This is a genomic window from Haloparvum sedimenti, assembly GCF_001462205.1.
Classification (GTDB): domain Archaea; phylum Halobacteriota; class Halobacteria; order Halobacteriales; family Haloferacaceae; genus Haloparvum; species Haloparvum sedimenti.
Map to the genome: position 1 here is coordinate 1 of NZ_LKIR01000142.1, position 47,135 is coordinate 47,135.

The 47,135-nt window shown below is 70.7% G+C and carries 39 protein-coding genes; 23 read left to right on the plus strand and 16 right to left on the minus strand.

Going from position 1 to position 47,135, the window contains the following annotated elements:
* Positions 1–67: 67 nt before the first annotated feature.
* The 4 genes from AN233_RS14615 to AN233_RS14630 all read right to left on the minus strand — a co-directional run bounded on the left by AN233_RS14615 (position 68) and on the right by AN233_RS14630 (position 6,089).
* Positions 68–1,846 (minus strand): PAS domain S-box protein, encoded by a 1,779-nt coding sequence (locus tag AN233_RS14615; protein ID WP_058367505.1) that lies wholly within the window; start codon positions 1,844–1,846, stop codon positions 68–70.
* 16 nt (positions 1,847–1,862) lie between these two features.
* A complete protein-coding gene (locus tag AN233_RS14620) occupies positions 1,863–3,308 on the minus strand; it encodes an ATPase domain-containing protein (RefSeq protein ID WP_058367506.1) in 1,446 nt (481 codons plus the stop codon).
* A gap of 75 nt (positions 3,309–3,383) precedes the next feature.
* Positions 3,384–4,505 carry a CAF17-like 4Fe-4S cluster assembly/insertion protein YgfZ gene (gene ygfZ, locus AN233_RS14625; RefSeq protein ID WP_058367507.1) on the minus strand — a complete coding sequence of 374 codons (1,122 nt, stop codon included), beginning with the start codon at positions 4,503–4,505 and terminating at the stop codon, positions 3,384–3,386.
* Positions 4,506–5,264: 759 nt separating this feature from the next.
* Positions 5,265–6,089: a PHP domain-containing protein gene (locus AN233_RS14630; RefSeq protein WP_058367647.1), complete on the minus strand. Its 825-nt coding sequence runs from the start codon at positions 6,087–6,089 to the stop codon at positions 5,265–5,267.
* A 185-nt stretch (positions 6,090–6,274) separates the two neighbouring features.
* Here AN233_RS14630 and AN233_RS14635 point away from each other — a divergent pair, with 185 nt between their 5' ends.
* Positions 6,275–6,559, plus strand: coding sequence for a DUF5789 family protein (locus AN233_RS14635; protein WP_058367508.1), 285 nt, complete (start codon positions 6,275–6,277; stop codon positions 6,557–6,559).
* Positions 6,560–6,706: 147 nt separating this feature from the next.
* On the opposite strand, the gene AN233_RS14640 is transcribed toward AN233_RS14635, so the two are convergent.
* Positions 6,707–7,753, minus strand: coding sequence for a DUF5784 family protein (locus AN233_RS14640; protein WP_058367509.1), 1,047 nt, complete (start codon positions 7,751–7,753; stop codon positions 6,707–6,709).
* A 153-nt stretch (positions 7,754–7,906) separates the two neighbouring features.
* On the opposite strand from AN233_RS14640, the gene AN233_RS17495 reads away from it, so the two are divergent.
* A complete protein-coding gene (locus tag AN233_RS17495) occupies positions 7,907–8,077 on the plus strand; it encodes a DUF5786 family protein (RefSeq protein WP_394326210.1) in 171 nt (56 codons plus the stop codon).
* Positions 8,078–8,137: 60 nt separating this feature from the next.
* Here the strand turns inward: AN233_RS17495 and AN233_RS14645 are convergent, their stop codons facing one another.
* The 4 genes from AN233_RS14645 to AN233_RS14660 form a co-directional block, all read right to left on the minus strand.
* Complete coding sequence (locus AN233_RS14645; RefSeq protein WP_058367510.1) at positions 8,138–8,824, minus strand: DUF7530 family protein; 687 nt, start codon at positions 8,822–8,824, stop codon at positions 8,138–8,140.
* Entirely contained in the window at positions 8,821–9,762 is a 942-nt protein-coding gene (locus tag AN233_RS14650) for an NAD(P)H-binding protein (protein ID WP_058367511.1), read from the minus strand. The genes AN233_RS14645 and AN233_RS14650 overlap by 4 nt, the downstream gene beginning before the upstream one ends.
* A 72-nt stretch (positions 9,763–9,834) precedes the next feature.
* Entirely contained in the window at positions 9,835–10,761 is a 927-nt protein-coding gene (locus AN233_RS14655; protein WP_058367512.1) for a YkgJ family cysteine cluster protein, read from the minus strand.
* A gap of 42 nt (positions 10,762–10,803) precedes the next feature.
* Positions 10,804–12,063, minus strand: coding sequence for a helix-turn-helix transcriptional regulator (locus tag AN233_RS14660; RefSeq protein WP_058367513.1), 1,260 nt, complete (start codon positions 12,061–12,063; stop codon positions 10,804–10,806).
* A 124-nt stretch (positions 12,064–12,187) separates the two neighbouring features.
* Between AN233_RS14660 and AN233_RS14665 the strand changes: the two genes are divergently transcribed.
* Positions 12,188–12,376 carry a DUF7554 family protein gene (locus tag AN233_RS14665; protein ID WP_058367514.1) on the plus strand — a complete coding sequence of 63 codons (189 nt, stop codon included), beginning with the start codon at positions 12,188–12,190 and terminating at the stop codon, positions 12,374–12,376.
* Positions 12,377–12,913: a 2'-5' RNA ligase family protein gene (locus AN233_RS14670; RefSeq protein ID WP_058367515.1), complete on the plus strand. Its 537-nt coding sequence runs from the start codon at positions 12,377–12,379 to the stop codon at positions 12,911–12,913.
* 117 nt (positions 12,914–13,030) lie between these two features.
* On the opposite strand, the gene AN233_RS14675 is transcribed toward AN233_RS14670, so the two are convergent.
* The gene (locus AN233_RS14675) at positions 13,031–14,422 is read right to left on the minus strand and encodes a cytochrome P450 (protein WP_058367516.1); all 1,392 of its coding nucleotides are present in this window, start codon (positions 14,420–14,422) and stop codon (positions 13,031–13,033) included.
* 107 nt (positions 14,423–14,529) lie between these two features.
* Here AN233_RS14675 and AN233_RS14680 point away from each other — a divergent pair, with 107 nt between their 5' ends.
* The 9 genes from AN233_RS14680 (at position 14,530) to hemL (ending at position 24,287) form a co-directional block, all read left to right on the plus strand.
* The gene (locus tag AN233_RS14680) at positions 14,530–16,278 is read left to right on the plus strand and encodes an excinuclease ABC subunit C (RefSeq protein WP_058367517.1); all 1,749 of its coding nucleotides are present in this window, start codon (positions 14,530–14,532) and stop codon (positions 16,276–16,278) included.
* A gap of 262 nt (positions 16,279–16,540) precedes the next feature.
* Positions 16,541–17,332 carry a 1-(5-phosphoribosyl)-5-[(5-phosphoribosylamino)methylideneamino]imidazole-4-carboxamide isomerase gene (gene hisA / locus AN233_RS14685; RefSeq protein WP_058367518.1) on the plus strand — a complete coding sequence of 264 codons (792 nt, stop codon included), beginning with the start codon at positions 16,541–16,543 and terminating at the stop codon, positions 17,330–17,332.
* Positions 17,333–17,393: 61 nt separating this feature from the next.
* The gene (gene hisB, locus AN233_RS14690; RefSeq protein ID WP_058367519.1) at positions 17,394–17,984 is read left to right on the plus strand and encodes an imidazoleglycerol-phosphate dehydratase HisB; all 591 of its coding nucleotides are present in this window, start codon (positions 17,394–17,396) and stop codon (positions 17,982–17,984) included.
* Positions 17,985–18,060: 76 nt separating this feature from the next.
* Positions 18,061–18,561, plus strand: coding sequence for an ACT domain-containing protein (locus AN233_RS14695; protein WP_058367520.1), 501 nt, complete (start codon positions 18,061–18,063; stop codon positions 18,559–18,561).
* 139 nt (positions 18,562–18,700) lie between these two features.
* Positions 18,701–19,732, plus strand: coding sequence for a DNA repair and recombination protein RadA (gene radA / locus AN233_RS14700; RefSeq protein ID WP_058367521.1), 1,032 nt, complete (start codon positions 18,701–18,703; stop codon positions 19,730–19,732).
* 682 nt (positions 19,733–20,414) lie between these two features.
* Complete coding sequence (locus AN233_RS14705) at positions 20,415–22,094, plus strand: ammonium transporter (RefSeq protein ID WP_058367522.1); 1,680 nt, start codon at positions 20,415–20,417, stop codon at positions 22,092–22,094.
* Positions 22,095–22,363: 269 nt separating this feature from the next.
* Positions 22,364–22,717 carry a hypothetical protein gene (locus tag AN233_RS14710; RefSeq protein ID WP_218055104.1) on the plus strand — a complete coding sequence of 118 codons (354 nt, stop codon included), beginning with the start codon at positions 22,364–22,366 and terminating at the stop codon, positions 22,715–22,717.
* Positions 22,717–22,848 carry a hypothetical protein gene (locus AN233_RS18280; protein WP_281176571.1) on the plus strand — a complete coding sequence of 44 codons (132 nt, stop codon included), beginning with the start codon at positions 22,717–22,719 and terminating at the stop codon, positions 22,846–22,848. The genes AN233_RS14710 and AN233_RS18280 overlap by 1 nt, the downstream gene beginning before the upstream one ends.
* Before the next feature lie 101 nt (positions 22,849–22,949).
* Positions 22,950–24,287 (plus strand): glutamate-1-semialdehyde 2,1-aminomutase, encoded by a 1,338-nt coding sequence (gene hemL / locus AN233_RS14715; RefSeq protein ID WP_058367523.1) that lies wholly within the window; start codon positions 22,950–22,952, stop codon positions 24,285–24,287.
* Here hemL and AN233_RS14720 read toward each other — a convergent pair.
* Entirely contained in the window at positions 24,269–25,759 is a 1,491-nt protein-coding gene (locus AN233_RS14720; RefSeq protein ID WP_058367524.1) for an ATP-binding protein, read from the minus strand. The two genes, hemL and AN233_RS14720, sit on opposite strands and share 19 nt — an antisense overlap.
* A 124-nt stretch (positions 25,760–25,883) precedes the next feature.
* Between AN233_RS14720 and hemC the strand changes: the two genes are divergently transcribed.
* The 5 genes from hemC (at position 25,884) to AN233_RS14745 (ending at position 32,649) form a co-directional block, all read left to right on the plus strand.
* Positions 25,884–27,041, plus strand: coding sequence for a hydroxymethylbilane synthase (hemC, locus tag AN233_RS14725; RefSeq protein ID WP_058367525.1), 1,158 nt, complete (start codon positions 25,884–25,886; stop codon positions 27,039–27,041).
* Positions 27,034–27,879, plus strand: a complete 846-nt coding sequence (gene cobA, locus AN233_RS14730) for a uroporphyrinogen-III C-methyltransferase (RefSeq protein ID WP_058367526.1) — start codon at positions 27,034–27,036, stop codon at positions 27,877–27,879. Before hemC ends, cobA begins: the two co-directional genes overlap by 8 nt.
* Entirely contained in the window at positions 27,876–28,640 is a 765-nt protein-coding gene (locus AN233_RS14735) for a uroporphyrinogen-III synthase (protein ID WP_058367527.1), read from the plus strand. The genes cobA and AN233_RS14735 overlap by 4 nt, the downstream gene beginning before the upstream one ends.
* 376 nt (positions 28,641–29,016) lie before the next feature.
* Complete coding sequence (locus AN233_RS14740) at positions 29,017–31,620, plus strand: ribonucleoside-diphosphate reductase subunit alpha (protein WP_058367528.1); 2,604 nt, start codon at positions 29,017–29,019, stop codon at positions 31,618–31,620.
* 36 nt (positions 31,621–31,656) lie between these two features.
* Entirely contained in the window at positions 31,657–32,649 is a 993-nt protein-coding gene (locus tag AN233_RS14745) for a ribonucleotide-diphosphate reductase subunit beta (protein WP_058367529.1), read from the plus strand.
* Between the two features lie 12 nt (positions 32,650–32,661).
* On the opposite strand, the gene AN233_RS14750 is transcribed toward AN233_RS14745, so the two are convergent.
* Positions 32,662–33,699 (minus strand): SPFH domain-containing protein, encoded by a 1,038-nt coding sequence (locus tag AN233_RS14750; RefSeq protein WP_245626093.1) that lies wholly within the window; start codon positions 33,697–33,699, stop codon positions 32,662–32,664.
* Between the two features lie 291 nt (positions 33,700–33,990).
* On the opposite strand from AN233_RS14750, the gene AN233_RS18175 reads away from it, so the two are divergent.
* Both AN233_RS18175 and AN233_RS14760 read left to right on the plus strand, forming a co-directional pair.
* A complete protein-coding gene (locus tag AN233_RS18175) occupies positions 33,991–34,305 on the plus strand; it encodes a DUF7561 family protein (RefSeq protein ID WP_245626089.1) in 315 nt (104 codons plus the stop codon).
* 48 nt (positions 34,306–34,353) lie between these two features.
* A complete protein-coding gene (locus AN233_RS14760; RefSeq protein ID WP_058367530.1) occupies positions 34,354–36,258 on the plus strand; it encodes a helicase C-terminal domain-containing protein in 1,905 nt (634 codons plus the stop codon).
* Between the two features lie 13 nt (positions 36,259–36,271).
* Here the strand turns inward: AN233_RS14760 and AN233_RS14765 are convergent, their stop codons facing one another.
* The gene (locus AN233_RS14765; protein ID WP_058367531.1) at positions 36,272–37,228 is read right to left on the minus strand and encodes a carbohydrate kinase family protein; all 957 of its coding nucleotides are present in this window, start codon (positions 37,226–37,228) and stop codon (positions 36,272–36,274) included.
* A gap of 91 nt (positions 37,229–37,319) precedes the next feature.
* Positions 37,320–38,231, minus strand: a complete 912-nt coding sequence (locus AN233_RS14770) for an MBL fold metallo-hydrolase (protein ID WP_058367532.1) — start codon at positions 38,229–38,231, stop codon at positions 37,320–37,322.
* 312 nt (positions 38,232–38,543) lie between these two features.
* Between AN233_RS14770 and hisG the strand changes: the two genes are divergently transcribed.
* Complete coding sequence (hisG, locus tag AN233_RS14775) at positions 38,544–39,434, plus strand: ATP phosphoribosyltransferase (RefSeq protein ID WP_058367533.1); 891 nt, start codon at positions 38,544–38,546, stop codon at positions 39,432–39,434.
* A gap of 74 nt (positions 39,435–39,508) precedes the next feature.
* On the opposite strand, the gene AN233_RS14780 is transcribed toward hisG, so the two are convergent.
* Positions 39,509–40,084, minus strand: coding sequence for a hypothetical protein (locus AN233_RS14780; protein ID WP_058367534.1), 576 nt, complete (start codon positions 40,082–40,084; stop codon positions 39,509–39,511).
* A 133-nt stretch (positions 40,085–40,217) separates the two neighbouring features.
* Positions 40,218–42,275, minus strand: a complete 2,058-nt coding sequence (gene uvrB, locus AN233_RS14785; RefSeq protein WP_058367535.1) for an excinuclease ABC subunit UvrB — start codon at positions 42,273–42,275, stop codon at positions 40,218–40,220.
* Between the two features lie 368 nt (positions 42,276–42,643).
* Between uvrB and AN233_RS14790 the strand changes: the two genes are divergently transcribed.
* Positions 42,644–44,269, plus strand: coding sequence for an ABC transporter substrate-binding protein (locus AN233_RS14790; RefSeq protein ID WP_058367536.1), 1,626 nt, complete (start codon positions 42,644–42,646; stop codon positions 44,267–44,269).
* Between the two features lie 565 nt (positions 44,270–44,834).
* On the plus strand, positions 44,835–46,823 hold the full coding sequence (locus tag AN233_RS14795) for an AMP-dependent synthetase/ligase (RefSeq protein ID WP_058367537.1): 1,989 nt from the start codon (positions 44,835–44,837) through the stop codon (positions 46,821–46,823).
* The last annotated feature ends 312 nt before the right edge of the window (positions 46,824–47,135 follow it).

The window sequence follows — 47,135 nt, forward strand, 5'->3', positions numbered from 1 at the left end:
GAATTCCGCGAAATCGCGCTGATGTGTGTCGTCTATAACATCAAGCGCTTCGTCAAACAGTGAATCTCTACGCCTTACAGCGATTCAACACAGCCGTTCCACCCGCGTCCTCCACGGTCCAGCGGACGAGCCAGAGCCCGATCCCCGAGGCGTGTTCCGTGGGGGTCTCGTCGGTCCCGGCCAGCGGGGCCCGGTCGGCTTCCCGGATCCCCGGTCCGTTGTCCGTGACGCGGAGGACGGCGGTGGGGCCTTCGTCGACGCCGGGGTCACGCTCCAGGGAAACCCGCACATGCGGGTCGCGGTCGCAGTGGACGACCGCGTTCGTCAGCAGCTCCTCGACGGCGACCGCGACGCTGTCGTTCGCGAGCACGGAGACGGACGCGAGCGTCGTCTCGATCTCGGCGTGAGGGTAGTCGTCGCAGATCCCCGCGGCGGCGGTCGCGACCACCTCGTCCAGCTGGACCGGCTCCAGATCGACGTCCCCGCGCAGCGCCGAGCGGAAGCGCCGCGCCGCGTTCGACAGCGACAGCAGGTTCTCGGACGCCTTCTTGATGCGGTCGACGTGGTGGGCGATCTCCCCCTCCCCGGCCTCGATCCCGGACGCGTGTCCGATCACCACGTTGAGGCGGTTGCGGAGGTCGTGTCTGAGCACGCGGTCGAGCACGGCGAGCCGCTGTTCGCGCTCCCGCCGGTCGGTCACGTCGCGCTGGAACCCGAGGAAGTACTCCACTTCGCCGTCCGGGCCGTGGATCGGCGTCACGTCCAGCGCGTTGTACCACTCGCTGCCGTCCGCGCGCCGGTTGAGTATCTCGACGCTTGCGGGCTCGCCGGCGTCGATCGCCTCGCGCAGGCGAGCGACCGTCTCCGGGTCCGTGTCCTCCGTCTGGAGGATCCGCGGGTTTCGGCCGAGCATCTCCTCGCGCAAGCGTCCGGTGAGCCGCTCGAACTCGTCGTTGACGTAGATCAGCGGATTGTCCGGAAGCGACGGATTGGAGATCGTGATCCCGATCGTCGCGTCGTCCATGGCGCGCCGGTAGAGCCGGAGCTGGTCCTCCCGGGCCTGTCGGCGCGACACGTCGTGAACGATCACCTGTACCGTGTCCCCGTCGACCGCGGTGGTGGCGATCTCGACCGGGACCGGGCGGTCGTTGCGGCGGATCCGCGCGTCGACGAACTCCGCCTCCCCCGCCGCGTCCGGGTCCGCGACCAGCCGTCGAACGGGGTCGCGACAGTCCGGATCGATGATGGAGACGAACTCCCGGCCGGCGAGGTCCTCGGGGTCGGTTCCGAGCAGCCGTCCCGCCGCCGCGTTGGCGTAGGTGATCGTCGCGTCGGCGACCAGGAACGCGGCCGCCGGTGCCTGCTCGATCAGCCGCCGGTAGCGCTCCCGACTCTCGGCGACCTCGCGCGAGAGCGACCGCGCGCGGGTGACGGTGTCCAGACGCCGCTCCAGGACCGCGCTTCGGAGCGGAGTCGACAGCACGTCGGTGACCACGGTCGCGAGATCCTCGGGGAGCCGCGCCAGCACCGCTCCCGGATCGCCTTCCGCCACGAGCAGACACGGCACGAGCGTCGCCTCCCGCTCCCGGAGCCGACGGAGTCCGTCCGCGACCGACCGCACCGTTTCCGGGTCCGCGAGACAGCACTCGAAGTCCAGCCCCTCGAGGTCGGCCGGCTCGGCGATCACCGGCTCGTAGCCGTGCTCGCCGAGCCACTCCACGAGCAGTCCGCGGTCTTCGCCGGGCCGGAGACAGCAGACGACGCGCGGCCGCTCCGGGTCGTCGCCGTCGGTCGGCGGCGAGTCGATGCGGTCTGCTTCCCTCGCTCCCGGTGTGGGGTCACTCATCGTGCGGTGCTCACGCTCACTCGCCGGTGAACTCCGGCGTCCCGGTGAGGATCCCGCGCAGGTCCCGGAGGGGCTCGCCGAGGACGATCCCCTCGTCGGTTATCTCGAACTCCCGGAGCGTGCGCTCGAAGTCGCTGGCGCGCATCTTCAGGACGCCCGCCGCCTTCCGGAGTTCGCCCTGCATCTCCAGATAGCGGAGGAACAGCATATTGTCCGCGAGGTAGCTGATCCGGTCGCTCGTCGGTTCGAAGTCCCCCGTGATCGTTCCCACGTCGTCCACGAGGATCGCCGTCACACCCATGTTCCGCAGGTACCGGCACAGCGCGTGGATCTCCCGGAGCAGTTCGTCCGACTCGCCGCGAATCGAGAGGCGGTAGCCGGAGAGGCCGTCGATCAGCACCACGCGAGCGTCGCGCTCTTCGACCTCCTCGCGGACCGCGTGGGCGAACTCGTCCGGCGAGACGGAGAGCGGTTCGACCTCCTCCAGCGCGAGCGATCCCTCACCGGTCATCTCCCCGACCGGGATCCCGACGCTCTCCGACCGGTGGGTGAACGTCGCGGCGTCCTCCTCGAAGAGGTACGCGACGGAGCGCTCGCCGCGGGCGGCGGCCTCCTTCAGGAAGTGCGTCGCGGTGGTCGATTTCCCCACGCCGCTCGGCCCGGAGATGACCGAGACGCTGCCGCGCTGGATCCCGCCCGACAGCATGGCGTCGAGGCGCTCGACGCCGGACGAGATGCGTTCGTCGGTGAGCGAGCGCCCGTGGTCGGTCGGCACCAGCTTCGGGAACACGGACATCCCGCCCTCGTCGATCCGGACGGTGTGTTGGCCGGACTGAAAGCCGGAGCCGCGGAACTTGGTCACCTCGACGGTGCGGCCCTTCTCGGCGTGGCTCAGGTGAACGCTGCCGTCACAGAGGAACTCCAAGTCCTCGACGCTCCCGGTGGTCCCGGGCTGGGTCGAGAAGAGGACCGTCGCGCCCCCCTCAGTGAGGTAGCGCATGAACGACGCCGCCTCCCGGCGGAACTGGTAGTCGTCGCGGACGAGGTGTCTGAGTTGCGTCAGCGGGTCGACGAACACGCGGTCGGGGTCGACGCGGTCGACGGCGTCGACGATGGCCGCCGTCACCTCCTCGGACTCCACCTCGTCGGCCGCGAACACGCCGTAGGTGCGGTCCTCCGCGAACACCTCCGTGCCCGGCGACAGGTCGAGAAATTCGACCCCGTCGAGGTCGAACCCAAGCGACGCCGCGTTCTCGCGGACGCGCTCGGTCGACTCCTCGAAGTTGACGAACAGCGTCGACTCCCCCCGGTCGCGCCCCGCCGTCAGGAAATGATAGCCGAGGATCGTCTTGCCGGTTCCCGGACCGCCCCGGAGCATGTACGATCGGCCGGAGAGAAGTCCGCCCCGGAGCACCGAATCCAGGCCGGAAATTCCCGTCTCCAACCTACCTACCTCTGACATATTGAACTGGGAAGGGATGGGACCTATTCAATGTGTATCATACCCAAAATGAAATTATTTGGATAATATTTCTCTTCAGTCGTCGTAACGTGGCAGACGCGCGGACCGGACGCTCCCGTCGACGAACGGGAGTTCAGATAGGTGTGCTGATACGTCATCGCCGCCGACGCGGACCGCGAGGTCGGTCGCGTCGAGATCGTACTCGACCAGCGCGAGCGCGATGGGTTCGCCGAGCGTTGGGCTCTCGACGGCGCGGGTCACCTCGCCGACCGCGGCGTCGCCCGCGAACACGGCCGCGTCGGCGTCCGGGAGGGCGGCGTCCCCGTCCGCGGCCGCGTCCGGCTCGCCACCCAGCCGGAGCCCCACGAGGCGGCGGCTCGGGCGGCCCTGGTTCTCGACGCGCGAGACGACCTCCTGGCCGACGTAACACCCCTTCTCGAAGTCGAGCGCGTTCCGCAGGCCGAGCACGTTCGGGACCGTCCCCTCGAGTTCGTACTCGAAGAGGGGGGTGCCCGCCTCCGTCGCGAGCACGTCCCACGTCCGGTAGCCGAACGGCGCGGCGTTGAGGCCCCGGTTGACCAGCGTGTCGAACACGTGGCCGGCGTCGTCGGCCGCGCAGACGACCTCGTAGCCGTCCTCGCCGAGAGGGTTGTCGGTCGCGATCACCGTGACGCCCGCGTCCACCATCGTTCCGCGCTCGAACGTCAGCGCGGGTTCGGGCGCGCCCGCGTGGTTCAGCACGGAGGCGACCTTCTCGGTCGCCTTCGGCCCGTGGACCCCGAAGACGCCGAACTCCGCGGAGGCGTCCCGCAGCGCCACGTCCTGGATGAACACCTTCGAGGACCAGTCCTCGAGTAGCGGCTCGACGCGCTCCGGCGGCGTGAACACCAGCAGGCGCTCGCCGGCGTTGTAGACGTACATGTCCGTCTCGATGCCCCCCTGCGGGTCGAGCAGGAGCGCGTAACACCCCTTCCCGTCCTCCGCGGGCACCCGGTTGGTGACCGCGTTGTCGACGAACTCGACGCGGTCCTCGCCCGTCACCGCGAGGACGCCGTACCCCATCTCGATCGTGCCGACGACGTTGCGCACCGCGCGGGCCGCGCTCTCGGGTCGCCCGTAGTTGTCGACCACCTCGCGCCCGCCGCGGTCGCGAAACGTCGCACCGTGGTCCGCGTGGGCGTCACTGACCAGCGTCATGATGGGAGAAAGTCGCGGCGCGGGGAAAAGGGCGCTGGATACGCGGTGTACGTCTGTGCGGTCGTAGATGCGGTCGTGGATCGTGCTGATCGGAAGGAGAGTGCTCGGAAAGTCGGAGCCGATTCTCTGTGCGACGTTTCTGGCTGTTCTGTTTCTGTTGCTGATCCTGCTGATCTGGACAGCACCACCCAGAAAGCCCCAGCCGGCTCGACCGGCCGTCGTGAGACGGTCCGGGCTGCCTGCAGTAGCGGGCTGCCGGGCTGCGACTCACGGGCTCCCGCTCGTTCCTCGCGGGAACGCGGCACGCGCTGCGCTCCTCGCTCCCCGCTTGGCGAGACAAACCGCGTCTCGCGAGCCTCCGGCGTGCAGTGGCGCGCCGAAAATCGGAGATTTTCGAGCCGCCGTTCGCTCCGCACCGCGCTCACGGCGACGCCGGAGACACCGCTCGCTGCGGTGCCTGAGACGAAGTCTCAGACTAGCGAGTGCTTCGCTCTCGCGTCGCTTACGGCGCCGGGACCGGATCGCGCCGACTGCCCCTTTCAGTCCCACCCACCGCACCGCCCCGCACCGTCCCGCCCCGCAACCGCAGCCTCGCACCTCCCCAGCCTCGGCGGCGGCGCGGCCGCGGAACCGCACCGCACAGCAGGCGGCCGCGCCGCCGCCTCCCTCGCGCGCGTTTCTCGCGCACGCCGACCACACAGCACAGCACCGCGACAGCACAGCACCGCCACTCCATTGCCCCAGCACCGCCGGTGGGGTTCAGGGTTCGGGCAGGCGCTCTCGGACGGGGGCGAAGGCCTCCGCGGTGAGGCCGGTGACGCCGAGGTCGCGCTCGTGGGCGTCGGTGCCGCCGGTCAGCAGGAGGTCGGCCTCCTCGGCGACGCGCTCGACCGCGTCGACGTCGACCCGGCGCCCGTAGGGGTACCAGCGCTCGACGGCGTCGAGTTCGCGGGCCACCTCGAGCGCGGCCGCGGTGTCGCCGTACCGGAAGGGATGCGCGAGGCCGACGACCGCACACGACTCCCGCAGGAGTTCGACCCCGCGGTCGAGCGGCGTCACCTCGCGCGGGACGAAGCAGGGGCCGTCGTCGCCGATCAGCTCCGCGAACGCCCCCGCGTAGTCGTAGGGCGCCTCGGAGTCGTCGATTGCGCGCGCGATGTGGGGTCGGCCGAGTCCCGGCCGCGGCTCCAGGTCGAGGTCGACGCCGGTGTGAGCCTCCACGCGGTCGAGGATCTTTGCGCCCCGCTCCTGTCTGTCCGTCTGGAGCCGGTCGACCTCCGCCTCCAGTTCCGGCGTCGGCTCGACGCCGTACCCGAGCAGGTCGAGGCGCTCGAAGCCGGCGTCCACGCGGAGCTCGATCCCGCGGATCAGTCGCACGCCCGCGCGCTCGACGACCGGCGCGTCGATGCCGGGATGGATCCGGTCGTGGTCGGTGACCGCCACCCAGTCGAGACCCGCCTCGGCCGCGACCGCGGGCACGTCCTCGATCTCCAGCGTCCCGTCCGAAACCGTCGTGTGGACGTGCAGGTCCGCGACCACCGACCCGTCCGTCGTCGCGGCGTCCCGCGGGGCCGTTCCCTCCACCCCTCGCTCCTCCGTCTCGCGGTCGTTCACGGGCACCGCTCCCGCACGTGGCGACATAAACCCGCCCATGACGGACCGTCCATGACGGCCCGCCGACCGCGTGATTAATGATCATTAAGGAATCCCCTTCGACTAAGGTCGTACATGGACAATCGTTAAGAACCATCGGCGATTCCGAACTGGTGATGCGCTTGAACGGCATCGACGAACGACTCGAACGGCAACAGTACCCGGCGACCACGTCGGAGATCATCGCGGCTCACGGCAACGCGAGCGTAGAGCTCGCCGAGGGCTCCGAGCGGCTCGGGGACATCCTCACCCGCATGGGCGAGGAGACGTTCGAGCGGCCGGACGACGTGTTCACGGCGATCCGGTCGGGCGTCTGCGCCCGCGGCGTCGGGCGGCGGTTCTACTCGGACCGCGACCCCGACGCGCTCGGCGAGCAGGGACCGGAACCGGTGTCGTTCTAACGCGGATCACGACTCCGTGGGCTGCCGCGCCGGCGCCGCCGCGGGACCGGCCGTCGGCGCGCGACGCGACGACACGCGTCACCTTCTGTCGGCGGCACGCGCCGCCTTTTCGACCGTCATAGCGGTGCGAGCACCTTCGAGACCGCCTCAGACCCACTCGACGGCGTCGTCCAGATCGACCGGCACCGAGCCCTTGCTGTACGCCTCGACCCGACCGCTCGGGCGGGCGCGGAAGACGACCGCGGGCCGATGGCGCACGTCCGGCCGTTCGCCCTTGACCGCGTTCCAGTCGGCGTCGGGGAACGACGAGCAGTCAACGAACAGCGTGACTCCGCCGCCGTGGGCCTCCAGCTGCCCGTCCGTCTTCGTCTTGGCCGTGTCGCGGACGGCCGCGACCGGGCTGCCGGCCGCGCGCCCCGAGACGGGCTGGGGACGGGTCACCTCGACGAGGTGCGCCTCGCCGTCCCCCTCGCGCTCCGCGCGGTAGTCGAGCGAGTGGCCGGTCGTCACCTCGATCTCCGGGGTGATCTCGTAGCCAGCGTCCGTGAGAACCTTCGCCGCGATGAACTCGCCCATCGTGGCGCTCATTCGGACCAGGTCCATCCCAGCGGAGGTGCCGAGCTTGCCGGCCATCGTCGCGCGGTAAGGGTCGAGCGTGCCGGGCCGGAGGATCTCCTCGACGAACGCGGTCGCGGACTCGCGGTCGGCGTCCGGGAAGCCGGCGGCGTGGTCGCGGAAGAACGCCCGTGTCGTCTCCGCGCCATCCTTCGAGCAGAAGACCGGAAGGAAGAACCACGAGACGTGCGGGAATGCCCGTAACCACGGCTCGTCCTCGTGGAGGCCAGCCAGCAGTTCGCGCTCGGCCCACCGTCGGACGCCGTAGGGCACCTCGTCGAAGCCGTACTTGTCCGTCTTCCAGAGCCGCCGCGGCGTCTCGGTGTTGCCGATCCAGTAACCGACCGGACCCGCGGACGCCCCCGGCGGCGGGTCGTCGTCGTGGTCGGTCCAGCAGAACAGCGCCAGCGATCCGTCGTCCATCTCGAACCGCCGCCCCTCGTACCTCGGCGGCGGGCTGAACCACGGAGCCGACCCCGCCGCGCCGAGGTTCTCGTCGAGGGGGCGCTCGAGCTGGCTGCGGACCCGACCCGGATCCCACTCCCCGGGCGCGCGCCGGAATCGAAGCGGTCGTGCCACGACCGGTCTACCGCCCGCGTCCGCTAAGGGTTTCCGATGCGGCACAGTCCGATGCGTCACAGCCTCGTTTCCGACCGCAGCCGTTTCATCCTGATCGATCATCGTGTTTCTCCGTTATCCTTATAACAGACTGATTCCAAGTGCAGGTGTACCATGTCAATGGGTGCCTATGACGAGGACGAGCACGAGCGTCGTGAGCAGAAGACGGGCGTCGTCGACGCCGCGTTCGACGACGAGCGGACGAACTACGAGGGTTCGTTCACGTACGACTCCGGCGACTCGGCCGAGCAGCTCCTCGACAAGTTCCGCGAGCTGAACGAGTAGGCACACGGTTCCCGAGCGAGACGCGGCTTCCGACCGCGTACGTTCCCGCGAACCTCTCCGTCAACGTCCCGTCAGCGCCGCGGCCGCGGCCGAGAGCGCGACGACGCCGACGACGTGGACGGCGAGTGCCGCCGACAGGATCGGTGCCTCGAACAGAAACGGTGCGAGCACGAGGTGAGCCAGCGCGAACCCCGCGTTGACCGCGTCCAGCCGCCGCGAGCGCGTCCGGCTCGCCGGGTCGAGCGCGACGCGACGCGCGCGACGTAGACTCACGAGCGCGACCCACCAGGAGGTGGCCGCGCGGTAACAGAGGTCCCAGATCACCAGCAGCGCGAGGAACACCGCGGCCGCCGGCGGCGATGGCCCGAACAGCCGAGTCACGAGCGACGTGCCGTCGGCGGGGTCGACGACGAATAGGTGGACCACGAGCGCGACGAACCCGAGCACCGCCAGCACAACCTCGGCGCTCGACGCGAACAACAACGCCGTATGGCGAGCTGGTGCGTCGATCCGGCGGTTCCCCGCGCCGAGACGGAGCAGGACGAGGCTCCCTATCCCTGCGAGGAGGACGGCGACGGTACCCGCGAGCGCCGCCTCGGGGAGTTCGTAGTGCCACCCCAGAGCCAGCACCGCCGCCTCGAAGAGCACGACCTGCACGGCCACGGCCGCCCGCGACCGCGGTCCGAACCCGGGGAGGGCTCCGACGAGCTGTTCGAAGACCCACCGGTCCCCGCCGCCGCGACTCACCGGTTTCCCTCCCGGCCCGTGGCTGTCGATCCCTCCGGTCCCACGCCCTCGTCGAGCGCGCGGGCCACGGCGACGTCGAACGGGGTCGGATCGACGCCGAGCAGGTCCCGGAGCCGGTCGTCTTCCGCGACGACCGGATTGCCCATCCCCTCGACGAGCGGGCGGGCGACGGCCGGCGACACGTCGGTGACGAGCGACAGCCACCGCGCCGAGAGCCGAGGGGTCAACACCGGGACGGGGATCACGAACAGGCGGCCACCGAGGTGCGCACGCGTGCGCCGCAGGATTTCCGCGTAGGTCAGCACCTCCGGCCCACCGATCTCGTAGGTTTCACCCGCAGTCTCCGGGTGGTCGAGCACGCCCGCCAGATACGCGATCACGTCGGCGACGGCGACCGGCTGACAGGGCGTGTTCACCCACTTCGGCGTGACCATCACCGGCAGCCGGTCGGCGAGCTGGCGGATCAGCTCGAAGCTCGCCGAGCCGTGTCCCACGATGATCGCCGCGCGCAGGACCGTGAGCGCGTACGCGCCCCCTGCCAGGACGCGCTCGACCTCGCGGCGCGAACGGAGGTGCGGCGAGAGCGCGTCGCCGTCCTCCCCCAGTCCGCCGAGGTAGACGACGCGCTCGACGCCCGCCGCCTCCGCGGCGTCCCGGAAGTTCTCGGCCGCTCGACGGTCGCGGCTCTCGAAGCCCGGCCCCGACCCCATCGAGTGGACGAGGTAGTAGGCCGCCTCGACCGACTCGCCAGCGACCCGAAACGCGGCGGGCAAGCTCTCGGGGTCCAGGAGGTCGCCCTCGACGACGCGGACGCCAGCGGGGGCGTCGTACCGCGCGGCGTCCCGAACGAGCGCGACGACATCGTGGCCGCGGTCCGACAGCGCGGCGACCAGCCGACTACCCACGAATCCGGTCGCGCCGGTGACGAGCACGCGCATGGGGGAGATGGGTACGCTTGCGCCTTAACCGGCGCGCCCGTGTTCGCACGCCGCGCGGTCACCGCTCGGGTCTCACCAGCCGGGCGTCCCGGGCGCGCCGCGCCGGTCCTCCACCTCGCGGGCGAGCGTCCCGGGGTCGTCGGCCGGCGCTCCGACGCCGCCGGCGGCCGCGGCGCGTTCGGTCCACTCCTCCAGCGCGCGCCCGACCCACGAGTCGGCGCTCTCGACCGCCGCGCGCGCCTCGGCCATCCGGTCGCGATTCACCGACAGCGACAGGGGGCGCGAGCCGACCGCGGCGCCGACGAGCGTCGCTCGGTCGGCCGCCGTCGCTGGGGGCGTCTCCGAGTCGCCGCCGGGCACGGAGCCGGCTCCCGCCCGCCGTCCCGCGGCCGCGAGACGCGCGACGGTCCCCTCCAGCGCGCCCGGGTCGGGATGGGCAAACACCGTCGAGCCGAGCGCGGTGGGACCGAACCGCGGCGGCGGGAGGTCCTCGGGGACCACGGCGTCGACCAGTCGATCGCCGCCGAACGCGGCCTCGACGCGCTCGCACTCCGTCTCGCGATCCAGCCGCAGGTTGTGGCCGGGATAGGCGGCGCAGGTCTGTGGGTAACGCTCCGACCCGTGGATCCGACACTGGAGCGTGTCGGGGTCCAGAAAGACGCAGGTCGGGAGCCAGCGCGGCGCCGCGTCGAGCGGGGCGACCGCCTTCGGTGGCTTCCGTAGCCCCACGATGAACACCGGTCGGCCGTCGATCGCGGCGAGGTCGTGGCCGTCCACCGCCACCGCGTCGTCGCCCTCCGCCGGCGCGAACAGGCGCGGCACGAGCGCGTCGCCGAGCCCGTCGTCGACGAACGCCGCCACCTCGTCGCGGGTCAGCGGGACCAGGTCGTAGGTCTCGTCGAGGGGGTCCCGGCGGCCGGTCCGGTCCGGAGCCGGATGGTCCGCGAGCGCTCGCCAGTCGACACAGCAGCCGGCACAGCCCTCGCAGTTGGTCTCCATGCCCCCACTTCTTCGCAGGCGCGGGGCAAATCGTTTTCCCGGCTACGCGTTTCCGCCGTCGTCACGTTCCTCGTCGGCTTGCTCCCCCTCGTCGCCGCCGGTGGGTCCCGCCTCGTCCGCCTCGGGAAGGCGAAGCACGTTCTCGCGCCCGAGGCGGAAGCTCTCCAGCTTCCCGTCCTCGCGGAGTCCGGAGACGACCTGGCTCGTCCGGGCGTCGGTCCAGTCGAGCTCCGAGACCACGTCCTGCTGTTTCATGCGCCCCCCGTTCCGCTCCAGCAGCCTGAGCACGCGTTCCTCGTTGCTCAGGAGTTCCTCGGGCGGCTCGCTCGTGTCGGTCTCCTCGGTATCGCCGGCCGCCGCGGCCGCTCCCGTCGAACCCGCGGCGTCGGGTTCCCCGGAGCCGCCGCGACCGTCGTCGCTCGCACCGGCATCGCCGTCGCCCTCGCTCTCGTCGACACCGTCGGTCAGCCCGACCGCGTCCCGGACCCACTCGCGGCGCCAGTAGAGCAGTCCAGCCACCAGCGCGACGACGACGGCGCCGGCGACCGCGGTCCCGCCAGCGTCGAGGACGCTCGGCTGTGCGGCGGTTACCCGCGGCTCGTCGGTCGAGAAGTCGCGCGGTCCCCGCCACGTCACGGAACGGTCGTCGCTCGCGTCCGGCCCCGGCGACGCGGTCTGCCGCTCGTACCCCTCAGGCCACCGGATCGTCAGGGCGTATCCATCCTCCAGGTACAGCCCGCCGAGGGCGTCGCCCATCTCCAGACGACCGTCCGCCGCGGCGGCGAAGCCGGTCCACTCGTACTCGTAGACGAGCAGGCCCGTCTCCTCGGGGAACTGCTCTCGCGCGGTCGTCACGGTCGTGTTCCCGACGGTCATCTCGCGGCCGGTCGCGTTCTCGGCGGTCGCCGCGGTCGCGGCCATGCGCTCCTCGAAGCGCGCGGCGTAGTCGGACTCGTTCTCGGCCACGTCGGCCTCCAGGTCCTCGAATGCGGCCTCCCGGTCCTCCGTGTCGAGGCGCACGCGGTACTCGACGCGCCACGAGGCGTCGCCCGACTCGTCGACCGAGGCCGAAAGCAGCACGCGGTCCGCGTCGACCGCCTGCGCCGAGGCGAACCCCTCGGGCTGTACGACGGAGGCGGCGCCATCTCCGGCTGCGGCCCCCCCTCCGGCGCCATCGACCAGCGCCCCGGCGCCGCCCGCGACGACCGTGACGAGCAGCGCCAGCGCCAGCGCGGTCGCGACGGCCGTCCTCGTCGACCCCGCGGCGCCCGGCGCGCCCGTCCGGTCCGAACTGCGGTCCATGGACGTTTTCTCTCCCCCCGGGACTAAGCGGTTTCCGCTTGCCGCAGGGGTGGCGGAGACGCGGTCGGTTCGGGGAGTGCGGTCGGCCGCAGTCCTTTTGCTCTCCCGGCCGCCACACCGAGGCATGACCCGCGCCAAACTCGATGTCGAGGACCTGCTGAAGCTTATCCTCGGGCTCGTGATCGTCTGGCTCGCCCTCGAGATCCTCGGTGAGGTGCTGTCGATCACCGCCGCGGTCTTCCGTGCGATCCCGACGCTCGTCGGGGTCGCCGTCGTCGTCCTCATCGTGCTCTGGCTCACCGACCGGATCTGAATGTTCAGCCTGAACGTCCCGGTTCCGCCCGCGGTGGAGCGAATCGCGGACGACCTGCACCCGCAACTGATCCCCTTCGACCGCGTCCGCGAGCGCCACACCCTCGTCTGTAAGCGCATCGGCGTCGGCGACCTCCCGGTCGCCGGTCGCGCCCCACATAAGGACCGCGCGCTCGCGGCGCTCCGCGAGGAGCTCCGCCCGCTGCTGGCCGGCACCGCGCCGATAGACCTCCGGATCGCGGGGCTCGACGCCTTCGAACGCCCGGCGCAGGGGCCGGGACCGGTCGTCTACCTCGCGGTCGAGAGCGACGCCCTCCGACGGCTCCATCGACGACTCTGCGGCGCATTCGACCCGGTCGAGGGCATCGAGGGCGACGACTACGTCCCGCACGTGACCCTCGCACGCGGCGGCGACCGCGACGCCGTCGAGGGACTGCTGGCGGCGGACGTCGACCCCGTGACGTGGACCGCGACCGAACTGGACGTTTACGACCCCGAGTTCCGGGAGGTCGCCGCGACGGTCCCCCTTCGCGGCTGACCGCGGCGACCTATTTCTGCCCCTCTGTGGGAGGGTTTCTGTCCCTTCGCGGGGCGTTTTTGCCCCTCTGCGGGAGCGTTTCTGCCCCTCAGCGGACGCATTTCTGTCTCCAGGTCCCTACCGCTCTCGGACGCGCATCGTGACCGGCCCCTCGGGGTGCATCGTCAGCGACCCGCGCAGCGACAGCGCCGGCCCCTCGTAGTCGAGCCGGTAGCGGGAACAGACCGTCGCAAGAATGATCTTCGCCTCGAGCAGCGAGAAGCCGCGGCCGATGCAGTGGCGCGGTCCGCCGCCGAACGGGAAGAAGGCGAACCGCGGGCGGTCGGTGGCACGCTCCGGCGTCCAGCGGTCGGGATCGAACGCCTCGGGGTCGTCGTACCATCGGTCCGAGCGATGAACGACCCACTGCGGGAGCATCACGAGCGCGTCCGCGGGCACGCGGTAGCCGGCGTGTTTCACGTCGACTGTCGGCTGACGGAACAGGGTGTACACCGGCGGGTAGAGCCGCATCGCCTCGTCGAGGGCGTTCCCCGCGACCGTCAGTTCGCGCGCGTCGTCCGCGTCCGGTCGGCCGGTCCCGACCACGTCGTCGACCTCCGCCTCTACGCGCTCGCGCTCGGCGGGGTGCTCCGAGAGGAGGTAAAAGGCGTAGGTGAGCGTCAGCGCCGTGGTGTCGTGGCCGGCCAACAGCATCGTGACCAGTTCGTCGCGGATCCCCCGGTCGTCGATCGCACCCGCCCCGCGAGCGCGGAGCAGCACCGACAGCAGGTCCATCGGCATGCCGTTCTCGCCCGTGACGGGGTCGGTCACCGCCGTTCCGGCATTGCCGGCGGGGTCTGCGGCCGGGTCGCGTGCGGTCCCGCGGCGTCGCGCCAGCACGTCGTCGACGACCGACTCCAGCTCCGCGACCGCGGCGTCGAAGGCGCGGTTCTCCCGGGTTGGCGCCCAGTCAGGCAGGAGAACTCGTCGCGGGTCCGGCTCGAAGCGCGCGCCGAGCGGCTCCAGCGACTCCTGGACGCGGCGCACGGTCTCCGCGTCGGCGTCGACGCCGAACATCGCCTTCGCGATGATCCGGACCGTGAGCCGTGCGAACGCCAGCTGGACATCGACGGTCTCTCCGGGTTCCCATTTCTCAACGGCGGCCGCCGCGTGTGCCGCCATCATCTCTCCGAGCCCGGTGATCCGCCGCATGTCGAAGGCGGGGTTCGCAAGCGACCGCCGCTGCGCCCACGTCTCGCCCTCGCTCATCAGTAGACCGTCGCCGAGCAGGTCGTCGATGGCGCGGTCGCCGAGGTCGGCTTTCCGGTAGCGGTCCGACTCGCTCACGAGCACGCGCTCGACGTCGCGGGGGTTCGTGAGCATGTACGTCTCTCGAGGCCCCAGATCGAAGCGTACCACGTCGCCGTATGCCGCACCGCAGGCGGACAGAAATCGGAAGGGATCGTCGGCGTACCGGCGTGCGCTCCCCAGTACCGGGTCACCGGCGGGACCGGGCGGTTGCCGCTGCATGGCCGGTGGTCAGGACCACGCGGGGATAAGCGTTGACCGGCTTCTCACCGCGTCTCCCGGACCCGACCCCGTAGCGTTCAAACCCGCGAGGCGGCTACGGGAACCTGATGGACGCCGCCGCGGTCCGCGAACGAGCGGCCGATCTCCCGGCCGAGCCGGGGGTCTACCAGTTCCAGGACGGCGACACGACGCTGTACGTCGGCAAGGCGGTCGACCTCCGCGCCCGCGTCCGGTCGTACGCCGACCCGCGGTCGGGGCGGATCCGCGGGATGGTCGACCGCGCGGACGGGATCGACTTCGCGGTCACGGACACCGAGACGCAGGCGCTGCTGCTGGAGGCGAACCTGATCAAGCGGCTCCAGCCGCGGTTTAACGTCCGGCTGAAGGACGACAAGTCCTACCCGCTGGTCCAGTTCACCGACCACCCGATTCCGCGAATCGAGGTGACTCGCGATCCCGAGGAGGGAGCGACCGCGTTCGGTCCCTACACGAACAAAGGCCGCGTCGAGACGGTGGTGAAGGCGGTCCGGGAGACCTACGGATTGCGCGGCTGCTCGGACCACAAGTACAGCGACCGCGACCGCCCCTGCCTCGACTACGAGATGGGGCTGTGCACGGCGCCGTGTACGGGGGAGATCGACCCCGAGACGTACCGCGAGGACGTGACCGCCGCGCGCCGGTTCTTCGAGGGCGAAACCGGCGCGCTCGCGGACCCGATCCGCCGGGAGATGGAGGCGGCCGCGGAGCGTGAGGAGTTCGAGCGCGCCGCGAATCTCCGGGACAGACTGGAAGCAGTCGAAGCGTTCCACGGCGGCGGCTCAGAGGCGGTCGCCGGGCGTCCATCCGCGGAAACGACCGACGTGCTCGCGGCCGCGGTCGAGGGGGGCTCTCCGCGCGTGGCGCGGCTCCACAGCGAGCGCGGCCAGCTCGTCGATCGGAGTCGGCACCGACTCGACGCGCCGACGGACGAGGACGGGGCCGCGGCAGATACGCCGGCCGCGGTGCTCGGTGCCTTCCTCACCCAGTACTACGCGGAGCGCGACCTCCCGGACGTCGTCCTACTCGCCGAGCGGCCGCCCGACGAGGACGTGCTCGACTGGCTGGCACGCGAGGGCGTCGACGTGCGCGTTCCCGGCGCGGGGCGCGAGGCGAAGCTGGTCGACCTCGCACTCAAGAACGCCCGGCGGCGCGGCGGGCGGGACGACGAGCTCGGCGCGCTCGCGGACCGGCTCGGCATCGATCGCCCCGACCGGATCGAGGGGTTCGACGTGAGCCACGCGCAGGGAACCGCGGTCGTCGGATCCGACGTCTGCTTCGTCGACGGGAGCGCCGAGACGGCCGACTACCGGCGGAAGAAGCTCCCGGAGCGCAACGACGACTACGCCAACATGCGCGCGCTGATCCGGTGGCGCGCGACGCGGGCGGTCGAGGATCGGGACGACCGCTCCGACCCGGACCTGTTGCTGATCGACGGCGGCGAGGGGCAGCTCGCGGCCGCGCGGGACGCGCTCGCGGAGACCGGCTGGGACGTGCCGGTCGTCGCGCTGGCGAAGGCCGAGGAGATCGTGATCACGCCGGACGGCCCGCGGGACTGGCCGGACGACGCGCCGGAGCTACACCTCCTCCAGCGCGTGCGCGACGAGGCGCACCGCTTCGCGGTCCAGTACCACCAGACGGTCCGCGACGAGGTCTCGACCGTCCTCGACGACGTGCCGGGCGTCGGCCCCGAGACACGCCGGCGGCTCCTCCGTCGGTTCGGGTCGGTCGGGAGTGTCCGCGACGCGTCCGTCGAGGACCTGACCGACGTGGACGGCGTCGGCGAGAAGACGGCGCGGACCATCGCGGATCGCCTATAGCGGACGCTGACAGCCGATAATAAATGGCGAACAGGCGGCTACGGTCGCGGTTCAGGTCGGCTCGCGGGGCGACTGCCGCGCTCTCGCGTCGCGGTCGGCGACCGCGCGCGTGTCGGGGGCGCTGGCCCCCGTTTCGCCCGCCCCGCGGTCGTGGTCAGGTCACGGAACGGGTGGTTCGGTCTGGTACATAAGGATCGGGGCGAGGAGAGCAGCCGTCGCCGGAACCGACCGGCTTAACCCCGGACCGACGGTAGCCGACTTCATGAGCCACTTCCCGGAGTTCGAGGTGATCCCCGCCGTCGACGTGCAGGACGGCGAGGTGGTCCAGCTCGTGCAGGGCGAACGCGGCACCGGCAAGCGGTACGGCGACCCGGTCGAGGCCGCGGAGCGGTGGATCGACGCGGGCGCGCGCACGCTCCACCTCGTCGACCTCGACGGCGCGTTCGAGGGCGAGCGCGCCAACGCGGCCGCGATCGAGGCGGTGGTCGAGGCGGTCGAGAGGCTCGAGGCGGGCAGCGGGGGGACCGGAGCGATCGACCTCCAGCTCGGCGGCGGGATCAGGACTGCCGCGGGCGGGATGGATCTGCTGGAGCTGGGTCTCGACCGCGTGATCCTCGGGACGGCCGCGGTCGAGAAGCCGGAGATCGTCGCGGAGATCTCGGAGACGTATCCGGGGTCGGTGATGGTGAGCCTCGACGCGAAGGACGGCGAGGTCGTGGTCTCCGGCTGGACCGAGTCGACGGGGCTGGATCCCGCCGAGGCGGCCGCGCGCTACGAGGAGCTCGGCGCCGGCGCGGTGCTTTTCACGAACGTCGACGTGGAGGGACAGCTTTCGGGGATCGACCGCGAGGCGGTCGAAGCCGTGGTGGAAGCGGTCGACATTCCCGTCGTCGCGTCGGGCGGCGTCGCGTCGGTCGAGGACGTGGTCGCGCTGAAGGAGGCCGGCGCGGCCGCGACCGTCGTCGGCACGGCGCTGTACGAGGGCGAGTTCACGCTCGCGGAGGCGCAGTCGGCCGCGGACGCGGTCGACGCGGGCGACGCGGGCGAGAAGTAGCGAGGAACGCGGCGAGTTGATGAGCGCAACCACCTTATGACCGGCCCGCGAGGGGGCGTGTATGAGCGACCGGAGCGCGGCCGTCTCGCGGGCGACCGCCGAGACGGAGATCGACCTGACGCTCGCCGTCGACGGCGACGGCGACGCCGCGGTGGACACCGGCGTCGGCTTCTTCGACCACATGCTGGAGTCGTTCGCCAAGCACGGCCTCTTCGATCTGACCGTCCAGTGCGACGGCGACACCCACATCGACGACCACCACACCGTCGAGGACGTGGCGATCTGTCTCGGCGAGGCGTTCGCGGAGGCGCTCGGCGACAAGCGCGGGATCCGGCGCTACGCCGACCGGCGCGTGCCCCTCGACGAGGCGGTCGCGTCCGTCGTGGTCGACATCTCGGGCCGGCCGTACTACGAGTTCTCCGGCTCGTTCTCGCAGGAGTCGGTCGGGGAGTTCACGAGCGTCATGGCCGACCACTTCGCGATGTCGCTGGCGCACAACGCCGGCCTGACGCTGCACGCGGGGATCGAGCGCGGCGACAACGCCCACCACGAGGTCGAGGCGCTGTTCAAGGCGCTCGCCCGGGCGCTCGACGACGCGACTCGGATCGACGACCGCCGGTCCGACACGCCGAGCACGAAGGGCGAGTTGTAGCGGACGGCCGTCGCCGCTCCCGTCGCGGACCGCCCCGTGCCTTTTAAGCCCTGCGCGGCGGGCGTTCGAGTAACGGATGTTCGACGAGATAATGGAGAAGTTCGAGGGCTCGCCGAGCCAGCAGTCGGTTATCCGGCTGCTTCTGGAGCGCGGCTTCTCCGTCAACGACGAGGGGCGTGTCGTCTCCGGGGGGATCGAGATCCCTTACACCGGGATCGCGCGCGAGCTGGACGTGGACCGGCGCGTGGTCGACTCGACGACCGACGCGATCCTCGCGGACCCCGAGCTCCGCCGGATCTTCGCCAACATCTCCGCGATCCCGAGCCTCATGGACCTCGCGCCGGTGCTCGACCTGACCGTGCTCACGGTGGAGGTCGCGGCCGCGGACGAGTCGGGCATCGTCGCGGAGGTGACCGGCCTGATCGCCGACCACGGCATCTCCATCCGACAGGTGATAAGTGAGGATCCGGAGTTCACCGACGACCCCAAACTGTACGTCATCACCGACGAAGCGATCCCCGGCGACCTGCTCGTCGAGATCCGCGACCTCGCCTACGTCCGCCGCGTCGAGTTCTGAAGCGGTCGCGCTCCCTCTCTTTCGCCCCGTACTTTTCACCCGTGACGCGCCATCCGGGCTCGAGGCGGTCGTCTCTCGTTTCACTTCCACTACGGTGTTAACGGGGGTTTATATGCGGTGACGGACAAGGCGGGAGTACATGCCCGAAGACGAACTCGAGGACCTTCCCGGCGTCGGCCCCGCGACGGCCGACAAACTCGTCGACAGCGGTTTCGAGAGCTACCAGAGCATCGCCGTGGCCAGCCCCGGCGAGCTGTCGAACACCGCAGACATCGGCGAGTCGTCCGCGTCCGACATCATCAACGCCGCCCGCGAGGCGGCGGACGTGGGCGGCTTCGAGACCGGCGCGACCGTGCTCGAACGACGCGAGCAGATCGGCAAGCTCTCGTGGCAGATCGACGAGGTGGACGAGCTGCTCGGCGGCGGTATCGAGACGCAGTCGATCACCGAGGTGTACGGCGAGTTCGGCGCCGGCAAGTCGCAGGTGACCCACCAGATGGCCGTCAACGTCCAGCTTCCGAAGGAGTACGGCGGCCTCGAGGGCGGCTGTATCTTCGTCGACTCCGAGGACACCTTCCGCCCCGAGCGGATCGACGACATGGTCCGCGGGCTGGACGACGAGATCCTCGCGAACGAGTTCGAGCGCCGCGAGATCGAGGGCTCGCCGGACGACGACGAGGCGATGGAGGAGCTCGTCGCCGCGTTCCTCGACCAGATCCACGTCGCGAAGGCGTTCAACTCCAACCACCAGATTCTGCTCGCGGAGAAGGCCAAGGAGCTGGCCGGCGAGCACGAGGAAACGGAGTGGCCCATCCGCATCGTCTGCGTCGACTCGCTGACCGCGCACTTCCGCGCCGAGTACGTCGGTCGGGGCGAACTCGCCGACCGCCAGCAGAAGCTCAACAAGCACCTTCACGACCTGATGCGGATCGGCGACCTGTTCAACACCGCCATCCTCGTCACCAACCAGGTCGCGTCGAACCCCGACTCCTACTTCGGCGACCCCACGCAGGCGATCGGCGGCAACATCCTCGGTCACGCCTCCACGTTCCGGATGTACCTCCGCAAGTCGAAGGGCGACAAGCGGATCGTCCGCCTCGTCGACGCGCCCAACCTCGCGGACGGCGAGGCAGTCATGCGCGTCCAGAACGAGGGGCTGAAGCCGGAGTAAGACGACCTTTTTCTGCGGTCGGGTGAGCGCGGCGCAGGCGCCGCGCTCACCGCTCCCTTGAAAAATGTCGATCAAAAAGGGCCGCGGTCGGCGCTGCGGGCGCTTCGCGCCCTCGCGCCGCCGCGGTACCACGACCTCGCACATAACCGCACAGCGACCGCATCAGCACCGCACCGCGGCCGAAACAGAAACCCGCACAGCGACCGCATCAGCACCGCACCGCGGCCGAAACAGAAACCCGCACAGCGACCGCGACCGCCACAGCACCGCACCGCCACAGCACCGCACCGCGACCGCAGGAGACCGAAAATTGATCGGTAGCACGATCCCACGGTGAGGGATCCCGACCCGTCGACCCCAGAGAGCCGGGTGATGGGCCTCGAACACCGGGTGCGCGCGAGCGTTTTGGCCGTATCTCTCGGACATTCTGACACTATGGCCGTCAAGTTCCGTGGCAACACTTGCACGGTCTGTCGGCGAATTACGTCCTTATATTGCCCTTATTCGTCCCTATATCTGACGGCTGCTGTATTCTCGGCCTGAATTTTTGACAAACTCAACTCCAATCTTTATGTATGGTCGTTCCACCAAGTCAAGACGTGATTCACGATACGAACGCACGCAGTTCGGGTGTACCAGTGAACGATCGTTTGGAATTGGGGCTCGCTGAGGTGATGTCGGCATGACGCTCGGCGCCGGTCTGCTCGCGCAGGTCGACCCCTCCGTCATCGCGGAGGGCGTGAACCTGATGTGGGTCGCGGTCGCCTGCTTCCTGATCTTCTTCATGCACGCGGGCTTCGCGATGCTGGAGGCGGGACAGGTCCGCGCGAAGAACGTCGCCAACCAGCTGACGAAGAACCTGCTGACCTGGAGCGTGGGCGTCATCGCCTACTTCTTCATCGGCTTCGGGCTGGAGGCGTTCGTCGGCGGTCTCACCGGCGGCGGCTCCTACGGTCTCGGCCAGTTCACGGCCGTGATGGGCGCCGAGGACGGCGCCTGGGTCAACAGCTGGCTCTTCGGCGCCGTCTTCGCGATGACGGCCGCGACCATCGTCTCCGGCGCGGTCGCCGGCCGCGCGAAGCTCCGCGCGTACGTCGGCTACACGCTGCTGCTCGCGGCGGTCATCTACCCCGTCGTGGTCGGCTTCACGTGGGGCGGCGGCTTCCTCGCCTCGCTCGGCTTCGTCGACTTCGCGGGCGGCATGATCGTCCACGGCATGGGCGGCATCGCCGGCCTCACGGCCGCGTACGTCCTCGGCCCGCGCATCGACCGCTACGCCGACGACGGCTCCACGAACGTCATCCCGGGCCACTCGATCACCTTCGCGGTGCTCGGGACGCTGGTGCTGGCGTTCGGCTGGTACGGCTTCAACGTCGGCACCACCGCGACCGTCTTCACGACCACCGAGGCGGGCGAACTCGCGCTCGGCGGGTACGCCTCCGTGGGCCGCGTCGCGCTCGCGACCACCGTCGGGATGGCGTTCGGCGCGGTGGGCGCCGCCATCGCCTCCCTCTCGGTCAACGGGAAGGTCGACACGCTGTACGTCGCGAACGGACTGCTCGCGGGCCTCGTCGGCGTGACGGGCATCGCCAACGTCGTCACCTGGTGGGGCGCCATGGCCGTCGCGTTAGTCTGCGGCCTCCAGCTCCCGTTCGTCTTCGAGTTCGTCTCCGACCGCCTGAAGATCGACGACGTCTGTGCCGTCTTCCCGGTCCACGGCTCCGCCGGCGTCATCGGCGTGCTGGCGCTGCCGTTCGTCCACGTCAACGGCTTCTCCGTCGACCTGCTCGTCGCGCAGGTCGTCGGCACCGCGGTCATCACGGTCTGGACCGTCGTCGCCACCGGCGCCGTCTTCGGGGCGTTCAAGGCCGCCGGACAGGCCCGCGTCTCGCCCGAACACGAGCGCGAGGGCCTCGACGTCTCCGAACACGGCGTCGACACCTACCCCGAGTTCGGCAAGCCCATCGCCGCGGACGGCGGCGACGCCGGCGTCGTCCGCACGGACGGCGGCGAGGGCTCGGGCATCGAGATGGTCACGGCGATCATCCGCCCGGACAAGCTCGGCGACGTGAAGACCGCGCTCGCGGAGACCGGCGCGCCGTCGCTGACCGTCACGAACGTCTCCGGCCGCGGCTCCCAGCCAGCCAAGAAGGGCCAGTGGCGCGGCGAGGAGTACGTCGTCGACCTCCACCAGAAGGTGAAGGTGGAGTGCGTGGTCGCGGACGTGCCCGCCGAGGAGGTCGCGGAAGCCATCGCCGACGCCGCCTCCACCGGCGAACCCGGCGACGGCAAGGTGTTCATCATGCCCGTCGAGGACGCGCTGCAGGTCCGCACGGGCGCCCGCGGGGTGGAAGCGGTCTGAGGCGACACTCCATCGTCGACGGCATTCCGACCCCCGCCTGGCCGTGGCGACGCGCGGGGTGACGCTTGGGTGTGTGGCGGGCGGTCGCGCCCGTCTCGCCGCGCCACGCCGCACGCGTGCGGCGCTTTTCTGCAGTTCATCGAACGCCGAGCGGCGGCGCCGGTCGCGGCCGTCCGACCCGAGCGCCGCGGTGCGAGCGGGATGCGGCCGTGCGACCCGGGCGCGGATCCGGGTTCACGGCTATGTGGCTGGCCCCGCAACGGGGAGGCATGGTCTCGAACACGCGTCTGTACGGCGCCGCGGTCGGCGTGGCGTCCGGCGGCTACTCGGTGGTCAGCGCGACGACCGCCTCGCGCATGGTGACGGCCGGGTGGCTGATGCTGGTCGTCGGCGCCGTCGCGCTCGTTCACGGTCTCGCACTGTTGACGCCCGCGGCCGACCGCATCGGCGACGCCAGCGGGCCCCTGATGGCCGTCTACGCGCTGACCATGCTCGCGATCCAGGTCGCGTGGCTGCGGGATTCCTCGCCGACGGGAGCGGCATGGGCGGCGGAATGGACGGCGGCATGGGGTCGGGGATGGGGAGCGACGCGATGGGCTCGACCATGGGGAGCGCCGGCCTGATGGGGGTCGACCTCGGGATGACCGCGCTCGCGCTGGTGATGCTCGCCAGCGGCCTGATCATGGCGCGAGGCTCCGGGATGGACGGCGGGGAGACGGCCGCCGGCGGGACGACGGACGGCGACAGGATGTGAGCGGCCCGGCGCCCGGGCAACGTCCGGGTGGCGTCAGCCTCGATCCGGCGGCCGCCGCCGACTCGACAAGGACTTTGGGCCGCCGCGCCGAAGCCCGAGGCATGAACCACGAGCGCTCGCGGGAGCTCTACGACCGCGCGCTGTCGGTGCTGCCGGGCGGCGTCAACTCCTCGGTCCGTGCCACCATGCCGCATCCCTTCTTCGTCGAGCGCGGCGACGGCGGCCACGTGATCGACGCCGACGGCAACCGGTACGTCGACTGGGTGATGGGGTACGGCCCCCTCCTGTACGGTCACGACCTGCCCGAACCGGTGTCGGCGGCGATCCAGTCGCACGTCGCCGCGGGACCGATGTACGGCGCGCCGACCGAGGTCGAGGTCGAGCACGCGGAGTTCCTCGCGCGGCACGTCCCGAGCGTGGAGATGACGCGGTTCGTCAACTCCGGGACCGAGGCGACCGTCTCCGCGGTCCGGCTCGCGCGCGGCCACACCGGCCGCGACAAGATCGTCGTCATGCAAGGCGGCTATCACGGCGCACAGGAGTCGACGCTCGTCGCCGGCGAGGCGGGCGACGCCCATCCCTCGACGCCGGGGATCCCGGAGGCGTTCGCGGAGCACACGCTCCCGGTGCCGTTCAACGACCCCGAGGCCGTTACGGAGGTGTTCGAGGAGCACGGGGACGACATCGCGGCGGTCCTCGTCGAGCCGATCCTCGCGAACAAGGGGATCGTGCTGCCGGTCGACGGCTACCACGAGACGCTCCGGGATCTGTGTGACGACAACGGCGCCCTCCTGATCTTCGACGAGGTTATCACCGGGTTCCGGGTCGGCGGCCTCGGCTGCGCGCAGGGCAAATTCGGCGTCACGCCCGACGTGACCACCTTCGGCAAGATCGTCGGCGGCGGCTTCCCGGTCGGCGCCATCGGCGGCCGCGCGGACGTGATCGAGGAGTTCACGCCCAGCGGCGACGTGTTCCAGTCCGGCACCTTCTCGGGTCACCCGGTCACGATGGCCGCGGGGCTGGAAACGCTCAGATACGCCGCCGAGAACGACGTCTACGAACACGTCAACCGACTCGGCGAGAAGCTCCGCGAGGGGATTTCGGAGATCTGCGCCGATCGGGCGCCCGAGTACACCGTCGTCGGCACCGACTCGCTGTTCAAGACGATCTTCACGCGCGAGGGGCCGCGTAACCTCGAGGGACAGTGTTCCGGCGGCTGCCGGCAGGACCCCGACTGCCCGCGCTACGACTACTGTCCGAAGAACGGCGCGGACGTGGCGAACGCGGAAACCGACCGCTGGGAGCGCGTCTTCTGGCAGGAGATGAAGGAGCGCGGCGTCTTCCTCACCGCCAACCAGTTCGAGAGCCAGTTCGTCTCCTACGCCCACACGGAGGCGGACGTCGAGGAGACGCTCGCCGCCTACGAGGCGTCGCTGTAGGCGGTCCCGCGAGCCTCACCGCCGTCCTCCTCGCTCTCGTTTTCTCCCGGCGGATCCGCCGGCTCCAGAGATAGCGTCACCTCGGTGCCGTCCTCGAGGGACCGGAACGACACATCGCCGTCCACGTCCCGGACGATCCACGTCACGAGCCACAGCCCCAGCCCGCTGGTGTGATGAAGCTGGGTCTCGCGGTCGCGTTCGAGCACCGCCAGCTCCTCCTCGGGGATGCCCGGACCGTCGTCCCGAACGGTCACTTGGACGGGGTTACCGGGCGTCACGCGCACCTCGACCGCCGGGTCCTCAGCGTGTTTGACGGCGTTCTCGAGCAGGTTATCCACGGCCACGTCGAGCAGGTCGTTACCGGCGACCCACACCGGGTCCGCGGGCACGGCGACCGTTATGTCGATCCCGTCGATCGAGGCGGCCGCGGCCCGCCGCCGGACCAGTGCCGCCACGTCGACCGCCTTCCGCTCGCGGGTCTCCTCGCCGAGCGCGCGTTCGACGGACCGGGCCTTCCGGCTCCGCTCGAGGAGGTCCTCCGACCGGGAGAGGATCGCCTCCGCGCAGGCCCGAACCGAGGGGTCATCGCTCGCCTCGACGATGTCCGCGGCGTGGCCCATGACCACGTTCATCGCGTTTCGGTGATCGTGTCTGAGGACGCGGTTCAGAACCTGCAACCGCTGCTCGCGCCGCTTCTGTTCGGTGATGTCGACGTAGGTGGCGAAGCCGTGGTCGGAGGTCTCCGACAGCGGGACGGTGTACAACAGGAAGTCGCGGGTGCCGTCCGCGGCGCGGCGCTGCACCTCCACCTGGAGGTCTCGCTCGTCGAGTCGCTCGTTGAGCGCGGCGGCCTCGTCCTGGCGGTCGGGCGGGACGATCAGGTCGTCGACGGACCGGCCGAGCGCCTCCTCTTCGCTGAAGCCGAACACCTCGACGAAGGCGGGGTTGGCGTCCCTGATCAGCGGTTCCCCGTCCACGTACTCGTAGTGGACCGTGGGGCTCGGAACGCCCTCGAACAGCGTGGCGAAACGGTCGCGCTCGCGCTGGGCCTCCGTTCGCGCCTCCTCGTAAGCGCGCTCCCGCCGGCGGGTGGCCACGTCGTAGGACCCGAGGACGACGCCGACGACCGCGCCGCCGGTGACGTTGTTCGCGAGCAGGTACGGGAGGTGCGCCATCTCGGCCCCCGCGAACAGTTCGTGGCCGATCGTCCACAGCAGGGCACACAGCATCGCGAAGACGCCGACGCCGATCCACGCCAACACGTACCCCGTCTCCCGGCGCGTGTATCCCTCCCGGCGGAGCCAGCCGGCGCTCGCGACCAGCCCCAGCGCCAGTCCGAGCGGGACCGCCGCCTCGACCACGACGAGCAGGGGATCGCTCATCAGCAGCACGTGACGAACGTGGACCGCGGCCAGCGTGACACCGAGAACCGCGACGGCCGCCTGCCCGCCGTCGCGGATCGGGTCGGTCATGCTCGTCCCGAGGGGGGACACCTCCAAGGCTCTTTCCCCGGCGTCGCCCGGAACGGGCCACCGGGACGGCGGCCGGCGCACCCGAACTGGTGGCCTTTTGAGGGAGCGGAGCCAGCGTTCAGGTATGACAGACACGCTCCGGCTCGTCACCCGCGGCTCGGACCTGGCCCGCCGACAGGCGGCGACGGTGCGCGAGACGCTGGAGAGCCACCGCCGCGAGGTCGACATCCGCGAGGTCGAGACGCGCGGCGACCGCATCCCGGACGAGCTGATCCACCGCCTCGGCAAGACCGGCGCGTTCGTACGCGCGCTCGACGAGGAGGTGATCGACGGCGACGCCGACATCGCGGTCCACTCGCTGAAGGACGTGCCGACCGAGGACGCCGACGACCTCGTGGTCGCGGCCGTTCCCGAGCGCGCGCCCGCCGGCGACGTGCTGCTCTCACCGGACGGGACGGACCTGAAGGATCTCGAACCCGGCTCCGTCGTCGGGACCGCCTCGCTCCGGCGCACCGCCCAGATCAAGGCCGCCCGGCCCGACCTGGAGGTCGAGCCGATCCGCGGCAACGTCGACACGCGCATCGAGAAGCTGATCGCGCCCGGTCTCCAGCGCGAACACGAGGCGCGCGTCGAGGCTGAGGCGGACGAGAAGGGCGCGGCGGGCGACGACGGTGCTGGGGAGGGCGGCGACGCCGACGCCGCCGACGGGGAGTTCGCCGAGTCAGTCGACGAGTGGTTCGACGGGCTCTCCGAACTGGAGCGGTCCGCGATGGGGCGCGAGGTCGAAACGGAGTACGACGCGCTCGTCCTCGCGGAGGCGGGACTTCGCCGCTCGAACCTCTACTACGAGGTGCCGACGCAGCGGCTCCCGCGCGGGGAGTTCGTCCCCGCGGCCGGGCAGGGGGCACTCGCGGTTACCGCGGCGGACCCCGACGTGGCCGAGACGGTGCGGCGCGCGCTCGACCACCCGCGGAGCCGGGTCGCCGTCACCACCGAGCGCACGATCCTCGAGGAGCTGAACGGCGGCTGTATCGCCCCGATCGGTGTCTCCGCGCTCGTGCAGGGCGAGTACGTGAAGACCACGGTCCGCGTGCTCTCGACGGACGGCACCGAGGAGGTCGCCGAGACGCGCGACCTCCGCATCGACAGACACGCGCAGGAGGCGGAGTCGTTCGCCGCGGACCTCCGCGAGGACGGCGCCGCGGAGCTGGTCGCGGCCGCTCGCGAGGCCGCGGACGCCACCGGCGCCGGAACCGACGGCGGCACGCCCGACGATGAGTGAGGACCCAGTGCGCGCCGCGGGCAAGGTGTACCTCGTCGGCTCCGGCCCCGGCGACCCGGACCTGCTGACGGTGAAGGCGCGGCGCCTGCTGGAGGAGGCGGACGTGGTGCTCCACGACAAGCTCCCCGGCCCGGAGATAATCGACCTGGTCGACGAGGAGCGCCGCGAGGACGTGGGCAAACGCGCGGGCGGCGAGTGGACGCCGCAGGAGTACACCAACCGCCGGCTGGTCGAGCTCGCCCGTGAGGGGAAGACGGTCGTCCGCCTGAAGGGCGGCGACCCCTTCGTCTTCGGCCGCGGCGGCGAGGAGATGGAGCACCTCGCCGCGTCGGGCGTCCCCTTCGAGGTCGTCCCCGGGATCACCTCCGCGGTCGGCGGTCCCGGCACCGCGGGCATCCCGGTCACGCACCGCGACCACGCCTCCTCGGTCTCGTTCGTCACGGGCCACGAGGACCCCACGAAGGACGAATCCGCGGTCGATTGGGGAGCGCTCGCCGCGACCGGCGGAACGCTCGTCGTCCTGATGGGCGTCGGCAAGCTCCCGGACTACACCGCGGCGCTCCGGGAAGCGGGTATGGCCTCCGACACGCCCGTCGCGCTGGTCGAGCGCGCCACGTGGCCGGACATGCGCGTCGCGACCGGCACGCTCGCGGACATCGTCGACGTGCGCGACGAGGCGGAGATCGAACCCCCCGCGATCACCGTCATCGGCGAGGTGGCGGCGACCCGCGACCGCGTGGTCGACTTCCTGGAGAACGCGAATGCGGCGCCGGTCGACCCCAACGACCCTGACGACCCCGCCGCGGAGGCGGAGGCCGGGAACGGAGGAGGCGAATGAGCCGCGAGGTCCGCGTCGCCGTCTTCCGCCCCGACGACGAGCGCATCGACGAGGCGGTCGACCTGCTCGACGCGCTCGGGGCGAACCCGGTCCCGGACCCCATGCTCGCGGTCGAGCCGACCGGGGCGCTCCCGGCCGCAGGGAGCGCCGACGCCGAGGCGGACTACGTCGTCCTGACGAGCAAGACCGGCGTCGAACTCGCCGCCGACGCGGGCTGGTCCCCCGGCGACGCGACGCTCGTCGCCATCGGCCCGGCGACTGCAGGCGCAGCCCGTGAGGCGGGCTGGACCGTCGAGCTGACCCCCGAGACGTACTCCTCGGACGGGCTGGTTGACCTGCTGTCCGACCGCGTCGACGGCGCACTCGTCGAGGTGGCGCGCTCGGACCACGGGAGTCCGGTCCTGACTGACGGCCTGCGCGAGGCCGGCGCTGAGGTCCACGAGACGGTCCTCTACCGGTTGGTCAGGCCCGAGAGCGCGGGCGAGTCGGCCGAGCTGGCCGCCGCCGGCGAGCTGGAGGCGGCGGCGTTCACCTCCTCGCTCACGGTCGAGCACTTCCTCGACGCGGCGGCCGAGCGCGGCGTCCGCGAGGCGGCCGTCGCGGGGCTGAACGACGCCGTCGTCGGCACCATCGGCCACCCCACCCGGGAGACGGCCGAGAACCACGGCATCGAGGTGGACGTGGTGCCCGACGACGCCACTTTCGAGGCGCTCGCGACCGCGGTCGTCGAGTGCGCGGCGCCCGCACACCGCGGTCGATAAGGGGCCGTGGCGGGCGGTCGGCACGGTCCCGGATGCAGTTTCTGTGGCCGGTTTCTGTGGCCGATTTCTGTGGTCGGTTTCTGTAGCCGGGTTCCGGAAGCGGCCGCTCCCGACTGCCGCCGGCCGCGACCGGCTCGACCCACGGATCCAACCGCGGTCGTCCTTCTAAACAACTTCAGTTGTTCTACTACAACTCCGTTGGCAATCTTTATGCGCGTGGCTCCGGAGAGTGTTCGGTACGGTTCGCTCCGGACCGGCGCGTCGACCGCGCCGCCGCCGACCAGCGGCGCCCCCGGCGCCGTCCAACGTTTCCGAGGAGTGGCGACGCCGTCGCTTGCGAGCGGCGGCGCCGGTCCGGAGGGACCATCCCCCGAGAATGAGCACGACGACATCCGACCACGCCGCGCGCGACCTGCTGGAGCGGGCGCGCGACGGCCACGAGGACGTACTGGACGACGAGACGCTGGACCGACTGGTCTCGGAGATCGAGCGGAACCTCTACGCGGGCGCGGACCGTTCGGAGGTCGCGGACGCGACCGTCGCCGCGCTGACCGCGCGGATCGAGCGCGACCCCGCTTACGACGCGATGGCGGCCCGCGTGGCGCGGCACGACTACGCGCGCCGGGTGACCGGCGAGGAGCCGCCCGCGGACGCCGACGCGTTCGCGGGGACGTACCGCGAGTCCTTCCGCGAGGCCATCGAGCGCGGGTTGGACGCGGACCTGCTGGACGAGCGCATGGGTGCGTACGACCTCGACCGGCTGGCGGACGCGCTCGTGCCCGCGCGCGACGACCTGTTCGACTACACCGCGATCGACACGCTGGAGGAGCGCTACTACCTCCGGGAGGCGGACGGCGAGCCGTTCGAGCTCCCGCAGGTCTTCTGGATGCGGGTCGCGATGGGCGTCGCGCTCCGCGAGAACGAGGCGGAGCGGGCGGCGCGCGCCGAGGAGTTCTACGAGGTGCTGTCGACGCTCCGGTTCGTCCACTCGACGCCGACGCTGTTCCACGCCGGGACGACCCACCCGCAGCTCTCCTCCTGTTACCTCACCACGGTGCCGGACGATCTGGAGGGCATCTTCGACGCGTACAAGGAACACGCCAAGCTCTCGAAGTGGTCCGGCGGGCTCGGCAACGACTGGACCCCCCTGCGCGCGGATGGCGCGCTCATCGAGTCGACGGGCGTGGAGGCGACCGGCACCGTTCCGTTCCTGAAGATATCGAACGACGTGACCGGCGCGATCAACCGCTCCGGGAAGCGGCGCGGGGCCGCGGCGGCCTACCTCGAGGCGTGGCACCTCGACTTCCCGGCGTTCATCGACCTCCGGCGCAACACCGGCGATGAGCGCCGCCGCACCCACGACATGAACACCGCCGCGTGGGTGCCGGACCTGTTCATGAAACGCGTCCGGAACGGCGAGGAGTGGACCCTGTTCTCGCCGGACGAGGTGCCCGACCTCCACGGCACCTACGGCGCCGAGTTCGCGGAGCTGTACGAGGAGTACGAGGAGCGGGCCGCGAACGGCGAGCTTCGGCAGTACGAGACCGTCGACGCCGCGGAGCTGTGGCGCGAGACGCTTACCCGGCTGTTCGAGACGGGCCACCCGTGGATCACGTTCAAGGACCCCTGCAACGTTCGGTCGCCGCAGGACCACGTCGGCGTCGTCAACTCATCGAACCTCTGTACGGAGATCACGCTCAACACGAGCGAGGAGGAGACCGCGGTGTGTAACCTCGGCTCGGTCAACCTCGCGCGCCACATGACGTTCCGGGAGGACGCGGCGACCCACCCCGCGCCGAACGCGGTGGCGGGCGCGGCCGCGGGCGGCGCGGAGGGCGCGAGCGAAACGGGCTCCGACGCCGGTTCCGCGTTCGGCGCGGACGGCGCGGCCGCGGAACTCGACGAAGAGCTGTTCGCCGACACCGTCGAGACGGCGATGCGGATGCTCGACAACGTCGTCGACCTCAACTTCTACCCGACCGAGAACGCGGAGCGCTCGAACATGCGCCACCGCCCGGTCGGGCTCGGCATGATGGGGTTCCACGAGGCGCTCCAGCTCGCGCGGGTCCCGATGAACTCGGAGCGGGCGCTCTCGTTCGCGGACCGGGCAGGGGAACTGCTCGGCTACCACGCCATCGACAACTCCGCGAAGCTGGCGGGCGAGCGCGGCGCCTACGAAACGTTCGAGGGGTCGAAGTGGGACCGCGACCTGCTCCCACAGGACACCCTCGACCTGCTGGAGGCCGAGCGCGACGAGGCGATCCCGGTCCCCCGCGAGGAGTCGCTCGACTGGGACGCCGTCCGGGAGCGGATCGCCGAGCACGGCATGCGCAACTCCAACACCACGGCGGTGGCGCCGACCGCGACCATCTCAACCATCGCGGGAACGACGCCCTCCATCGAGCCCGCCTACTCGAACCTCTACGTCAAGTCGAACATGACCGGCGACTTCACGGTCGTCAACGAGCGGCTGGTCGCGGACCTCAAAGCCGAGGGGCAGTGGGGTTCGGAGGCGCTCGACCGCCTGAAGTACCACGACGGCGCGGTCGGCGAGCTGGACCTGCCCGGCGAGCTGTCGGAGCTGTATCGGGGGGCCTTCGAGATCGACCCGCGACACCAGCTCCGGCTCACCGCGCGCCGCGGGGTCTGGATCGACCAGAGCCAGTCGCACAACGTCTTCTTCCCGTCGACGGACGGCTCGCTGCTCGCGGACGTCTACGAGACCGCCTGGGAGCTCGGGCTGAAGACGACCTACTACCTGCGGACGCTCGGCGCCTCCAGCATCGAGAAGTCGACGCTCGACATGGCCGAGTACGACGACACGCAGTCGCGGGACGGCCGCGGGGCCGCCGGAGGACGGACCGAGGAGTCGGACGCGGCCGCGGACGGCGGACCCGAGACGGACGGCGAGACCGCGGCCGACGGCGCCGCCTGCGACCTCCCGACCGTCGAGGACCCGACCTGCGAGTCCTGCCAGTAGCGCCGCCCGCAACCGTTCGATCACGAGTTACCCACCATGCCAATCATCAACGACGACGCGCAACACGATCCGAACAAGATACTGCCGATCGACTACGACTGGGCGCGAGAGTACTACGAGGACGGCGTCAACAACAACTGGGTGCCCGAGGAGATCCCGATGGCCGACGACGTGCGCCAGTGGGAGAACGACGAGCTCACCGACGCCGAGCGCCAGCTCGTCGAGTGGAACCTCGGGTTCTTCTCGACCGCGGAGTCGCTCACCGCCAACAACCTCGTGCTTGCGGTGTACGACTACGTCACCGCTCCCGAGTGTCGCCAGTACCTGCTCAGACAGGCCTACGAGGAGGCGGTCCACACGGACACGTTCATCTACTGCTGTGACTCGCTCGGCTTCGACCCCGACTACCTCTACGGGATGTACGACCGCATCCCCGCCATCGAGGCGAAAGACGAGTTCGTCGTGGACCTCACGCGAGCCATCGACCGACCCGACTTCACCATCGAGGACGACGCGGACGTGCGGGCGTTCCTCCGCGACCTCGTCGGGTTCTACGTCATCATGGAGGGGATCTTCTTCTACGCCGGCTTCGCGATGATGCTCGCGCTGAAGCGGCGCGGGAAGATGGTCGGCGTCGGCGAGCAGTTCGAGTACATCATGCGCGACGAGTCGCTCCACCTCAACTTCGGCGTCGACCTGATCAACACGATCCGCGAGGAGAACCCCGGCGTCTGGACCGACGAGTTCGAGGCCGAGATCGCGGACCTGATCGAGGAGGCGGTGGCGCTGGAGTCGACCTACGCCGAGGAGGCGTGTCCCCCGGACCTGATGGGGATGTCCGCCGAGGGGTTCGTGGAGTACGTCGAGTACGTCGCGGACCGGCGGCTCACGCAACTCGGGATGGCCGAGCAGTTCGGCACGGAGAACCCGTTCCCGTGGATGTCCGAGGCGACCGACCTCGCCCGCGAGGCCAACTTCTTCGAGCGGCAGGTCACCGAGTACCAGTCCGGCGGCTCGCTCGACTGGTAGGCCGCGAGCGGGCTACTCCTCGCGCTCGAACGCCGCGTCCGGCTCGTCCGCGACCGCGGGCTCCCCCTCCACGCCGGCCTTCTCGCCCGTCGTGAGGTCGTCGTCCGCCTGCGAGACGAGGTCCTCGAGCGCCGCGTCCACGTCGTCGAGCCCCAGCAGCTCGCGGGTCTCAGCGTCGAAATCGCGGCTCTCCATGCCCGACCCCTTCCCGCCCACGTCCGACCCGGAGAGGTGTCTGCCGTACCGGCCGACCAGACTCGTCAGCTCCTGCGGGAGGACGAACGTGGTGGACTCGCCCTGCCCGATGGCTTCGAGCGTCTCCATGCCGCGCTCGATCACCGCGCGCTCGCCCATCGACTCCGCGGCCTTCGCGCGGAGGACGGTCGCGATCGAGTCACCCTGCGCCTCGAGGATCTGGCTCTGCTTCTCGCCCTGCGCCTCGAGGATGGCGGCCGATTTCTGTCCCTCGGCGGACTCGACCGCGGACCGGCGCTCGCCCTGCGCCTCGAGAATCATCGCGCGGCGGCGGCGCTCCGCGGAGGACTGCTGTTCCATCGCGCGCTGGACGTCCCTGGAGGGGTTCACCTCGCGGACCTCCACCGCCTCGACGCGGATCCCCCACTGGTCGGTCGGCTCGTCCAGCTCCTCGTGGATCCGGTCGTTGATCAGCTCGCGGCGCGCGAGCGTGTCGTCCAGGTCCATGTCGCCGAGCGTCGCTCGGAGGGTCGTCTGTGCGAGGTTGGAGACGGCGGTCTCGTAGTCGTCGACCTCCAGGAACGCCCGCTTGGCGTCCATCACGCGGAGGTAGACGACAGCGTCCGCGGTCACCGGGGAGTTGTCCCGCGTGATCGCCTCCTGTTGTGGCACGTCGAACGTCTGCGTCCGCACGTCGAAGGGGTAGGTCCGCGAGACGAACGGCGGGATCAGGTGAACCCCCGGCTCCAGCAGGCGGCGGTACTCGCCGAAGACGGTCAGCGCCTCGCGCTCGTACGCCTCGACGATCTCGACGGCGCTGGCGACGGTCAGCGCGGCCAGAAGCAGAGCGAGCATGCCTACACCGAGTAGGAGGTCCTGACTCAGTGCGACGATCGCGACGAGGAGGGCGACCCCGACCGCGGCGACGCGCTTGGCGCCGTCGGGGACCCCGCCGCTGGCGCTGGCGTCGACCGTCGTCGTGCGCGCTGACGCACGCCCGAGCAGCCGGGCCGTGCGTCGGAGGAGACTCATACCGCTCCTTCGGCCCCCGCATGGTAAACGTTCACGCCGATCCGGCCCCCGCGAGCGGCGAGCGACGAGCGCCGCGACGGCACGCCTTATGAGTCACGGGTCCCAAGCCGACCCATGGCGAGCGAGCCCTGCGAGGTCTGCGGGACGAAGGTGCGGATCGCCGGCGGCATCGGCGACCTGTGGAACTTCGCGTTCGAGTCGACGCAGGGCATGACGCTGGAACTCGCGGACGGCTCCGAGTTCTTCCTCTGTTTCGACTGCGTGGAGCGGCTGCCGGGCGACCGCGAGCCCCGGTCCGAGGACGTGGAGACGCTCCAGAAACTGGCCGCGGAGGACGCGCTCCCGGGTCCGGACGCCGACTCGGCCGCCGACACGGACTCCGACTCGACCGCCGGCGCGGACGCTGATGCCGACACACCGACGGAGTAGCCGGCCGGCATCCGTGAGCTTTTCTCCGGTGGCGCGCCACCTCCCGGCGTGGACCCCGACCGGATCCCCGCGGAGTTCCCGGCCCCGAGCCACCGCGGCGCACAGGAGCGGGCGCTGCGGGACATCCGCGACGCGTTCGCGGCCGGCAACGACGTGGTGCTCGTGCGCGCGCCGACCGGGAGCGGCAAGTCCCTGCTCGCGCGGTCGATCATGGGCGCCGCCCGCGAGGTGAGCGAGGCCGCTCCGAGCGAGGCGGCGGGCGCCTACTACACCACGCCGCAGGTGTCACAGCTCGACGACGTGGCGACGGACGACCTGCTGGACGACCTCAACGTGATCCGCGGGAAGGCGAACTACGACTGCATCCTCCCCGGCGAGCACGACACGCCGGTCAACCAGGCCCCCTGCGTCCGCAAGCGCGGGTTCGACTGCAGCGTCAAACACCGCTGCCCGTACTTCTCGGACCGCTCCATCGCCTCCTCGCGGCGGTTCGCGGCCATGACGCTGGCCTACTTCATGCAGACCGCCGGCTCCGAGGTGTTCCGCAAGCGCGACGTGGTCGTCATCGACGAGGCGCACGGGCTCGCGGAGTGGGCCGAGATGTACGCGACCGTCGAGCTGTCGCCCGACCGCGTCCCCGTCTGGGACGACGTGGGCGTGCCGGACGTGGAGACGGACGCCGCGGCCGACGAGGACGCGCTCGACCGCACCGTCCGGTTCGTTGAGCAGCTCCGCGACGCCTGCGAGCGCGCGAAAGACGAGCTGATCGGCCGGCCGGAGCTGGAGCCGGCGGAGGTCGCGCGCCGCGACCGCCTGCAGGAGCTGATCTCGGAGCTCGGCTGGTTCCTGGAGGACTACCGCGAGCCGGAGAGCCCGACGACGTGGGTCGTCGACCAGCCCGGTGGCGAGGGGACGGCGATCACGATCAAGCCGCTCGACCCCGCGCGCTACCTCAGACACACCGTCTGGGACCGCGGAAATCGGTTCGCGCTGCTGTCCGCGACCATCCTCTCGAAGGAGGCGTTCTGTCGCGGCGTCGGCCTCGACCCCGCGGACGTCGCGCTGGTCGACGTGCCCCACACCTTCCCGCTCGAGAACCGCCCCCTGTACGACGTAACGCAGGGGTCGATGACCTACGAGCACCGCGACGAGACGCTGCCGCGGATCGCCCGGCTGATCGTTCGCCTGATGGCCCGCCATCCCGACGAGAAGGGGCTGATCCACGCGCACTCGTACGCCATCGCGGAGCGACTGGTCGACCGCCTCGGCGAGTTCGGCGTCGCCGCGAGGCTCCGCCGACACGCGACGGAGAACCGCGACGAGCAGCTGGAGCTGTGGAAGGACAGCGACGACCCAGAAGTGTTCGTCTCGGTGAAGATGGAGGAGGCGCTGGACCTGAAGGGCGACCTCTGCCGCTGGCAGGTGGTCTGCAAGGCGCCGTACCTCAACACGAACGACTCCCGCGTCGCGCGCCGGTTGGAGGAGGGACAGTGGTCGTGGTACCACCGCGCCGCGCTCCGGACGGTGATCCAGGCCTGCGGGCGCGTCGTCCGCGCGCCCGACGACCACGGCGCGACCTACCTCGCGGACGACTCCCTGCTGGACCTGTTCGACCGCGCCGCGGCGGACACGCCGCCGTGGTTCCGCGAACAAGTGGACGCCATGACGACCCCGGATCTGCCGGCGTTCGACCCCGGTGCCGCCCTCGCCGGGATCGACGCGGCGCCGTCCCCTTCGAAGTCGGGCGGACCGGCCGGGGGAATCGGGTCGCGGTCGTCGGAGAGACCCGACGGAGCGACCGGTACCGGCGGATCGAGTGCGAACGAACGCGACGGCTCAGCGGGGGACGGTGCCGGCGGGAGCGGCGGGGGGTCGCCCACGCGGACCCGCTCCGAGGCCGACGCCGAGCGGCGGGAGAACCACCCCCTCTCGGACGTGTGGGGAGACGGGTGAGCGACGGTCGCGGTCAGGCGTTCTCTCGGTCGCAGAGGCCGCGATCGGCCAGGAACGTACCGACCTCCTCGCGGGTCGGAAGCCCCGGCTGAGCGAATTCCGTGGTGCAGTTGATCGCCGCCGTCGCGGCGGCGAACCGCCCGGCCGCCGTCGCCGATTCCTTGGCCAACAGCCAGCGGTCGACGAGCGCGGCGGTGAAGGCGTCGCCCGCGCCGGTCGTGTCGACCGGGTCCACGTCGAAGGCGTCGACTGACACACGGTCGCCGTTCGCGAAGAGGGTCGCCCCCTCGTCTCCCTCAGTCAGCGCCACGCGGGGACAGCCGGCCGTGGCGAAGCGCTCCCGTGCGTCCGCGAGGTCACCGTCGACGAACGCGGGCGCCGCGACCGACCCCGAGACGAACAGCGCCGCGCGGTCGAGCGCGAGGTCGGCGGTTTCCCGCGTCGTCGCCCGACCGGCGAGCTCCTCCAGGGGCCCGGAGAGGTCGAACGCGACCGGTGGGAACCCGGGGTCGGTGGCCGCATCGAGCACCGCTCTCGTCGCCGAGTCAGGCGTGTAAGCCGTCAGGAACACCGCGTCCGCGCCACGCATGTACGCGAGGTCCGCCTCGCTGATCTCGAGGTGTCTGAACTGACCGTCCGTGGTGACGATCATGCGCTCGCCCGCCGGATTCCGGAAGACGAGGGAGCGCGTCGACTGCCCCGACCCGGTCCGGACGCGGTCGGTGTCGACGGCCGTGTCCGCGAGCCGACGCCGGACCTCCTCGGCGGTGTCGTCGTCGCCGAGCCGGCTCACCAGTCCCACGTCGCGACCGAGCCGCGCGAGCGCGAGCGCGACGTTCGCGCCGACGCCGCCCAGTCCGGTTTCGACGTCGGGCGCGAAGGCGCCGCCGTCCGGCTCCGGGAGGTTCGTGACCGCGTAGTGGTCGTCCAGCAGCGCGCCGCCCACGACGACGACCGACGGGGAGTCCATGCCTGTGAGCGCGGCCGCGGCGCTGATAAATGAGTCGTCCGCGGACGCGTCCTCCGTTCGGTCCGCGTCGTTCGCTCTGCCAGTCCGGCAGTCAGTCCCGCCGGTCCAGAAACGCCAGCACGCCACGGGTGTTCAACCGCGCCTCGGCGCGGTGGCGCTCCTCGTTCCAGAAGTCGCCGGCGTCCTCGGCGGCCGCCTCGACGAAGTGGTCGATGACGGCGTCGTCGTCCGCCAACGCCTCACGCTTCGCGCGGACCGCCTCCACCCACTCGACGTACGCCCGCTTCGTCTGTTCGACGATCGCGGGGTCGTACTCGCGCGGGCCGAAGTGGCCGAAACAGAGCGTCTCGGGCGTCAGATCCGCAATGGTAGAGGCGTCCGAGAGACATTGATCGAGGTCGAACTGCGGCGGCGGCGAGGTGGTTCGCACTCGGTCGATCTTCGGGACATAAATGCCGAGCGCGTCCGCGGTGAAGACGACGCCCTCGTCGGGTTCGTGGAAGACCGTCTGGTGTGGCGCGTGACCGGGGGCCTCGATCACCTCGAGCGTCCGGTCGCCCAGATCGATCCGGTCGCCGTCTCCGATCCCCGCGATCCGGTCTTCCGGGACCGGCTCCGGTTCGACGTAGTGTTTCCACTGGTCGCCCACCGCGGCCTTGGTTCCCTCGACCAGCCGGTCGGGGTCGATGAGATGGCGGACGCCGCGTTCGTGGATCCGGACCTCGGCGTTCGGGTACTCGGCGGCGAGGTAGCCGGCGCCGCCGGCGTGGTCGAGGTGGGCGTGGGTCGGCAGGACCCACGAGAGGTCCTCGCGGCCGATTCCCAGCTCCGCGAGGGTCTCGAACAGCAGCTCCCGGTTCGTGCCGATACCGGTGTCGATCACCGCGGGCTCGGGCGTGTCGTAGACGTAGACCGTCCCGTACCCGTCGGTGTCGTACATCCCCGTGTCGTGGTAGTAGAGGTCCGTCGCGCCGCGGACCGCCTCGAACTCGCCCCGGGTCATACCGGCGTGGTCACTCCGGAGGGGCCTTAAGGGTTCGATCGCGGCCGTCGGTGCGGTCCCCCGCGCTTCGCGCCCCGCGCCGCACCGACAGCGTCCCCGCGACCTATTCGGACTGTGGGTGGTCCCGCTCGCGAGTCGGTGCTCGTGAGCCGCTGAACCACCGCCCGCGCGCCCGAGGACGGATGGCCGCGGCTTCCGACAAAAGGGTTCGCCGCGGGGCGGAGGCGGCCGCCTCGGCACCGACCGTCTCGGCACCGGCCGCGGGCTCCGACGCGACGAAAACGGTTTCCCCCCGCCGCGCGAGGGTCGAGTATGCGCATCGCCGTGCCCAACAAGGGCCGACTCCACGAGCCGACCATCGACCTGCTGGAGCGCGCCGGGCTCCACGTCGAGAAGACCGCGGACCGCCAGCTGTACGCCGACACCGTCGACCCGGACGTGTCGGTGCTGTTCGCGCGCGCGGCCGACATCCCGGAGTACGTCCGCGACGGCGCGGCGGACCTGGGGATCACGGGCCTCGACCAGGCCGAGGAGTCGGGCGGCGTCGTCGAGACCGCCGCGGCCGCCGAAGGCGACGAGCTGGTCGACCTGTTGAACCTCGGCTACGGCAACTGCCGGCTCGTCCTCGCGGCGCCGGAGGCGGACGGGATCGAGGACGTGGCCGAACTCCGCGGCGGCACGGTCGCCACCGAGTTTCCGGCCATCACCCGCGCCTACTTCGAGAGCGTCGGCGTCGACGTGGAGGTCGTGACGGTGACGGGCGCCACGGAGCTCACCCCCCACGTCGAGATGGCCGACGCCATCGTGGACATCACTTCGACCGGGACGACGCTGCAGGTGAACCGGTTGGAGATAATCGACGAGGTGCTCCAGTCGTCGGTCCGGCTGTTCGCGCGGCCGGACGTGGCCGACGACGAGAAGGTCCAGCAGGTCCGGACCGCCTTCGAGTCCGTCACCGAGGCGGAGGGGAAACGCTACCTGATGATGAACGCGCCGACGGCGAACCTCGACGACGTGAAGGAGGTCATCCCCGGGCTCGGCGGGCCGACGGTGATGGACGTCGAGGAGAAGGCGAACGGCGAGGAGACCGTCGCGGTCCACGCGGTCGTCGACGAGCGCGACGTGTTCGAGACGATCACCGACCTGAAGGCGGTCGGCGCGTCCGGCATCCTCGTCACCGAGATCGAGCGGCTGGTCGAGTAGCGCTGCCGTCTGCGAGCGGGTTTCTGTGACTGCGGGCGTGGTCGAAGCCGGCTGTTTTCTGTGACTGCGTCCGATCAGGGCCGCCAGCCCTCCGCGTCGACCGCCCACAGCGCCGCGACCGCGAGCCCGCCGCCGAGCAGGCCCGCGATTCCCGCGGCCGCGGGCGCGGGAGAGGCGGCGATACCCGCGAGTAGCACCACCGCACCGGCCAGCAGCGCGTAGGTGTCCTCGGTGACCGAGCCGAGCACGACCGGCGCGACCGCACCGCCGACCGCCGCGCCCGACAGCAGGAAGCCCGCGGGGACGCCCGTCACCAGCGCGCGGAGCGCGTCGGCGGAGGCGAGCGCTGCCGCGTCCGGTTCCGCGGCGCTCGCGAGCAGCGCGAGGCCCGCGACCGCCGCGACGAGGGGCGTCGCGAGCGCCGTCACGGTGTTCACAGTCCGACCGCGGACGGCGGCGACGCCGGCGACGAACAGCGTCGCGCCGGCCGCGAGCGCCGCGGGCGGGAGCACGGCGAGGTAGCTCGCGGGGTCGGAAAGCGTCGGCACCGTCGCGCTCGACACGCTCCGGAGCGCGAGCGGCTGCGTCAACACCAGCAGAGAGACGACCAGCAGCCCGACGCCGAGCAGCCGGCGGGAACCAGCGACCATGTCCGACCGGAGCGGCCGACGGAACTTAAGAAAGGCGGGACGGCGTGGACCGCGGGGGCGAGGTCGGCGTCAGAAGTCGTCCGCCTCAGAAGTCGTCCGCCTCAGAAGTCGTCCGCCTCAGAAGTCGTCCGCCTCAGAAGTCGTCCGCCGTCGGCGCCGGGACGCCCTCGTCGGCGGCGTCCAACTCGAACGCCTTCCGGAGCTCCGCGATGCGGTCGCGGATGTCGGCCGCCAGCTCGAACTCCAGGTTGCTCGCGGCCTCGTCCATGCGCTCCTCCAGCGCCTCGATCTGCTCGCGGGCGCCCTCCTCGGTCTCCACGTCGCCGACGGAGACGCCGGAAGTGTCGGTCTTGGAGCCGGGGAGGTTCGTCTCGCCGACCGGCTTGTCGATGGTCGTCGGCTCGAAGCCGTGTTCCGCGTTGTACTCGCGCTGGATCTCGCGGCGGCGGTTCGTCTCGTCGATGGCCCGCCGCATGGAGTCGGTCACCTCGTCGGCGTACAGCACGACCTCGCCCTCGACGTTGCGGGCCGCCCGCCCCATCGTCTGGACGAGCGTGGTCGTCGACCGGAGGAACCCCTCCTGGTCGGCGTCGAGGATGGCGACGAGGCTCACCTCGGGGATGTCGAGCCCCTCGCGCAGCAGGTTGATGCCGACGAGCACGTCGATGTTGCCGAGCCGGAGGTCGCGGATGATCTCGTGGCGCTCGAGGGTGTCCGTCTCGTCGTGCATGTACGCCACCTCGACGCCGGCCTCCTCCAGGTACTCCGTGAGGTCCTCGGCCATGCGCTTCGTGAGCGTGGTGACGAGCGTGCGCTCGCCGCGCTCGATGCGCTCGTCGATCCGCTCCATGAGGTCCTCCACCTGCCCGGTCGCGTCGGCCACCTCGACCTCCGGGTCGACGAGGTGCGTGGGCCGGACGATCTGCTCGACCACCCGCTCGGAGTGCTCGCGCTCGTAGTCGCCCGGCGTCGCGGAGACGTACAGCGTGCGGTCGGTCTTCTCGGTGAACTCCTCGAAGGTGAGCGGGCGGTTGTCGTAGGCGGTCGGCAGCCGGAAACCGTTCTCGACCAGCGAGTCCTTCCGGGACTTGTCGCCCTCGTACTGGCCCTTGATCTGGGGGATCGTCTGGTGGGACTCGTCGATGACGGTGAGAAACTCGTCCGGGAAGTAGTCCAGCAGGGTGTACGGCGCGTCCCCCGTGTCGCGGTCGTCCATGTGGACGGAGTAGTTCTCGATCCCCGAGCAGTAGCCCGCCTCCCGGAGCATCTCCAGGTCGAAGGTGGTGCGTTCCTCGATGCGCTGGGCGGCGACGAGATCCCCCTCGCGCTCGAAGTGGCGCACGCGCTTCTCCATCAGGTCCTCGATCTCCCGGGTCGCCTGCTCCAACTTCTCGTCGGGGATCGAGTAGTGCTCCGCGGGGTGGAACAGCACCGCGGGCTCCTCCGAGACGACCTCGCCGTGCATCGGGTCGACCTTCAGCATGCGGTCGATCTCGTCGCCCCACAACTCCACGCGCACGGCGTACCGGCCGTACATCGGGTAGATCTCGACGGTGTCGCCGCGGACGCGGAACGTCCCCTGCGTGAAGTCCACGTCGTTGCGCTCGTAGTTGAGGTCCACCAGCCGCGCGAGCAGCTCGTCGCGGCCGACCGCCTCGCCGACCTCCAGCCGGAGGGACATGTCGCGGTAATTTTGCGGGTCGCCGAGGCCGTAGATGGCCGAGACGGAGGCGACGACGATGACGTCGTCGCGGGTGAGGAGCGACCGCGTCGCGGAGTGGCGCAGGCGATCGATCTCCTCGTTTATCGACATCTCCTTGTCGATGAATGTGTCCGTCTGCTCGACGTACGCCTCGGGCTGGTAGTAGTCGTAGTAGGAGACGAAGTACTCGACGGCGTTGTCCGGGAACAGTTCGCGGAACTCCTCGTAGAGCTGCGCCGCGAGGGTCTTGTTGTGGGCCAAGACGAGCGTCGGCGTGTTCAGCTCCTCGACGACCCACGAGACGGTGTTGGTCTTCCCGGAGCCGGTCACCCCGAGCAGGGTCTGCTCCTCGGCGCCCGCTTCGAACCCCTCGACCAACTCCTCGATGGCCGCCGGCTGGTCGCCCGCGGGCTCGAACGGCGCGTCGACCCGGAACGGCCGGTCGGCCGTCGGTCGGTCCTCGGACAGGGGGGAGTCGGCATCGCTCACGTTGGCCGAAGTTGGCGGCGGAGACACTTGAGCGGCGCGCCCGGGGGGCCGCGACCGCCCCCGTCTCCGGAGTGCGGTGTCAAACTGTGGCTGGAACCGCCGCGGAAATTCCCTCGGGACATTCGTTCTGACAGAAAAATGCACCATAGACATCACAGACGGCGGCAAGATGGGCCGAAAGAGACGTGACAGCACGCCCCGAGGTTCGTGGACGGCGGACCAGCACCGGGGGTCGCGAACGCGAGGTCTGGCCGGGGGACCGGCCGGCGGCGAGCGACGAGAACCGGCGGCTTTTGACGCGACGCGGACGACCCGGCCGGCGTTGACGGGGCCGCGCGCCGCTTAGGTGGGGGTCGCCAAGCGGGGGTATGACCGACACGACGGAGACTCGGAACGCGACGCGACGCCGGTTTCTGACGGCCGCGGGGGCCGCGGGCGCGACCGCGCTCGCCGGCTGTACGGGCGGCGAGGACATCGAGGAGATCGAGGAGAGCGCCGAGGGCGCGGGCGGAGAGGGCGGCGAAACGGAGACGACGACCGAGGGCGGCGAGGAGGACGCCGACGCGATCACGATCACGCAGGGGAACCTCGTGGCGACGCTCGACCCGCAGAACCACGGCGAGACGCCGACGACGAACGTGCTCCGGCAGGCCTACGAGACGCTCGTCTTCCGGGACGCGGACGGCCGGCTCGTCGGCCAGCTCGCGACCGACTGGGAGCGCGTCGAGGACGGGCGCGCCGACCTGACGCTGCGGGAGGGCGTGCAGTTCCACTCCGGCTCCGAGCTGGCCGCGAGCGACGCCGCCTACTCGATCAACCGCGTCGTCGACGACGACGTGGACATCGTCAGCGCGCGGAAGGACCAGCTGCCCGGCATCGACGAGGCGACCGCGGACGACGAGGCCGGCGTGGTCACGATCGAGTCGGGCGCCGTGAACCCGACCATCTTCTCGGACCTGGCGACGACCGGGAACGTGCTGGAGAAGGCGTGGGTGGCCGAGAACGACATCGCGCAGGCGGTCAACGGCACCGGCGCCTACGAACTGGCCGAGTACGAGGAGGACGTGTCGATCACCTTCGAGCGCTTCGACGGTTACTGGGGCGAGGAGCCGGACGTCCGCGAGGTCACGTTCAACGCCGCCAGCGAGGTCAGCTCCCGCGTCTCCGCGCTGCTGGCCGGCGAGACGGACCTCACCGTCAACGTCCCGCCCAACGAGGTGCCTCGGATCGAGGAGCAGGAGGGCACCGACATCACCGCGGTGCCGAGCACGCGCATCATCTTCGCGCCGATGCGCTACGACGTGGAGCCGTTCTCCTCGCCGGAGTTCCGGCAGGCGCTCAACTACGCGGTCGACCTCGAGTCGATCATCGACAACGTGCTCGACGGCTTCGGTGACCCCACCTCGCAGGCGACGCTCGAGGGGTACACGGGCTACAACGACGACATCGAGCCGTACCCGCACGACCCCGAGCGTGCCGAGGAACTGGTCGAGGAGTCCGGTCACGCTGGCGTGGAGATCACCCTCGAGACGCCGGTCGGACGCTACCTCCGCGACGTGGAGATCGCCGAGACGGTCGCGGGCTTCATCGACGACCTCGACAACGTCTCCTGTTCGGTCCAGCAGCGCGAGTTCGGCGCGCTGGTGCAGGAGATCGTCGACGGGAAGCTGGAGACGCGGCCGAAGTTCCACCTCATCGGCTTCGGCAACCCAACCTTCGACGCCGCGCGCAACATCCTGCCGTACCTCGTCAGCGACGGCGCGTGGATGCACTGGGCCGACGACCGCGTCGACGAGCTCATGGCGCAGGCCGGCGAGGAGGGCGACCCCGAGGAGCGCGACGCCCTGCTGCAGGAGGCGAACGCGATCATCCACGAGCAGGCGCCGTGGGTGTTCCTGAACCGCCAGTACTCCGTCTACGGCGTCAGCGACCGCATCGAGTGGGACGCGCGCCGCGACGAGCGCATCCTCGTGAAGGAGATGGCGCTGGCCTGAGGCGCGGCAGTCCGCGGGGCCGTCAGTGTTTCTGTCGCGGTCGCGGTGCGGTGCTGATGCGGTCGCAGTGCGGTGCTGATGCGGTCGCGGTGCGGTGCTGATGCGGTCGCGGTGCGGTGCTGATGCGGTCGCAGTGCGGTGCTGATGCGGTCGCAGTGCGGTGCTGATGCGGTCGCAGTGCGGTGCTGATGCGGTCGCAGTGCGGTGCTGATGCGGTCGCGGTGCGGTGCTGATGCGGTCGCGGTGCGGTGCTGATGCGGTCGCGGTGCTGCTCCTGTCTCGGTTGTGGTACCGCGGCGGCGCGAGGGCGCGAAGCGCCCGGAGCGCCGACCGCGGCCCCTTTTTGATCGACATTTTTCAAGGGAGCGGTCAAGCCGGCGCTCTGCGCCGGCGCGACCCGACGCAAAAAAAGGTCGGGGTGCGAAGCGCCCGGAGCGCCGACCGCGGCTCCTTTTTGATCGACATTTTTCAAGGGAGCGGTCAAGCCGGCGCTCTGCGCCGGCGCGACCCGACGCAGAAAAAGGTCGGGGGATTGTTTATTAACTTCCCGCGGGTTGCGTGCGGTATGAGTTGGCAGGAAGCCGAGCGGGAGTTCTCGGACCCGGCGATCGCGACCGAGACGCTCCCCCGAACGTTCGAGCGGAGCGCGGACCGGAACGCCGACCGCGTGGCGCAGCGGTACAAGGGGGGGATCTACGACCGGTCGCTCGTCTCCGCGGGCGTCGTCCCGCCGGCCGCGGAGGGGGAGTACGCCGACCTCACCTACGCCGAAACGCGCGACATCGTCCGCAACCTCGCGGCCGGCTTCCGAGAGATCGGCGTCGAGAACGGGACGCGAGTCGCGATCTACGCCCACACGCGGATGGAGTGGGCACAGACGGACTTCGCGGCGCTGGCGGCGGGCGCGGCCGTCACGACCGTCTATCCCTCCTCGTCGGACGATCAGCTCCAGTATCTGCTCGAGGACCCCGAGGCGACCGTCGTCGTCGCGGAGGACCGCGACCTTCTCGAGCAGGTGCAGGGCGTCCGCGACGACCTCGGGCACGACCTCGACGCGGTCGTGTCGTTCGACGACCCCGGCGAGGCGGGCGCGGAGCCGGACGTTTTCACCCTCGGCGACCTCCACGAGCGCGGTTCGGAGGCGTTCGATCTCGACGCCTACGAGTCGTGGCTCGACGACACGGAGATGGACGACCTCGCGAGCCTCATCTACACCTCGGGGACGACGGGCCGACCGAAGGGCGTCCAGCTCACGCACGCCAACTTCCGGGCGAACGTCAACCAGTGTTACCGGCGGTTCGCGGACCGCCCCGACCGCGACCCCGACGTGGCGGGGATCTCCGCGGAGTCGACCACGCTCTCGTTCCTGCCGCTCGCGCACGTCTTCGAGCGGCTGGCGGGTCACTACATGATGTTCGCGGCGGGCGCGACCGTCGCGTACGCCGAGAGCCCGGACACGCTGCGGGAGGACTTCGGGCTGGTGCGACCCACCACCACCACGAGCGTTCCGCGCGTCTACGAGAAGCTCTACGACGCCATCCGCGAGCAGGCGAGCGAGTCGCCGGTCAAGGAGCGGATCTTCGAGTGGGCCGTCGACGTGGGCCGGGCGTACCACGAGGCGGACGACCCCGGCGCGCTGCTGTCGGCCAAACGGTCGATCGCGGACCGGCTGGTCTTCTCCAGCGTTCGCGAGGGCGTCGGCGGGAACATCGACTTCTTCATCTCCGGCGGCGGGTCGCTCTCCGCGGAGCTGTGCGCGCTCTATCACGGGATGGACCTCCCGATCTTGGAGGGGTACGGGCTCACCGAGACCTCGCCGGTGATCAGCGTCAACCCGCCGGAGGAGCCGAAGGTCGGCACCATCGGCCCCCCGGTGGTCGACACGGAGATCCGGATCGACGACGCGGTCGTCGGCGAGGAGGTCGCGGACCTCGACGGCGAGGTGGGCGAACTGCTCGTCCGCGGCCCGCAGGTCACCGACGGCTACTGGCAGAAGCCGGAGGCGACCGCGGAGGCGTTCACCGAGGCCGACGACGGCGGCGACCCGTGGTTCCGGACCGGCGACATCGTCCAGGTCCGACCGGACGGTTACATCGCGTTCCGCGAGCGCGCCAAGCAGCTGCTGGTGCTCTCGACGGGAAAGAACGTCGCGCCCGGCCCCATCGAGGACCGATTCGCTGCCAACGAGTTCGTCGAGCAGTGTCTGGTGCTCGGGGACTCCCGGAAGTTCGTCTCCGCCATCCTCGTGCCCAACTTCGAGCGCGTCGAGGCGTGGGCGGCCGACCGCGGCATCGACCTCCCGGACGACCGGACGGCGATCTGCCGTGACGAACGCGTCCGCGAGCGCATTCAGGAAGAGATCGACCGCGTGAACGAGGAGTTCGAGGCGTTCGAGCAGATCAAGCAGTTCCGGCTCGTCGCCGAGGAGTTCACCGAGGAGAACGACCTGCTCACGCCGACGATGAAGAAGAAACGTCGGAACATTCTGGAGCGGTTCGCCGACGAGGTGGAGATCATCTACGAGTCGCCGGACGAGAGCCCGGTCGACGACTGAGGCGCGGATCGGGGCTGGGTTCGAGGCTTTTCTGTTCGCGTTGCTGACCTGCTGATCTGGACAGCAACACCTCGAAAGCCCCAGCCGGCTCTGCCTCATACAGAAATCGTTCTGTGGTAGATCCTGCTGCTCTGGACAGCAACAGCCAGAAAGCCCCAGCCGGCTCGCCCCTTTCAGTCCCACCCACCGCGACCGCACCGCAACCGCACTACGACCGCACAGCAGCCTCACGCCTCCCCAGCCTCGGCCGCGGGCCGGCCGCGGAACCGCAACGCACCGCAGGCGGCCGGCCCGCGACCTCCCTCGCGCGGT

What these genes read in the sequence shown, in the direction of transcription:
- AN233_RS14665 (WP_058367514.1), top strand. Translation starts at nt 12,188, where the DNA reads ATGACCCGCGCCAAACTCGATGTCGAGGACCTGCTGAAGCTTATCCTC.
- AN233_RS14770 (WP_058367532.1), bottom strand. Translation starts at nt 38,231, where the DNA reads ATGACCCGGGGCGAGTTCGAGGCGGTCCGCGGCGCGACGGACCTCTAC.
- AN233_RS14795 (WP_058367537.1), top strand. Translation starts at nt 44,835, where the DNA reads ATGAGTTGGCAGGAAGCCGAGCGGGAGTTCTCGGACCCGGCGATCGCG.
- hisG (WP_058367533.1), top strand. Translation starts at nt 38,544, where the DNA reads ATGCGCATCGCCGTGCCCAACAAGGGCCGACTCCACGAGCCGACCATC.
- AN233_RS14735 (WP_058367527.1), top strand. Translation starts at nt 27,876, where the DNA reads ATGAGCCGCGAGGTCCGCGTCGCCGTCTTCCGCCCCGACGACGAGCGC.
- AN233_RS18175 (WP_245626089.1), top strand. Translation starts at nt 33,991, where the DNA reads ATGGCGAGCGAGCCCTGCGAGGTCTGCGGGACGAAGGTGCGGATCGCC.
- AN233_RS14655 (WP_058367512.1), bottom strand. Translation starts at nt 10,761, where the DNA reads ATGGAGACCAACTGCGAGGGCTGTGCCGGCTGCTGTGTCGACTGGCGA.
- AN233_RS14790 (WP_058367536.1), top strand. Translation starts at nt 42,644, where the DNA reads ATGACCGACACGACGGAGACTCGGAACGCGACGCGACGCCGGTTTCTG.
- AN233_RS14705 (WP_058367522.1), top strand. Translation starts at nt 20,415, where the DNA reads ATGACGCTCGGCGCCGGTCTGCTCGCGCAGGTCGACCCCTCCGTCATC.
- AN233_RS14740 (WP_058367528.1), top strand. Translation starts at nt 29,017, where the DNA reads ATGAGCACGACGACATCCGACCACGCCGCGCGCGACCTGCTGGAGCGG.
- hemC (WP_058367525.1), top strand. Translation starts at nt 25,884, where the DNA reads ATGACAGACACGCTCCGGCTCGTCACCCGCGGCTCGGACCTGGCCCGC.
- AN233_RS14620 (WP_058367506.1), bottom strand. Translation starts at nt 3,308, where the DNA reads ATGTCAGAGGTAGGTAGGTTGGAGACGGGAATTTCCGGCCTGGATTCG.
- AN233_RS14720 (WP_058367524.1), bottom strand. Translation starts at nt 25,759, where the DNA reads ATGACCGACCCGATCCGCGACGGCGGGCAGGCGGCCGTCGCGGTTCTC.
- AN233_RS14675 (WP_058367516.1), bottom strand. Translation starts at nt 14,422, where the DNA reads ATGCAGCGGCAACCGCCCGGTCCCGCCGGTGACCCGGTACTGGGGAGC.
- AN233_RS14750 (WP_245626093.1), bottom strand. Translation starts at nt 33,699, where the DNA reads ATGCTCGCTCTGCTTCTGGCCGCGCTGACCGTCGCCAGCGCCGTCGAG.
- hemL (WP_058367523.1), top strand. Translation starts at nt 22,950, where the DNA reads ATGAACCACGAGCGCTCGCGGGAGCTCTACGACCGCGCGCTGTCGGTG.
- AN233_RS14660 (WP_058367513.1), bottom strand. Translation starts at nt 12,063, where the DNA reads ATGGACCGCAGTTCGGACCGGACGGGCGCGCCGGGCGCCGCGGGGTCG.
- AN233_RS14680 (WP_058367517.1), top strand. Translation starts at nt 14,530, where the DNA reads ATGGACGCCGCCGCGGTCCGCGAACGAGCGGCCGATCTCCCGGCCGAG.
- AN233_RS17495 (WP_394326210.1), top strand. Translation starts at nt 7,907, where the DNA reads ATGTCAATGGGTGCCTATGACGAGGACGAGCACGAGCGTCGTGAGCAG.
- hisA (WP_058367518.1), top strand. Translation starts at nt 16,541, where the DNA reads ATGAGCCACTTCCCGGAGTTCGAGGTGATCCCCGCCGTCGACGTGCAG.
- hisB (WP_058367519.1), top strand. Translation starts at nt 17,394, where the DNA reads ATGAGCGACCGGAGCGCGGCCGTCTCGCGGGCGACCGCCGAGACGGAG.
- AN233_RS14765 (WP_058367531.1), bottom strand. Translation starts at nt 37,228, where the DNA reads ATGGACTCCCCGTCGGTCGTCGTCGTGGGCGGCGCGCTGCTGGACGAC.
- AN233_RS14745 (WP_058367529.1), top strand. Translation starts at nt 31,657, where the DNA reads ATGCCAATCATCAACGACGACGCGCAACACGATCCGAACAAGATACTG.
- AN233_RS14650 (WP_058367511.1), bottom strand. Translation starts at nt 9,762, where the DNA reads ATGCGCGTGCTCGTCACCGGCGCGACCGGATTCGTGGGTAGTCGGCTG.
- AN233_RS14695 (WP_058367520.1), top strand. Translation starts at nt 18,061, where the DNA reads ATGTTCGACGAGATAATGGAGAAGTTCGAGGGCTCGCCGAGCCAGCAG.
- cobA (WP_058367526.1), top strand. Translation starts at nt 27,034, where the DNA reads ATGAGTGAGGACCCAGTGCGCGCCGCGGGCAAGGTGTACCTCGTCGGC.
- AN233_RS14615 (WP_058367505.1), bottom strand. Translation starts at nt 1,846, where the DNA reads ATGAGTGACCCCACACCGGGAGCGAGGGAAGCAGACCGCATCGACTCG.
- AN233_RS14780 (WP_058367534.1), bottom strand. Translation starts at nt 40,084, where the DNA reads ATGGTCGCTGGTTCCCGCCGGCTGCTCGGCGTCGGGCTGCTGGTCGTC.
- AN233_RS14710 (WP_218055104.1), top strand. Translation starts at nt 22,364, where the DNA reads ATGGTCTCGAACACGCGTCTGTACGGCGCCGCGGTCGGCGTGGCGTCC.
- AN233_RS18280 (WP_281176571.1), top strand. Translation starts at nt 22,717, where the DNA reads ATGGGGGTCGACCTCGGGATGACCGCGCTCGCGCTGGTGATGCTCGCC.
- AN233_RS14670 (WP_058367515.1), top strand. Translation starts at nt 12,377, where the DNA reads ATGTTCAGCCTGAACGTCCCGGTTCCGCCCGCGGTGGAGCGAATCGCG.
- radA (WP_058367521.1), top strand. Translation starts at nt 18,701, where the DNA reads ATGCCCGAAGACGAACTCGAGGACCTTCCCGGCGTCGGCCCCGCGACG.
- AN233_RS14635 (WP_058367508.1), top strand. Translation starts at nt 6,275, where the DNA reads ATGCGCTTGAACGGCATCGACGAACGACTCGAACGGCAACAGTACCCG.
- ygfZ (WP_058367507.1), bottom strand. Translation starts at nt 4,505, where the DNA reads ATGACGCTGGTCAGTGACGCCCACGCGGACCACGGTGCGACGTTTCGC.